Here is a 57,671-nt window from a genome sequence, read left to right as displayed (position 1 = left end):
CCAGGACGGCGCTGCCGGGCCGCATCCGGACGCCGTGCATCCCCTTCATCCGGTCGAAGGGGTCGTGGTCGGAGCACCACACGGTCACGGCGCCATCGGGCTCGTGCTCGATCTCGACGTCGGTCGGCAGGAACGTGGCGGGGCGATGGTGCTGCGGCCAGTTGAACTCGACTCCGCCGGAGATCCACGGGCCGGTCAGGCCGACGAGAGCGGGTTTGATCACCGGGTTGCGGTAGAAGAAGTCGTAGTCTCGGGTGCGGTCGAAAGCAACATGAATGCGGCCGCCGAGCTCGGGCAGCACCATCAGCCGCAGCCAGCGGTTCTCCAGATGCACCGCGTCCCACTCCGCCGGGGCCTTCACCGGGCTGATCCGGTCATGGAACGGCAGTGGATACACCCGCCCGGAGGAGCCCTGATAGACGCGCCTGTCCAGGTAGGCGGGATACCGGTCGGGCGCCTCGGGAAGGTAGCTGTCGATCATCACCCCCGCCCGCCACACCGCGACCCCGGCCTCGGCGTGCTCGGCGGGGCGGGGCGGCAGGATCAGCGTCGATTCACCCTGTGACATGCGGCAACGCTACGACCGGGCACTCGTTCGGCGGGATGGCCGAATCGACCGAGTTACCTGGACGATTCGACGGCCGGAGGTACGGTGTGCGGATGCTGCTGCCCGATGGTTTCCCAGGTCAGCGATTGCGCGTGCTGCCGCGGCCGCTGGTGGCGTCGGCCCTGCGCCGAGCCCCGACCTCGGGCCTGCTCGTCACCGACGCCGGGTACTTCCCCAGCGCGGCCAACCACGGCATGCACCGCCCGCGCAGCGCACCGGAAGCCATCGTGATCGTCTGCACCGACGGGGTCGGGCACTGCGAGGTCGACGGCAGGGTGAGCCTGGTCAGGCCGGGAAACGCGCTCGTCCTGCCCCCATCCCGCCCGCACTTCTACTGGGCGGACTCGCGCGACCCCTGGACGATCTGGTGGCTGCACGCCGCGGGCTCCCAGGTCTCGGAGCTGCTCTCGGTCGTCACGCCGGACGGCGGAGAAGCCATCGTCGAGGTGCGCGACGCCTACCGGGCCGTCTCGGCGATCGACGACGCCATCGGCTTCCTCGAACGGGACGAGACTTTCCCTCATCTTATCTCGGCCTCCGGCGCGGGCTGGACCCTGCTGGCGCAGCTGGCCGCGGACGCGCTGACCGAAGCCCACCAGCCCACCGAGCCGGTTCGCCAGGCGCAGGAGTACCTGCGGCACAACTTCGCGAAGCCGGTGATCGTCAAAGAGCTGGCGCGCACGGCGAGCCTGTCTCCCTCGCACTTCGCGGCCCTGTTCCGGATGGCGGCGGGCTGCGGCGTGGTCGAATACGCCAAGCGCCTGCGGATGGCCCGAGCGCGCGAGCTGCTGGCCACCACTTCCCGCGACATCTCCGAGATCGCCAGGACCATCGGCTACAATGACGCGTTCTACTTCTCGCGCACTTTCCGCAGAGAACACGGTTGCAGCCCCAGCGAGTACCGACGCGGGAAGAACTAGTTGTCGCGCAAGACGCACCGGATCTGCACGTACCGGCTGGACAACGTGGCGAACACGGGCAACGGTGACGTCCCGCGACTTGAACGCCTCCCGCACATCGCGCTGGGTCATCAGCGCCAAGAAGGTGCCGACCGCCACCGCTACCGGATGGGTGTAGCGCGTCGCGACACCGATCGCGGCCAACAGGGACACGATCGGCTCGGCGGCGAACAGATCGGGACCGTCTTCCCATGCCTTTGGTCAGGCCCTTCTCGCCCTGGGCGGAGTGTCGGGACCAAACCGGACGGGATGGCCCACGACCGGAACGGGGTCGAGGGTGCCGGTGCGGGCGAAGGTCGCCCAGACGGCGCGGAGGGCAGCGCCGAAGGCATCGACCTCGGACCACGGGACCTTGCCGAGCATCGGGCTGTCCTGCCAGGCCCGCTGAGCGCCGAGCAGTAGCGGCAGTTCCAGGCAGTGGGTGGCGCCGAACTCGGACCCCTCGGGCCGCCAGTCCAGGCGATACGAGAAGACACCGGCCCCGGCCGCGCGTAGCCGGTCGGCGAAACCGGCCAGCGGTTCGACGTAGATCTCGTCGGTTCCGGCGGCGCCGGGGAACGCGGTCATGTCGTCGGCATTCCAGCCGTACAACACTTCGAGGTCGCGCACGTTGTCGGCAAAGGTCACCGGGTCAAGGGTGTCCACCGGAACAAACGCGGGCTCCATCGGGTCGCCGGTGAGCCGCAGGTTGGTCAGCGCGGTTTCCTTCTGCGCGGCGAGGAGTTCCGAGATCCCGGCGGTGCGCGGGTCGGTGCCGAGCGCGTCGGCGAACACCTGGCCGAGTTTCTCCGCCTGCTCGGGCGGGCGGGTGGCGAGGCCGAGCGGCGCGCTCTGCAGGATCGCCCGCCGGAACAGGCCATGTGCCTCGGGTAGATCCATCAGCAGCCGGATGGAGATGCCGCCCGCCGACTGCCCGGCGACCGTCACGTTGTCCGGGTCCCCGCCGTAGGCCGCGATGTTGGCCCGTACCCAGCGCAGCGCCTCCAGCTGGTCAGCCAGCCCGAGGTTGCCCGGGCTGAGCCCGTCCAGGTACAGGTAGCCGAGTGCGCCGAGCCGGTAGTTGACGCCGACCACCACCAGGTCGCCTTCGGCCGCCAGCGCGCCGCCGTCGTACCAGTCCAGCAACCCGCCACCACTGGAGAAGCCGCCACCGTGCAGCCAAACCAGCACCGGCCTGCGTCCGTCATCCAGGCCCGGGGTGCTGACCGTGAGATTGAGACAGTCCTCGCCCTGCGGAAGACGATCGCGCGGCGGTCCCATCACGCGGTCCAGCCGGGACGGTGGCTGCGGGCTGATCTCCCCGCTGGACGGCGTCTGCTCCGAAGCGGCGACCGGCGGCGCGAACCGCGCCGCTGTGGCATAGCGAATCGGTCCGGTTCGGACAATCGTGGTCATAAGCACCTCGCGGGTAGGATCGGCTGGTGATCTTGCCTCGCCTGCTGGACGGCCGACTGAAGTTCCGCCATCTCGTCCTGCTCGACGCGCTGGCCAGGCAGGGCACCGTGGTCGGGGCCGCCGCCGAGTTGCACGTGACGCAGCCGGTGGCGACCCGAAGTCTGCACGAACTCGAGGAGATCCTCGACGTGCGGTTGTTCGAACGCGGCCCGCGCGGCATCACCCCGACCGTGTTCGGCGAGGCGTTCACCGGACATGCCCGGGCGGTGCTCGCCCAGCTCGAACAGGCCGGGCGGCACGTCGCCGAGCTGGCCGACGCCGAGCGCGGCACGGTGGTGGCCGGCATTCATCTCGCGGGGTCGAATATGTTGCTGCCACGCGCCATCGCGGCGATCAAGGCCGAGCGGCCGTACCTGACCATCGTGGTCCGGGAAGGTTCCCCGGAAGCGCTGCTGGTGGAGTTGGAAGCGGGCCGGGTCGACCTGATCATCGGCAGGCTGACAGCGCCGTCGGACGAGCGGGTCGAGCGGCGCAAGCTGTACGACGAGTCGGTGGATCTGGTGGTGCGTACCGCGCACCCGCTGGCGGGCGCCACCGGCGTCGAGCTGGCCGACCTCGCGGAGTATCCGTGGATCCTGCCCGGAGCGGAGACCGCGCTGCGCCGTGAGCTGGAGCAGTTGTTCACCCGCAACGGCTTCCCGCTGCCCGCGAACCGGGTGGAGACCACCTCGTTCCTCACCGTGCGGCAGCTGCTGCTGGAGACCGACGTGATCGCCGCCCTGCCCAGCCTGATCGCCAAGGACGACCCGAGGATCGCGAGGGTCGCGCTGGCGCTGGAACCCATCGGGCACAGCGTCGGACTCACCTTGCCCGCCCAGCGCACGCTCAGCCCGTCGGTGGACGCCCTGATCCGCAGCCTGACCGACGTCGCCACCGGCATGTCGCATTAGGACTGTCCGATCACGACAGGGACAGGAAGCGTTCGGCGTTACCACTGGTGATCAGCCGCCGCTCGGTTTCGCTCAGGAAGCCGCTCTTGCGCACCACCTCGCCGACCGGCCGTTCGCCGAGCGGGTACGGGTAGTCGCTGCCGACCATCACCCGCTCGGCGCCGAGCGTGTCCACGAGCAGCCGCAGCGCCCGCTCGTCGAAGACCACCGAGTCGACGTGGAACCGGTCGAGGTAGTGCGACGGCGGGAACTCCGAGGTGCCGATCACGTCGTTCCGCCGATGCCAGGCGTTCTCCATCCGGCCGAGCCAGAACGCGAACGACCCGCCGCCGTGCGCGAAGCAGATCTTCAGGCTCGCGTCGATCCGGTCGAAGACCCCGCCGAGCACCAGCGCCAGAATCGACAGATGTGTTTCCGCGGGCATCGCGGTGAGCCACCGCGCCATCCACCGGTCCAGCCGGGGCGAATCGGCCATGTCCCACGGGTGCACGAAAACGGGTACCCCGAGCGACGCGCAGTGCTGCAGGAAGGTTTCCACTCCGGCGCTGTCCAGATCTTGGTCACCGACGTGATTGCCGATCTCCACCCCGCGATGCCCCGCGGCCAGGCAGCGTTCCAGTTCGCGGCACGCGGCGTCGGTGTCCTGCAACGGCACCTGGCAAAACGGGATCAGCCGGTCCGGCGCCGGTGCGACGATCTCCAGCGCCAGGTCGTTGAAGATCCGGGCGATCCGGCCCGCCTGCTCGCCGGTCCGGCCGTAGTTGAAGAACGCGGGCGTCGGGGAGACCACCTGGGTGCGCACGCCGTCGGCGTCCATGTCCAGCAGCCGGGTCTCCGCGTCCCAGCAGTCCGCGGCGATCCGGCGGAACTCCTTGTCTCCCATCATGATCATCGCCTCGGACTCGGTTTCCGCGCGCAGCCACGGCGCGTCCGGTCCGGCGTCCGCGCGCAGATCCGGCCAGCCGTTCGGCACGTAATGCGTGTGGATGTCGATCAGGCCGGTCATCTCAGCCCTTCCCGGGGTGAAGGGCTCCGCAGCGACCGCAGGTGCGGGCCTGCTCGTCGCCGTAGAAGGCGGTGAAGACCGGCGGCAGATCCTCGACGATGTCGCGCACCTGGAGTTCCACTTCGTGCACCAGGGCGGCGCATTCGAGGCAGTACCACTGGAACTTCTCCAGCGTGCCCTCCTCGCGGACACGTTCGATGACCAGGCCGATCGAGTCGGCCTCCGGGCGCTGCGGCGAGTGAGGGATATCGCCCGGCAGGAGCCACGTGTCGCCTTCGGAGATGCGGATGGTCTTCTGGCCTTCGCCGGTCATGATGTTCACGTGCATGTTGCCCTTGAGCTGGTAAAACCATTCCTCGTAGGGGTCGACGTGGAAGTCGGTGCGCTGGTTTGGCCCACCGACGATCTGCACGATGAAATCGTTGCCGAGCGCCATGGTCCGGTTGTTCACCGGCGGCTTGAGCAGATGCTCGTGCTCGGCGATCCAGGCCTGGAAATTGACGACGTCGGGAATGCCGGTCATCGCGGAACCTCCGTGTCTTTCGGTAGATGAGCGATCGCCTGGATTTCGATCAGCAGCTGCGGATGCGGCAGCTGATGCACCGCGACCGTGGTGCGGGCAGGGCCCGTTTCGTCGAAATATTCGCCGTAGATCTCGTTGTAGCCGCCGAAATCGTTCATCGAAACCAGGAAGGTGGTGACCTGCGTGATGTCGGTGAGGTCGGCGCCGACCTCGCGCAGGATGCCGCGGATGTTCTCGATCACCGCGCGGGTCTGCGCCCGGATGTCCAGGTTCGTGGTGCCGAGTTCGTCCACCTCGACGCCGGCGAACGTGTTGTCCGGGCGTCGGGAGCTGGTGCCGGACACGAAGATCAGCTCTCCCGCGACCTTCACATGCGGGAAGCGCCCCCTCGGCTTGGCCAGCCCGGAAATCACTCGCCCGCTCATGTCAGCCCCCGAACCGAAACCCGGCCGAGCCCGGTGATGTCCGCCTCGGCGACGCCGGAGGCGAAGGGCACCGCTTCGGTCGCAGCCCCGGCCAGCACCACCTGCCCGGCCCGCAACGTGATGTCCCGTTTCCGGCACAGCTCGGCCAGCGCGTGCAGCGCACGCACCGGATCACCGAGGATCGCCGCCGTCGAGCCGATCACCTCGCGGCCCCCGGACCGCAGCCGCACCGCCCGGTTCGCCGCCTCGCCGAACGCGCGCCACGGTCCGAGCACGAACCCGGCGGCCGAGGTGTTGTCCGCGACCACATCGGTGTGGGTGAACCGGAAATCCCGGTACCGGGAATCGATGATCTCGATCGCCGGGGCCATCGCGTCCACAGCGGACTCGACGTCGAACGCGGGGTCGTCGAGGTCGACATCGCGAGCCAGCCGGTAGGCGACCTCCGGCTCCACCTTGGGGTGGATGAAGCCCGCCAGCGAGACCTCACCGCCGTCGGCGATCCGCATCGCGTCGGTGAGCCTGCCCACGATCACTTCGGACACGCCCATCTGCGCCATCTTCGCTTTGCTGGTCAGCCCCAGCTTGACCCCGACCACCCGCTCGCCACGACTCTCCCTGCGGGCCACCACCGCGGCCTGGATCGCGTACGCGTCGGCGATGTCGAACGCGTGATCGTCGGCGAGGCTCGGCGTGTCCGCGCACGTGGTCTGCGCGGTGTCCAGCCGATCGGCGAGCGCCGAGATCTCCTCGGTGGCCATCATGTGCTGCTCCGTACCAGGTCGAGTGCGATGTCCACGATCATGTCCTCCTGCCCGCCGACCAGCTTCCGCTTGCCGACCTCGGTGAGAATCCGCCGGGTGTCCAGTCCGTAGCGGGCGGCCGCGCGCTCGGCGTGCAGCAGGAAACTCGAGTACACCCCGGCGTAACCGAGGGTCAGCGTCTCGCGGTCCACCTGTACCGGCCGTTCTCGCAAGGGGCGGATCAGATCGTCCGCCGCGTCCTGCAACGCGAACAGGTCCGCGCCGTGCTCCCAGCCGAGCAGGTCGGCGACCGCGACGAACGGCTCGGCCGGGCAGTTGCCCGCTCCCGCGCCCTGCCCGGCCAGCGCGACGTCCACCCGGTAGGCGCCGTGCTCGACCGCGGTCACGCTGTTCGCCACCGAAAGGGAGAGGTTCTCGTGCGCGTGGATGCCGATCTCGGTGTGCTCGCCGAGCACCTGCCGGTACGCGTCGATCCGCTCGGCGACCCCGTTCATCGTCAACCGTCCGCCGGAATCGGTGACATACACGCAGTGTGCGCCGTAGGACTCCATCAGCCTGGCCTGTTCGGCGAGCGCCGACGGCGTGGAAAGGTGGCTCATCATCAGGAAACCGGACACGTCCATGCCCTGCTCACGGGCCCAGGTGATGTGCTGCGCGGCCACGTCGGCCTCGGTGCAGTGAGTGGCGATCCGCACGCTGCGCACCCCGAGGTCGCGGACGCGGCGCAGCTGTCCGATGGTGCCGATACCGGGCAGCAGCAACGTGGTCAGCGTGGCGTTCTCGATCACCTCCGCGGCCGCGGTGATCCACTCTTCGTCGGTGTGCGCGCCGAATCCGTACGTCGCACTGGACCCGCCGATCCCGTCGCCGTGCGCGACTTCGATCGCCGCCACGCCTGCTTTGTCCACAGCGGACACGATCCGCCGGACCTGGTCCACTGTGTACGCGTGCCCCATCGCGTGCATACCGTCGCGCAAGGTCACGTCCTGGAGGTAGACCTTCATCCGAGCCACCCCCTCAGTTCGGCGATCCGCTCGGCCGTGCGCAGCGCCGCCGAGGTCATGATGTCGAGATTTCCCGCGTAATCCGGCAGGTAGTGGGCCGCGCCGAGCACTTCCAGGAACACCGAAACCTTGAGCCCGGAGATCTCCCGGCCCAGTTCCGGCACCCACTGCCTGCACACCGGGTCGAACTGCACTTCTTGTTTCAGTGTGTAGCCGGGCACGTACTCGCGCACCCGGTCGGCCATCCGCAGCACCGACGCCGCGATCTTCTCCCGGTCCGGTTCCCCTTCGACCAGGCAGTACACCGTGTCCCGCATGACGATCGGCGGGTCGGCCGGGTTCAGCACGATGATCGCCTTGCCCATCGTGGCGCCGCCGACCTCTCGGATCGCGGCCGCGGTGGTCTCGGTGAACTCGTCGATGTTCGCCCTGGTTCCCGGCCCCGCCGAGCGGGACGAAATCGACGCGACGATCTCCGCGTACGCGACCGGGGCGACCGAGGACACCGCGGCCACCATCGGAATCGTGGCCTGTCCGCCGCAGGTCACCATGTTCACGTTCGGGGCGGCGAGGTGCTCGTCCAGGTTCACCGGCGGCACCACGAACGGGCCGAGCGCGGCCGGGGTCAGGTCGATCATCAGCTTGCCGTGTGCCTCGGCCACCTCGGCGTGCCGCCGGTGCGCACCGGCCGAGGTCGCGTCGAAGAGCACGCGGACGTCGGCGAACTCCGGGAGCCCGGCGAGGCCGTCGATACCGCCGTGGGTGGTGGCCACCTTGAGCCTGGCGGCCCTGGCCAGCCCGTCCGAGGCCGGGTCGATACCCGCCATCGCGGCCATCCGCAGCGTCTTCGACAACCGCAGCACCTTGATCATCAGATCGGTGCCGATGTTGCCGGAGCCGATGACGGCGACCGGAACCGTTGCTGTCACTGAGTCTCCTCCTCGATCACGGCGTCGACCTCACCGAGTCCGTCCAGCCGGAGCCGGAACCGGCCCGCACCCGTCACCGGCACCATCGGGCCGAGCGCCCCGGACATCACCACGTCGCCCGCGCGCAACGGCTGCTCGCGGGCGGCCAGCTCGCGAGCAAGCCAGGCGACCGCGACCACCGGCGAGCCGAGGCAGGCGTGGCCCGCGCCGGACGACACCGGTTCACCGTCCAGCTCCAAGGTCATCCCGGTCGCGGCGAGATCCCGGCCGGTCAACGAGAACGGGGTGCACCCCAGCACCACCGCGCCACTGGACGCGTTGTCCGCCACCGTGTCCACGATGGACAGATCCCAGGCGTCGATCCGGGAATCCACGATCTCGATCGCGGGCAGTACGAACTCGGTCGCCCGCAGCACGTCCGCGACCGAAGCACCCGGCACGTCCAGGTCGCGGCCGAGCACGAACGCGATCTCGCCCTCCGCGCGCGGTTGCAGGAACCGGCGGTACGGAACGGGTTCGGTGTGCGCGTACAGCAGGTCGTCGAAGAGCACACCGAAGTCCGGCTGGTACACGCCGAACTGCCGCTGCACCGAAGCCGCGGTCAGCCCGATCTTCGCCCCGGCCACCCTGGCGCCCGCCGCGACCCGCTCGTCACGCAGCCTGCGCTGCACCGCATAGGCCGCGTCGACATCTTGCGTGCCAAGGAATTCACGCACCGGCGGGCACGGGGTCGCGGTGCTCGCCGCGGTCGTGAGCCGGGCCGTGGCGGCCTCGATCGGCGCGGTCACAGCCGCACGCACACATTCGTCGGCTCGGTGTAGAAGTGCAGCGAAGACGCGCCGCCCTCCCGGCCGATCCCGGAAAGCCCCATCCCGCCGAACGGCGAGCGCAGGTCGCGCAGGAACCAGGTGTTCACCCAGGACATGCCGACGTGCATGGCCTGCGCGACCCGGTGTCCCCGGCGCAGGTCTTGTGTCCACACCGAAGACGCGAGCCCGTATTCGGTGTCGTTGGCCAACGCGATCGCCTCGTCCTCGGTGTCGAACGGGATCAGCGCGGCCACCGGGCCGAAGATCTCCTCACGCACCGGCCGGTCCTTGTTGGTCAGGCCGGTCCACAGGGTCGGCTCCAGCCACGAGCCGCCGTCGAGTTCCGGGCCGAGCTCGGGAATCCCGCCGCCGGTCAGGGTTTCGGCGCCGGCCTCCTCGGCCAGCGCGAGATAGTCCAGCACCTTGCGCCGGTGCTCTGGCGAGATCAGCGGGCCGGTGGTCGTCCGCTCCGCCGACGGGTCGCCGAGCCGCAGCCCCCGCGCCCGCTCCACCAATCCGGCCGCCACGTCCGCGAACACCGAGCGCTGCACGTACACCCGCTCGGTGCACAGGCACACCTGCCCGGTGTTCGCGAACACCGACCTGGTCAGCCCGGCGAGAGTCTCGTCGAGATCCGCGTCCTCGAACACGATGGCGGCGTTCTTCCCGCCCAGTTCGAACGACACCGGCCGGACCCGGGGCGCGACCGTACGCATCACCTGGGTGCCCGTGGCCGACGAGCCGGTGAAGGTCACCCCGTCGATGCCGGGATGCTCGGTCAGGTACTGCCCCGCCGAGTCTCCGCCGAACCCGTGCACCACGTTGTAGGCACCCGCGGGCAACCCGACTTCGGCCAGCACCTCGGCCAGCAGGGTAGCGGTGGACGGGGTCTGGTCGCTCGGCTTGACCACGACCGCGTTGCCGCAGCCGAGCGCCGGCGCGACCTTCCAGGTCAGCAACAGCAGCGGCAGGTTCCACGGCACGATCACCGCGACCACGCCGAGCGGCTTGCGCACCGCGTAGTTCAGCGCCTGCGCCCCACCGGGCAGATCGGTGACGAACGATTCCTGGCCGGCGGCCGCGATCACGTCGGCGAACGTGCGGAAGTTCGCCACCGCGCGGGCCACGTCCAGCTCGCGGGCCTGGGTGACCGGCTTTCCGGTGTCCGCGACCTCGGCCGCGACGAACTCCTCGAACCGGGCCTCGATCCGGTCGGCCGCCCGGCGCAGCAACGCGGTCCGCTCCCGCACCGGGGTGTCCGCCCAGCCGTTGTGCAACGCGGCGCGTGCGCCGGTGACCGCGCGGTGCACCAGCTCCCGGCCGGCCTCGTGCACGCGGGCGAACTCCACGCCGGTCGCCGGATCGACCGCGGGGAAACCCGGCCCGTCCGGCTCGGCGAACTCACCGTCCACGAAGTTGCGGATCCACCGCACTGACTGCGTCATGCCGTTCACTCTGGCCGGACTCGCCATGCGGAACAAATGCGTATCTGCTCGCCAGCTATACCCGTGTACGCATACCGGCTACGGCACGCGTGATCAGCCGGACGACGCACGACGTGAGCAAGATCCGTGGAGATATACCAGTCTTGGCATAGCAGACCGACAATTCGGCATTTGTGGCCTATGCCTCACGATGTCAGGCTTTTGCCCCATCGCCAGCAGCCGCGATCGGCTGTCGCCCGAGTCGATTGGGTTTTCGCAGATGAACGCACCCGCGCCCCGCAAGATCGCCGCCGCCACCCTCGCCGGGACCACCCTTGAGTGGTACGACTTCTTCCTCTACGGCACCGCGTCCGCGCTGATCTTCAACAAGCAGTTCTTCCCCTCACTGAGCCCCACGGTCGGCACCCTCGCCGCGTTCAGCACCTTCGCCGTCGGGTTCATCGCCCGCCCGCTCGGCGGTCTGGTGTTCGGCCACTTCGGCGACCGGATCGGCCGCAAATCCACGCTGGTGGTCTCGCTGATGCTGATGGGCGTCGGCTCCACGTTGATCGGGTTGATCCCGAACTACCAGGCGATCGGTATCTGGGCGCCGATCCTGCTGGTCGCGATGCGGATCGTGCAGGGCATCGGGCTCGGCGGCGAAGGCGCGGGAGCGACCCTGATGTCGATGGAACACGCGCCCGCCGATCAACGGAACCGGTACGCCGGGTTCCCGCAGATGGGCACCCCGGCCGGTCTGGTGCTGGCGAACCTGCTGTTCCTCGCCAGCAGCGCGGTGATGCCCGCGAGCGCGTTCGCCGCATGGGGCTGGCGGATCCCGTTTCTCCTGAGCTTCGTACTGGTCGCGATCGGCCTGATGATCCGGCTGCGGATCACCGAATCACCGTCGTTCACCCGGGCGGCTCAGGAAGACAAGGTGGTCCGGTTCCCGCTCGGCGCGGCACTCAAGGTCGGCTTCGGCAGGCTCGCACTGACCCTCCTGGTCGGCGTGGCGAACTCGGCGGTCGCCTACGTGTTCATGGTCTTCACCCTGTCCTATGGAACCCAGAACCTGCACTACGACCGGCAGTTCCTGATCCTGTCCGTGACCGGATCGGCCGTGTTGTGGTTCGCCACCATCCCGATCTGGACCCGGATCGCCGACCGTCACGGCAGGCGCACCATGTTCGTCGCCGGGTCGGCCGCGCTTCTGCTGTGGTGCCTCGCGTTCTTCCCATTGCTGAACACCGGAAACACCGGGCTCGCGATGCTCGCGCTGGCGGGCATGGGCCTGGTCGTCCCGATCACCCACTGCGTGCAGGGCGCGATCATCGCGGACACCTTCCCGGTCAACGTCCGGTTCTCCGGTATGTCGCTGTTGCTGCAGGGCGGCGCGATCCTCGGCGGCGGGCTAGCCCCGATGATCGCCACCGCGGTGCTCAACACCACCGGCTCGACCGCCGGCATAACCTGGTACTTGGCCGCGATTTGCGGCGTCAGCATGATCAGCGCGATGGCCCTGTTCCGGCTGATCCCTTCCCGCGGCACGGATTCCACAATGGACGGACCTCGCGACCGCGATGCGGTTCCGCTGTCCGTGAACACCCGCCCGGCCGGACTCGACGATCATTAGAGTCCGCTTCATGCCGGTCACCACACGCACCGTCGAGTACCCCGCCGACGGACTGACGATGGTCGGGCACCTCGCGCTCCCTGCCGGTGCCGACCGCCGTCCCGCGGTCCTGATCGGGCCCGAAGGGCCGGGACTGAACGATTTCCAGCGGCGCCGGGCCGACGCATTGGCCGAGTTGGGGTACGTGGCGCTGGCCTTCGACATCAACGGCGGACGCTGGTTCTCGGACCCCGACGAGATGCTGGCGTACGCGATGCCCCTGCTCGCCGACCCGGACCGGATGCGGGAGATCGGCCACGCGGCCCTCGACGTGCTGCACCGCGAGCCGCGGGCCGACCCGGGCCGGATCGCCGCCATCGGATACGGCACCGGTGGCGCGATCGCGCTGGAACTCGGCCGGGACGGCGTCGACCTGCGCGCGATCGGGACGATCAACGCGCTGACCACGGGCCGTCCGGGCGAAGCGGCACGCATCCGCTGCCCGGTCTGGGCCGGCGTCGGGTCCGAAGACCCGATCATGCCGCCCGCGCAGCGAGAGGCGTTCACCGCGGAAATGCAGGAGGCGGGTGTCGACTGGCGACTCGTGGTCTACGGCGGCGCCCAGCACGCCTTCCACCACCCCACGGTCGACCATACCGTGCTCCCGGGCGTCGCCTATCACGCGCGGCACGCGGAACGGGCGTGGCACGACGTCGTCGGCCTGCTCGCCGAATGCCTGCCCGTGGTCAGCCCAGCTTGAGCCACCCCAGTGCCAGCGCCACGACGAACCCGCTCGCCAAGACGACGAGAACGCCGATGAGGATCAGCCAGGCAACAGGCATCGCCTTGGACGGCATCGGCTGCGGGTGCGAGAGCCCGGACGTCTGAGCCGACTCGGGCGGCGTGCCGCCCGGAGAGACACCGCCTCCTGGCTCGAGGTCGGGCGTCTTCCCGGGTTCCGGGTCGGGCGGCTGGGCTGTCATCACCGGTGCTCCGTTCGGTCGGTCTCACCGTTCGGATACCCGAACGCGAGCGTCCGAACCCCTGGCCGATGAGGTCGTTCTCGGCTGAACGCGTTCCGGCCCGGATCGATCCGAAGAGGAAGCGTCGAATGCGGTGTGCGGGCTACACAGGGGCTTTCGGTGCCGATCGCCGTATCCGCGACGATCGGCACCGTGGCGAGTTCACACGGGTAACACCGAGTCGAGATGCGCGGCCAGTTCCGCGGGAGACGGATGTGCCCATATCTCCGCCGGGGTCAGGTTGAGGTCCAAGTCGGTCTGCAGCTTGCGAGTCAATGCCACGGCGAGCAGCGAGTCCAGTCCCACTTCGGTGAATTTGGCGTGGGCGGGCACGGCGGACAGCTGGGCACCCAGCAAGGCGGCCAAGGTGTGCACCACTACCTCGCACAACACTTGCGTCCGGGCGGGGCCCGGCTTTTCGTGCCGGATCCGCGATACGGGTGATGCGTCTCTGGTCGTGGCCGGCCCGCTGTCCAGCTTGGCCAGCAGTGGTGCCGACCGTGCGTGCGGGAAAGCCCTGAACAGCAGTTCAGGCTGGTAGTCGAAGACGCCGGTGTTCACCCGCTGGTGACGCAAGAGTTCTTCCAGGGCGGCAAATCCGTCCGCGGTCGAGAGAGTGTCGAATCCTCGGGCGGCGAAGTCGGTCGCGCGGCCGGCCTCGCCCCAGGCGCCCCAGTTGACCGACAACGTGGGCAGGCCCCGGTCGTGACGCCACCGGGCGAAGGCGTCCACCCACGCCCCGGCCACGGCGTAGTTCACCTGGCCCGCGTTGCCGAGCATCGCCGACATCGAGGAGAACACGGTCAACCAGTCGAGGGTGTGGCCGCGGAGTGCTTCGTGGAGGTTCAGCAATCCCGTCACCTTGGGATGCCATACGCGGCGGAACTTCTCCGCGGTGATCCCGGTGATGGGGGTGTCGTCGAGTACCACCGCCGTGTGCAGGATACCTCGCAACCGCGCACCGGCCGCCTCGACGAGGCGACGGGCGGTGTCCGGATCGGCGATGTCGCCTCGCACGACCTCCACGGCGCAACCGGCGTCCGCGATTTCGCGTAACACGTCGGTGGCCTCGTGAGCAGGGACGCCGCGGCCGCCGAGGACTACGCGCCCGGCCCCGGAGCGAGCCAGCCACTTGGCGGCCTCGAGTCCTAGGCCTTTCGTGCCGCCGGTGACGATGTAGGCGCCGGCGGGGCGGACGGCGGTCTTCCGCGCTGATGCGTGGACGCGCAAGTGTCGTCCCGGCGGTGGAAAGTCCAGCACGACGCGTCCGATGTGGTCGCCGGTGGCGAGCTTTTTGAAACCCTCCGTCGCTTCGGCGAGAGGCACGATCGTGCGGGGAAGCAAGGGCAGCTCCCCGGCTCGGATTCCGGCCATCACGCGGTGCAGCGCCGTGCGGAACACGGCCGGTTGCGCGGACGCGGTCAGAACCAGGTCCAGCGCGGTGTAGGTGATTCCCTGCCGGAAGGCGCGAAGGTCGACGCGAGCACCGTCGTACAGGTCGCGTTTGCCGATTTCGATGAACCGTCCGGTAGGTGCGAGAAGACCCAGGGACGCCCGCATCGCGGCACCGGTCAGGGAGTTGAGCACCACGTCGACGCCGCGACCCGCGGTGAGTTCCGGGATCTGGTCCGCGAAGTCGAGGGTGCGGGAATCCAGCACGTGTTCGATGCCGTGCTCGCGCAGGTGACGTCGTTTGGCTTCGGTGCCCGCTGTGGCGATCACGGTGGCGCCGAGCGTCCGGGCGACTTCGATCGCGGCCAGCCCGGTGCCGCCGGCGGCTGAGTGCACCAGCACGGTTTCCCCCTCGCGCAGGCTCGCGAGGTCGTGCAGCGCGTGCCACGCGGTGAGATAGGTCAGCACGGACGGGACGATGTCCGCCGCGGCAAGAGCTTCCGGGACACGTACCGTCAAGTCCGCTGCCACAAGGCATTCCGATGCCATGGTCCCGCTTCCGTCCGGTACCACAGCGACGACGCGGTCACCCGGCTCGAGATCGTGGACGCCTTCGCCGACCGCCAGCACCATCCCCGCCGCGTCCGAGCCCAGTGCGGGCAACGCTCCGTCATCGGTGGGGTAAATGCCCAGTGCGATCAGGACATCACGGAAGTGCACCGTGGCCGCCTCCGGTCGCAGCAGCACTTGACCGGGCCCTGGCTTAGGCCGCGGTTCTCCGCCGGAGGTCAGCCGGAGCCGGTCCAGACCTCCGGCGGAGTCGGGTTCCAGCAGATAGCGCTCCCTGCCGGCGACGATGTCGACCTCCCCGGCTGTGCTCGGCGGCCGGACCGCCAGCGGAGCCGGTGTCATCCTGGCCACATATCGTCGGCCCGAGCGCCAGGCGACCTCCGTTTCCGGGGTGCCCGCGATCAGTTCGGCGGCGATGTCGGTCGCGCCGGTGTCGCCGCTCTCACCGTCGACCCAGGCCACCATGGACCGCGGTTGCTCGATCGAGCCGACGCGAAGCACCCCGCGCAGGGCGCATACTCCAGGCCGCACCGGATCACCGTCGAGCACCGGTCGCGATGACCTGCTGATGAACCACAGCTTGGGCGGTGTGGTGTGTTCGGCGTGGTCCCGAAGCAACGATGTCACCCGCGTGACCCGGTCGAGGTCGTCGAGGTTTCCTGTGGCGCACCACACGATGGCCGCGACTTCGGGGCCGGGGGAGACGTCGGCGCCGGCCCGGACGACCACCGCCCCGCGGTCGGCCAAGGCGACGGCGACGCGCTCCGCGGTTCCGTCGGGATCCCCGGATTCCCCGACGACCACCCACTCGCCGAGGCCGGGGGCGGGCGCCGAGTCCGGCAGCGGCGCCAGCTCCCACGAAATCTCGAACAGCCGCGAGTTCAGCAGCGTCCGCCCGGCGGAGGCGCCGGTGGAGCGAACCAGGTCGATTCCCTCCAGCGCACCGAGCCACTTTCCCGTCTCGTCGAACAAATCCGCGCGGCCCGTCGCGGCGTGAGGGCCGGTACGGCGCACCTCGGGCCGAACCCAGACGATCCTGTCGGGCTCGGCAGGCAACAGGACCTCGGCGATTCCCGTCGGAAGCCACGGTTCGACGGAGTCCTCGTCGTCCGGTTCTCCGCCGGTCACCAGCGCGGCGGCCACCGACAGCACGCAGCCGTCGAACAGCACGGGATGCATCCTGGGCGCCCCGGTGCGGATCGGCGCGGTGTCGGGCACCTGCAGCCGGGTGGTCCCGTCAGCGGCGACGGCGGCGATGGAGTGGAACGCCGGACCGGTGTCCAGGCCGATCTCGCGGAACTTTTCGTACAGGGCGTCGGCAGGCCCGGTCTCGTCGGGAACGAGCAGTTCTTCGCGGTCTTCCACCGGGCGTTCCCGGCAGATCGCCCTTGCCACCGCGAGACGCTGCCATCCGCCGCTGCTGTGTTGGACGACTTCCAAGTCCACCCGCGAACCGGCGCGGCTCGCGACGACTTGCACCGGCAGGGTGGCGGCCAGCGGTGCCATCCGTTCGAAGCGCACTCCGGTGAGACGCACCTGGTCGGGGGCGCATTCGACGAGGTCGGTGACAGCGGCCAGCAACAGCTCCACGTGGGCGGCGCCGGGAACGAGCGGAACGCCGCGCAGTGTGTGCTGCTGGAGCCAGTCGACCTGTTCGGTGCCGAGATCGGCGTGCCATACGTGACGGGTGTGGTCCTCGGCGTCGGGATCGGGGACGGCCGAGCGCTCGCCCATCCACATGTGGGCCGCCGTGCCACCGGAGCCACGAGTCCGGTCCTGCCAATACCGGGATCGGTCGAAGGCCGTCGGCGGCAGCGTGGTGGACCGTCCGCCGCCGTTGACCGCGTCGAGGTCCACTGGCACACCCGCCACGTGGAGGGCCGCCGCGGCCCTGCGCAGCGCCTCCTCGTCACCTTGGTCTCGGACCAGGGACGGCACCACTGTCACCGGGGTGCGTAATGCCGCCGCGTTCTCTTCGATCGCCTGTGTCAGCAGCGGATGTGGTGAGATCTCCAGGAACGCCCGGTGGCCGTCTTCGATCGCCGCCTGGCACGCCAGGTCGAACCGCACCGGTGAGCGCAGGTTCTTTGCCCAGTACTCGCTGGTGAACGCAACCGGTTCGCGAGGGCCGGCGGCCGTCGAATAGAACGGCACGTCCGGGGGCGCGCCAGCCAGCCACGACACCTGCTCCCTGATGTCCGGCAGGATCGAGTCGATCTGTGGCGAGTGCGCGGCGACCAGCACGGCGATGCGCTTGCAGAACACGCCGCGGTACCGCCAGGTCGCCAGCAGGTTTTCCACGCCATCCTCGTCACCGGCGACGACGGTCGACGCGGGCGCGGTCACCACGGCCACCGACACTCCGGGGATCTCGGCGATATCGGCCTCGACCTCGTCCACCGGGAGCGCGGTGACCGCCATGCAACCGCCTGCCACCCGTTGCAGCAGCGACGAGCGGGCAAGAGTGATGCGCATGCCATCCTCCGGCGAGACGATGCCTGCGGCGACGGCTGCCGCGGCCTCGCCCATCGAATGCCCTATCACCGCCGCCGGGCGCGACCCGCGCTCCCGCCACGTCCGCGCGAGTGCGGTCTGTACCGCGAACACCACGGGCTGCACCACGTCCATGCGTTCGAGATGCTCACCCGACTCCAGCAGCCGCCGCACTCGCACCCCGGCGTCAGTGGCGACGCCGTCCAGGAGGTCGATCGTGCGGGTGAACGCGGTATCGCGGTCGAGCAGTCCGCGTGCCATGCCGGCCCACTGCGAACCGTGCCCGGAGAAGACCCACACGGGGTCGCCGGGATCGCCGGTCGGTCCGTCCACGACAGCCGGGTGTTCCCGGCCTTCGGCCAGTGCCCGCAGACCGGCGGTGAGTTCGGCGCGGTCGGACGTCACGACGCAGGCACGCGTGGACAAGTGACTGCGATGTACGGCGAGTGTGTGTGCGACGTCGGCCGGTCGTGGACGGACGGTTTCGAGGTGGTCGGCGAGCCGGGCGGCGGTCGTCGCCAGCCCCCGGGCCGAGGCGGCCGACACGGCGTGCACCAGCGGGGCGCCGGTTTCGGGAGCAGGGGAGCGTTCGGCGGCGGGCGGAGCTTGTTCCAGGACGGCATGTGCGTTCGACCCGGTCACGCCGAAGGCGGAGACGGCGGCGCGCCTCGGCTGGTCCCCGTTGTCCCATGGCATGGTGTCGGTCGGGACGAAGAAGCGAGTGTCCTTCGCGTCGATCTCGGGGTTCCACCGTTCGAAGTGGAGGTTCGCCGGGATCACGCCACGCTGCACCGCCAGCGCGGCCTTGATGAGGCCGAGCACCCCGGCCGCGCTCTCGGGATGCCCGATGTTGGTTTTGAGTGAGCCGAGCGCGCAGGGTTTCCGCGACGTGCCGTAGGCGTCCGACAGTGCGCCGAACTCGATGGGGTCGCCGACGGGCGTGCCGGTTCCATGGGCTTCGACGTAGCCGATGTCGTCCGCGGTGACGCACGCGGCACGCATCGCTTCGGTCACCACCGCGCGTTGTGCGGTCCGCGACGGTTGAGTGATTCCGCGTACGCGACCAGCGTGGTTGATCGCGGTTCCGGTGATGACGGCCAATACGCGGTCCTGGTCACGCCGGGCGTCGTCCAGCCGCTTCAGTGCGACCATGCCGCAGCCCTCCCCGCGCACGAACCCGTCCGCGCTCGCGTCGAAGGCAGCACAACGGCCGAGGGAGGACAATGCGCCGGCGCGGGCGAAACCGACGAGTCCGCCCCACTCCAGTTGCACCGTCACGCCGCCCGCCAGCGCGAGGTCGGTCTCTCCTTCATGCAGCGAGCGGCAAGCCAGGTGTACCGCGATCAGTGAGGAGGCACAGGCCCCGTCCACGGCGAGGGAAGGGCCGTTGACGTCGAGGATGTAGGAGATCCGCCCGGGCGCACCCGACGGAATCGCCGAAATACCGTGGTAGACGTTGAAGTTGGCGATGGTGAAGCGTTTGGCGTAGTCGGCGCCGGAGATGCCGATGAACAAGCCGGTCCGCGAGCCCGCCAGTGAACGCGGGGGCACGCCCGCGTCCTCCAGCGCCTCCCAGGTGGTTTCCATCAGCAGCCGGTGCTGCGGGTCGACGCTGGGTGCCTCGGCAGCCGGCACCCCGAAGAAGCCGGGATCGAACTGGTCGATGTCGTCGAGGAACGAACCGTTGCGCAGGGCCCGCGCGTCGGTGAGGTCGGCGGGTGTCACGCGTTCGTGGTCGGGCCACCGGGTGCCGGGACTCGATCCCGCCACGACGTCGCGACGGTCCATGAGGATCTGCCACAGGTCTTCCGCCGACCGCACCCCACCCGGGGCCCTTGCTCCGGTGCCGATGATCGCCACCGGCGTCTGACGTTCGGTATTCCTTGCCACAACTGACCTTTCTTTCCGTACCGGGTCCGGCTGCCTGCCAGCGCGGGCAGCGGCGGTGATTCACCGCAAGAAGTCGATGGCCTTCAAGGCCACGCGAGCGGCGGGAGTGCCGACCAGTTCGGGGATCGTGGTGCGACCACCGAGATAGGAGTCGACGCCGCGCCACACCGAGGGGACACCGGTCAGCGCCGTGTGGAACAAGCCGGGACGCCGGGTGAAGACATCCATGATCCGGCGGGAGGCCCGCATTTCCGGTTCGAGCGTGGACCGAACGGCGGTGACGTAGCCCTCCCGTGCGTGAGCCAGGCCGGGTGCGTCCTCGGCTCGCGCGACGCGAGCGGCCGCTTCCCCCGCCCATGTCCCTGACCGCAGGGCGAAGGAAATGCCCTCTCTCGACCAAGGGTCGCCGAGCCCGGCGGCGTCGCCAGCCACGAGCGTCCGGTGGCGGGCCAGCGGTGAGTCCGGATGTCTGCACCGCGTGAGGTGCCCGGTGTCGTGCAAGGGCCGCAGATGGTCGAACCGGTGGCGCTGGAGGAACTCGCGCAGATAGGTCTTCGTCGCGTCGCCCTGGCCCTTGGCGGCCACCACACCGGCGGTGCAGATGTCGCCTTTGGGGAACACCCAGCCGAAGGAACCCGGTAGCGGGCCCCATTCCATGAGCATGCGGCCACGCCACTGGGAGGATGTGCTCGTGGAGACCGGCACTTCGACTTCGAGGGCGAGGTCCACTTGCTCACACCGCACGCCGACGTGCCTGCCCACCCGGCTGGCGCTTCCGTCTGCTCCGACGACCGCGCGGGCGCCGAGGAGGTCACCGGCCGCGGTGCGCAAAGTGACGACGCCTTCGCCGTCTTCGATCCGCGTCACCGCCGTTCCATCGCGGACGGTGGCACCGGCCTCGGCGGCCACCCGGGTCAGTGCGGCGTCGAGTTCGTCGCGGAACACCATCCTGCACCGGACGCCGACTCGGGAGTCCAGGGTGCGTGTCCGCCGTCCGCCCAGTCCGAACGTGACGGCCTCGATTTCGTCGCGGACTTCGACCGCGAGGCCGTCGGGCAGAAACGCCTGGGCGCATCCGATCAAGCCGCCGCCGCAGGTTTTGTACCGCGGGATGGTGGCACGTTCCAGCAGCAGCACCCGGCAGCCCGCTTCGGCCGCCACCCTGGCCGCGCTCGCTCCGGCTGGGCCGGCACCGACGACCACCACGTCCCACGTTCTCCGGTCGCTTGCCACAGGGGTTCCCTTCTCAGCTGTCTTAGTGGTCGGTTTCGGAAGCCCTTCGGGGTTTCGAAACCAACCACTTAGTTCGTGGTGGCGGTCGCGGCGCGGCGTGCCGGTGCGCGTTTGGCCGGTGCCTTCGTGATGGAGCGTCGCGGTGGCGGGCATGGGTTTTCACAGCCGAGGTGCGAACAGACGACGACCGGTCCGCTGCGCGACTCGAGTACGACCGAGCCGTCGGGGCCACTCCTCAACGTGACCACGGCCGCGGGCGTGTCGAGGGAGGTCAGCTCCGTATGCTCGACCCGATTCCTCGTGCGTCGATGGAAGGCGGCCAACGCCAGCAACGCGAACATCAGGAACCACAACGGACCGAGCAGCAGATGACCCGCCGAACCGCTGTCGGTGAAGGTCGCCGCCACGCCGCTCTGCATCGCGCCGTAAGTGGGCAGATACCGCAGTACGCCGACGCTCTCGGCCGGATTGAGGATCGGATTCTGGACCATCACGTCCACCAGGCTGGTCATGATGATCACGAACATGCCCGCCAGTTCGGTGGACAGGGCGAGCCCGAGCACGACGCCGAGCCCGCCATAGGTCAGGCCGCTGGAAAGCAGGCTGAGATCCAGCGCCCAGACACTGTGGGGGTCGCAGAAGAACGTCATCACGACCGTCGCGTAGGCCGACACCACGGCGGCGACGAGCGCGAGTGCGATCAGCTTGGCCAGCAACAGACACGGCCGCGAATAGCCTGCCAGTACGAGCCGCTGATCGAAGTCGTTCGACCGGCGCACCGCGGTGAACATCATGAAGCCGACGATGAGCGTGACCGCGTTGATCGCGCCGGAGACGAGCACCAGCTGGTCGGCATCGACGTCGATGGACCGGTCGACGACGGCCGAGTGGAACGCCAGCGGCCGATCGGGCAGCACCACGTGTACCACCAGCAGCCAGAAGGGGATGAAGAACACGACCAGCAAGAGCGCCAGCCGGTTTCGCGCGTGCTGGCTGATCTCGAACCCGACAGCCTTGAGGAGCGATGCCCGCCACGTCGTCGCGACGGCCAGATCGTCGAGCCATGTCCGGACCGCGGAGGTCAGGTTCGTCCACGATTTCACGAGGCGACCTGCCGGTTCTTCGGTCGGCGCGCCGGCGGACCGGCGGGTTCCGCAGGCACCACCACGCCCGAGTCCAGCCGGAAGAGCCGGTCGAACCGCTCGGTGTCGTGCGCTATGTGCGAGATCACCAGCACCGAGCAACCTTGGTCACGCAATTCCGTCGTGATCGCCCAGAAGTTGAGGTAGTTCTCCCAATCGAAGCCCTGGTACGGCTCGTCCATGAGCACTATCCGAGGGTTGTGCATCAGGGCCAGCGTGAGATTCAGTTTCTGCTTTGTGCCGCCGCTGAGCATCCCGGCCTTCGTGTCCGCGTACCCGGCCAGGCCCAGCCGTTCGGTCACCTCGACGGCCCGGTCGAGGTTTTCGAGGTGGTAGGCGCACTGGAAGTAACGCAGGTGCTGCGCGACGGTGAGGTCGTCGTTGACGACAATCTTTTGTGGACAGTATCCGATATCGCCGCACCGAGAGATAGTGCCGCGGTCGGCCTTGAGTATGCCGGCCAGCAGGCCGAGCAGCGTGGTCTTCCCCGCCCCGTTCTCACCGATGATGCCGAGCAGTTCGCCTTCACGCAGTTCGAACCGCACACCACGCAGAACGGATCGGTGCCCGTAGGACTTGTGGAGATCGACGACGGTCAAGGTGTTCTCTCGCTGGGACAAGTGGGCTCCTCGATGTCGGTGACGACCGTCCGGGTGGCAGCGCGACCGAGACGGCGGCGCTGAGCGCGGAATACGGTGCTGCGAGACGGAACGCTCCTGAAGTCAGGTGCATGTCCTGAAGTCACGGTAACTCCCCGAGCGGGCACGGCAACGGGATCCGCTTTCAGATCACCCTTTCCGGGTGCCGGTACGCAACAGACCGCTGTAGCCCTTCGCCGCACCGAGCCTCGATCCCACCAGCCCACGCGACAAATCGCCGCCGGCCGTTCGGAAGGTTCATCGGAGACGCGCCTGCACTCGTTTACGTGAAAACCCTGATATCCCCTTGGACGCGACGGCTTCGGTGCGGCATATTCGGAATCTGCGCAGTGCGCACATCGACCTTCACGACTCGTGGATCCAGCGTGCTCCGGAAGGTCACATTCGCAGCAGGGCGCCGTTACCCCGGCCCGGACCTGCCCGCTGGATTCGTTCACCGAATGAAGGGAACTGTCATGAGTAAAAAGAAAATCGCCGGCATGATGATCGCCGCCGCGGCCGCGATGCTGACATTCGCACCGCATGCCTCCGCGGAGCAGCCGCCCTCCCCGGGAATATGGGTGAAGTCGCAGGACTACGAGAGCCACTACCTCTGTCGAAGCGCCGGACTCACCGGCGAGTTCTTCGGACTATGGAGGGACGGCGACTGGAAATGTGACGGATCCACCCTCTTCGTGCGGCAGAAGTCGCCCATGCCCGGTATTGGCTGACCAAATCATCCAGTCGCCGACAGTCCGTTGTCGGCGACTGGATCGCCGCGACACCGACGCAAAGAGTTCATGGACGTCCGAATCGATCAGCGAAATGGCCATTGGATTGTCGCAGCTTCTTGGGTGGTGCGCTTGCCTGAGTCGACCGATGCGAATGTTGCCCGTGACGGGCGAGCTGGAATCGATAGCCACTGATTCACCTTGGGCATGGCAGTAGAACCTTTCTTGGATGGTGCCGTTGGCCTCGATTCTCGTGCGTGACGTCTCCGCTGAAAGCCCGAATACCTTGGACGGTATTACCCGCGGTCAACAGTTCGAAACTGTATAGGAAGGTCTTTAAACCTGTTCGATACCGCCGGTGCGGCGATTCTCCTTACTGGCCTACCCCAAACGGCGGAAGGACGTGCCCCCAGTCGATGAGCTCCTGCGGATTCGAAGAGTGGTGGTTCGACCGGATGCCCCGGCGCCGAAGGCCGGTTCGTGTCGTGCCCACCGCGTTGTCGGGAAGCTGATTCAGCATCGGGATGCGTTCTTGCTCGGGGCGCAAGGCTTCAGACGCCAGCTGGTACGCGTCATGCATCGTCGCGGTTACCTGTTCGCGGTCCGGTCGTGTGAGCAGGAGCGGTAAGGGCGCGACCGGCCGGGCCGAGATCGCTGCCGTCCGACCATCGGCCCGCCGGGTGAAGCGGTCGCGGTAAGCGCGTTCGAGCTGGCTTCCCGGCATCCAATTCGGGTCGGATCCATCCCGGTATGGCTCCCTGGGGCCGCGGCTTGCGGCGTCCTAGCCGCGCACTGACGGAGGTGATCGAGTGCGGGTCGCCGATAGGGCTGCCCGCCTGCGGTGGTGCGGCCGGGAGTGGGTCTTCACACGTGTCCACGCGGCGGCCGAGACGGGTCGGGCGGGCTCACCAGTGGTAGGAATGCCTGGTGACCGAACCGAATTTGATCGAAGCCGCAGCCGAAGAGGCAGTCACCCTCACCAGTGAACTGATCCGTATCGACACCACCAACACGGGTGATCCCGACACGCTGGTCGGCGAACGCGCCGCCGCGGAGTACGTCGCCGAGAAGCTCACCGACGCGGGCTACGAGATCACCTATGTCGAGTCCGGCGGCAAGAACCGCCACAACGTCATCGTCCGGCTGGCGGGTGCCGATCCGTCGCGGGGCGCGCTCCTGATCCATGGTCATCTCGACGCCGTCCCCGCCGATGCCTCGGAGTGGTCGGTGCACCCGTTCTCCGGTGCGATCCAGGACGACTACGTCTGGGGCCGCGGCGCCGTGGACATGAAGGACATGGTCGGCATGGCGCTCGCGCTGGCTCGCCACTACAAGCTCAACAACGTCGTGCCGCCGCGCGACCTCGTCTTCGCGTTCCTCGCCGACGAAGAAGCGGGCGGCAAGTACGGCGCGCAGTGGCTGGTCGAGAACCGGCCGGAGCTGTTCGAGGGCGTCACCGAGGCGATCAGCGAGGTCGGCGGGTTCTCGATCACGCTGAAGGACAACGTCCGCGCGTACCTCATCGAGACGGCGGAGAAGGGCATCCGCTGGATGAAGCTGCGTGTGCGCGGCACCGCCGGCCACGGTTCGATGATCCACCGTGACAACGCCGTCACCAAGCTGTCCGAGGCCGTCGCCAGGCTCGGCAACCACCGCTTCCCGCTGGTCATGACCGACTCCGTCCGCGAGTTCCTGGACGGCGTCACCGAGATCACCGGCTGGGACTTCCCCGAGGACGACATCGAGGGTTCCGTCGCCAAACTCGGCAACATCTCCCGGATGATCGGCGCGACCCTGCGTGACACGGCGAATCCGACGATGCTCACCGCGGGTTACAAGTCCAACGTCATCCCGTCGGTCGCCGAGGCGTCGGTCGACTGCCGGATCCTCCCCGGCCGCCTCGAAGCGTTCAACGCCGAGCTGGAGGAGATCCTCGGTCCGGACATCGAGAAGGAGTGGATGGAGTTGCCGCCGGTCGAGACGACCTTCGACGGCGCGCTCGTCGACGCGATGACCGCGGCGGTCCTCGCCGAGGACCCGGGTGCCCGGACGCTGCCGTACATGCTTTCGGGTGGTACGGACGCGAAGTCGTTCCAGTCTCTCGGGATCCGCAACTTCGGTTTCGCCCCGTTGCAGCTGCCCGCGGACCTCGACTTCTCGGCTTTGTTCCACGGTGTCGACGAGCGTGTCCCGGTCGACGCCCTGAAGTTCGGCGTGCGTGTGCTCGACCATTTCCTGCGCTCGTCCTGATGCCCGGTCTGCTGGCCGCCGACGGAACACCCCTGCATTTCGACCGCTGGGGTGACCCGTCGGCGCCGGTGACCGTGGTGCTCCTGCACGGATACGCCCTCGACAGGCGGAGCTGGCGTGCCGTCGCGCCGGTCCTGGCCGATGCCGCCGAGGAGCCGGTCGCGGTGCTGGCCTACGACCAGCGTGGCCACGGGGAATCCGGCGAAGTCCGGCCCGCGTCGGCGACCATGGGGCACCTCGCCGACGACCTTGCCGAGGTCATGGGGAAGGTGATCCCCGAAGGCCGGGTCGTCCTGGTCGGCCACGACATGGGTGGTCTTGCGATCCTTTCGCTCGCCCAGCGGCATCCGGACGTCTTCGAGGCCAGGGTGGCGGGCATCGGGCTGCTCGCCATGTCGGCGGGCGGTGTCACGCCGGACGCGATCTGGCCGAACGCGCTGGGCAAGCTCGGCAGGGACCTGGAGATGGTCTTCGGGGCGAAGCTGATCGGCCTGGTACGCGAGCACACCAGCAAGGCGGTGACCGCCGGGCTCCGCTGGTGGCTCTTCGGTGACGACCCGGTGCCCGGCGACGTCGAGCTGACCGTGCGGATGATCCGCGGGAACTGGCCGCAGACGGTTTCCGCGTTCCGCCCGGCGCTGGACGCCTACACCCGGGAATCGGCGTTGTCGCAGGTCGGCGCCGTGCCGGTGACCGCGATCGTGGGGGAGCGCGACAAACTCGTGCCCACGGCCGACGTCGAAGAGCTGGCGGGTGCGGTGGAGAACGGGACGGCCGTGGTGCTGCCCGGCGTCGGGCACGTCGTCCCGCTGGAGGCGGCTCCGCAGGTCGTGCCGCGCCTTCTCGCGCTGGCGAACCAGGCCCGCCGACAAGCTTAGCTTCCTTGACAAGTTCTCTTTTCGGTGGCACCTTCATGCCATGTTCTCCGTTGCGGTGATCGAGGACGCGGAAGCGGCCGAAGTCTCACTGGATCCGGTCCGGGCCCGCCTGCTCGCCGAACTCGCCGAGCCCGCGTCGGCCACGATGCTGGCCGGACGCGTGGGCCTGCCGAGGCAGAAGGTCAACTACCACCTGCGCGCGCTGGAAAAACACGGGCTGGTCGAACTCGTCGAGGAGCGCCGCAAGGGCAACGTCACCGAGCGCATGATGCGTGCGACGGCCGCCTCCTACGTGATCTCGCCGACCGCGCTGTCCGCCGTGCAGCCCGACCCGGCCGAGTCGCCGGACCGGCTGTCCGCGCGCTGGCTGCTCGCCGTGGCAGGCAGGCTGGTGCGTGACGTCGGCCTGCTGATCACCGGCTCCAGCAAGGCACGCAAACGGGTCGCGACCTTCGCGATCGACGGCGAGGTGCGGTTCTCCTCCGCGGCCGACAGGGCCGCGTTCGCCGAAGACCTCACCGTCGCGATCACGAACCTGGTGGGCAAATACCACGACGAAGGCGCCGAACAAGGCCGCGACCACCGGATCGTTGTCGCCGTCCACCCCAGCGTCAAAACCGAAGCCGAGGAGCGCTGAATGGGCCACGAATTCGAGATCGCGGAACGCTTCGAGGTCGATGCGACGCCGGAACAGGTCTGGGACGCCATCGCCACCGGTCCCGGGATCACGTCGTGGTTCATGGGGCGCAACGAGGTCGACGGTGGTGTCGGCGGCACCGTGAAGACCGCGTTCGGCGGCTATGAGCCCACGTCCGCGATCACCGCGTGGGATCCGCTGGAGCGGCTCGTCTACGGCGAGGAACCCGCGCCGGACGGACGGTTCGTGGCCTACGAGTTCCTCATCGAGGGCCGTGACGGCGGCAGCACCGTGCTGCGGACCGTGACGAGCGGCTTCCTCCCAGGCGACGACTGGGAAGAAGAGTTCGAGGCGATGGCCGCGGGCGGCGAGTTGTTCTTCCGCACCCTGGTCGAGTACCTGAACGGCTTCGCCGGGCGGAAAGCCGCGCCGCTGACGGTGTTCGGTCCGATGATCGAAGACTGGGACAGCGCGTGGCTGACGCTCGGCCGGGAACTCGGCCTTGCCGGACGGCCGGAAACGGGGGACCGGGTCCGCCTGTCCACCGGCTCGATGTCGACGGTGGACGGCGAGGTCTACTTGGCGAACGCGCAGACGGTCGGGATCCGGACCCCGGACGCGTTCCTCCGGTTCGTCCGCGGTTTCCAGGGGGCGATGGTCGGCATGCATCACCTGTTCGGCGACGTCGACCCCGCGGAGCAGGAGAAGGTCTGGGCGGACTGGCTCGCCCGCGTGTTCAGGTGATCAGGCCGGGAAGGGGGGCGGCGGTGCGCTTGCGGCGCAACCACACCCTTCGCGTGCCGTCGGAGTAGAGCCGGACGGTCGAGAGTTCCCAGCCGGCGAACTCGGCGTGGATCGACAGCTGCGTTGCCGCCGCCCTCCGCGAGACACCGGGAGGCAACTGCAGCCGCCGGTACTCCCAATCCCCTTCGACCACCGCCTCGTCCACAACTGTCATGGCGTGATCACCTGGATCCCTTCTCCGGTGGCCGAGCCGACGACCACACGGCCGCCCTGCTCGTCGACGGTGACCGAATCTGGCTGCCGCAAGGTGGGGAACCGGTACTTCTCGATCGGTTCCCCACCGCGGACGTCGAAGCCGACGACCTCGTTGCGCTCGGTGAGGGTGACCCAGGCCAGGCCACGGTCGCGGTCGTAGGCGATGCCGTACGCCCCACCGGGAACGGGGAAACGCTGGCGCAGCAGCAACGGCGTCGTGGAGAACGCCAGCAGCGCACCCGCTCGCGCGTCGGTGACGAAGACGCGCCCGAAGTCGTCGGTGACCGCGTTGGCGGCGCCGTCGCCCGCCCGCAGACCCTCGCCGATCTTCCCTTCCGCGAGGTCGACGCTGAACAGGGCCGTGCGCAGCTTGTCGAGCACGACGACGCCGTCACCGGTGCTCAGCACGTCGTCGGCGCTGTAGATCTGGCCGGTGATGGTCTTCGGCGGCGCGTTCTTCGACAGCACCTCGACGACCTTGCGGTCGCGGACCGAGACCAGCGTCGCGTCACCGTCGGCGAGACCGGCCGAAGGGTGGCCCGCGACCGGGGTCGTCTCGAGCGCCCCACCGGGGAGGGAGACCTTCGCCAGCACACCCTTGTCCGGAACGCTCGCGAGCACCTGCGAACCCGACACCGTGAGCCGTTCGGCGGGACCGGGCAGGGCCACGGTCGTCTTCGGGGCGTCCAGCGACGCGAGGTCGTAGATACGGAGCGACGGGGGCTCCGAAACAGCGACGACCAGCGTCTTGCTCATCGCGTCGGTCGCCATCGCCCGTATGCCAGGCACGGCGAACACCGACCCGGCGGGCTTGGTCGTCACGGCAGGGGAGACGGCCGCCGTGACGGCGACCGGATTCTGCACGATCTGGAGCGTGTCGTTCGGGGTGTCGTCCGTACTACAGGACGAGAGCACCAGGGCACCGGCGAGCGGGATCGCGATCCGGGAAACGGCGGACAGCCGACCCACCTTGGTGCCTCCACCTGCTACTCGTCGAACGGACTTGTCCAGCATCCCCCAGGAACCCCACCGCGTCACGTCTGTGTCACCCAACAGTCACCTAATCCAGTTCTCGGGACGGCTCAAAGGCCGCGTTCGGGGTAGCCGACCTCGATCGCGCTGACGTCGTCGAGCGCGGAGCGGATAGCAGGCGGAAGCGTGATCTCTTCGGCCGTGAGCGACCCGGTCAGCTGACCGGTGTCACGGGCTCCGACCACGGGTGCGACCACACCTGGCCGGTCGCGGACCCAGGCGAGTGCGACGGCCAGCGGTGAGGTGCCGAGGCCGTCGGCGGCGGTCGCGACCGCCTGCACGATCCGGGCGGCGCGCTCGGTCCGGTGATGTTCGACATAACCCGCGAAAACAGTCGACGCGCCGCGTGAATCGGCGGGCGTCCCGGTGCGGTACTTGCCGGTGAGCACACCTCGGCCGAGTGGCGCCCACGGCAGGACCCCGATGCCGTGGTGCTCGGCGGCGGGTACGACCTCGCGATCGACGCCGCGCTCCAGCAGCGAGTACTCGACCTGCGTCGAGACCAGCGGGGCGACGGCGGAGGAGCAGGCCGCGGCCGTCGCCAGCTGCCAGCCGGAGTAGTTGGACACACCGACGTAGCGGGCCTTGCCGCTGGTCACGGCGTAGTCGAGTGCGGCAAGGGTCTCGTCGACCGGCACCGTGGTGTCCCAGGCGTGCAGCTGCCAGAGATCGATGTGGTCGGTGCCGAGACGGCGCAGCGAACCGTCGAGCGCGGACAGCAGCGCTCCACGCGACGCCCCGCCGCCGAACGGGCCGTCGGCGCGGCGGGCGACGGCCTTGGTGGCGAGCACGATGTCGTCACGCGGGACGAGGTCGCCGAGCAGGGCGCCGAGGACGCGTTCGCTCTCGCCCTCGCTGTAGATGTCGGCGGTATCGACCAGCGTGCCCCCGGCGTCGACGAACGCGACCAGCTGGCTGGCCGCCTCCTCCGAGTCGGTGTCGCCACCCCACGTCATGGTCCCGAGGGCCATCCGCGAGACCCGCAGTCCCGACCGGCCGAGCTGTCGCTTTTCCACGACGGGCGAGCCTAGCCGGAAGGCAGGTGCGGGCGGCGGAGCAGGTGAGCGTGTCGTGATCGAGTACCACCGGCCGGGTCAGCGCGGTGTCAACACCCTGAACGGAGGTGTGACCTTCCGCTGGATACATTCACGCCGTGCGACTCGGACTGAATTTGGGCTATTGGGGCGCGGGCAACGACGCGGCCAACCTGGCATTGGCGAAGAAGGCGGACGAACTGGACTACGCGGTCGTCTGGGCCGCGGAGGCCTACGGCTCCGACGCGCCGACGGTGCTGGCCTGGGTGGCGGCCCAGACCTCGCGGATCGACGTCGGCAGCGCCGTCTTCCAGATCCCCGCGAGGACACCGGCGACGACCGCGATGACCGCCGCGACCTTGGACACGCTGTCGGGCGGGCGATTCCGCCTCGGCCTCGGCGTCTCCGGCCCGCAGGTCTCCGAAGGCTGGCACGGCGTGAAGTTCGCGTCACCGCTCGGCCGCACCCGCGAGTACGTCGAGATCGTCCGCAAGGCGCTGAGCCGTCAGCGGGTCAAGTACGACGGCGACCACTTCCAGCTGCCCTTGCCCGGCGGGCCAGGCAAGGCGCTGACGCTGACCGTGCACCCGGTGCGCGAGGAGATCCCGGTGTATCTGGCCGCGATCGGCCCGAAAAACCTCGAACTGACCGGCGAGATCGCCGATGGCTGGCTGCCGGTGTTCTTCTCGCCCGAGCACGCCGGCGAGCAGTTCAAGCTGATCCAGGCGGGTGCGGAGAAGGCCGAGCGCTCGCTGGAGGGCTTCGACGTCGTCCCCACCGTCCCGCTCGTGGCCGGTGACGACTGGGAGGCCTGCGCCGACGCCGTTCGCGGTTACGCGGCGCTGTACCTCGGCGGCATGGGCAGCCGGGACAAGAACTTCTACAACCAGCTCGCCTGCCGGATGGGCTTCGAGCGCGAAGCGGCCGACGTCCAGCAGAAGTACCTGGGCCGGGACTACGCGGGCGCCATGGCGGCCGTCCCGCTCGAATTCATCGACGCGACATCCCTGCTGGGACCCAAGGAACGGATCGCCGAACGGATGCAGGCCTTCGCCGGGGCGGGCGTCACGACGCTGACCGTCGCGCCCTCCATGCCCGACCCCGAGAGCTCCGCACACGCGCTTGAGGTCGCCGCCGAAGCGATCGAACTGGCAGGTGTCGCCTGATGGGATGGTTCGAAGCACTGGTCCTCGGCCTCGTCCAGGGCCTGACGGAGTTCCTGCCGATCTCCTCCAGCGCGCACCTGCGGATCACCGCCGCGCTCGCCGGCTGGGATGACCCGGGGGCCGCGTTCACCGCGGTGACCCAGATCGGCACCGAACTCGCGGTCATCCTGTACTTCTCCAGCAAGATCGGGAAGATCCTCCGTGCCTGGTTCTTCTCCATTTACAAGAAGGACTGGCGGGGGGACCCCGACGCCCGGCTCGGCTGGCTGATCATCATCGGCTCGCTGCCGATCGTCGTGCTGGGTCTCCTGCTGCAGGACGCGATCGACGAGACCTTCCGTGACCTGCGGATCACCGCGACGACGCTGATCGTATTCGGCCTGATCCTCCTGCTGGCCGACCGGATCGGGAAGCAGGAGCGCACCCTCGACCACCTGACCGTGCCGCACGGCCTCGGGTTCGGGTTCGCGCAGGCGCTGGCGCTGATCCCGGGTGTCTCGCGGTCCGGCGGCACCACCAGCGCCGGGCTGCTGTTGGGGTACACCCGTGCGGAAGCGGCCGAGTACTCCTTCCTGCTGGCACTGCCCGCGGTCTTCGGCTCCGGGCTGTACAAGCTCACCGACATCGGCAAGGACGGCGCCCCGGCACAGTGGGGACCGACGATCCTGGCGACGCTGGTCGCGTTCGGTGTCGGGTACGCCGTCATCGCCTGGCTGATGTCGTACATCAAGACCAAGAGCTTCGTGCCGTTCGTGATCTACCGGCTCGTGCTCGGCGTCCTGCTGTTCGTGCTGATCTTCACCGGTGTCCTCGACCCGGGCGCGGGCCCGCACCTGTAGGCCCTCGCGTTTAGTCCTCTTGTTGCGGTCCTTGCGCGTGCAACTACCGCAACAAGAGGACTGATCGCGGGAGCCCGGCAAAGCACGGCACGTAGGGTGGCATACGTGAGTACTGTGATCCTTCTGCGCCACGGCAAGTCCACCGCGAACGGTTCGGGCGTCCTGGCCGGGCGCACCCCGAAGGTCGGTTTGGACGACACCGGCCGGGCGCAGGCGGCCGCGCTGGTCGAGCGGCTGGCGCCGGTCCCGCTGGCGGAACTGGTCGTCTCGCCGATGCTCCGCTGCCGCCAGACGGTCGCCAAACTGGCCGAGGCCCGTGGTCTGGACAAGGTCAAGGAGCCCGGTTTGTCCGAAGTGGACTACGGCGAATGGACCGGGCGCGCGCTCAAGGATCTGGTCAAGGAACCGCTGTGGCGGGTAGTGCAGGCGCACCCCTCGGCCGCGATCTTCCCCGGCGGCGAAGGACTGGCCGAGATGCAGGCCCGTTCGGTCGCGGCCGTCCGCGCGCACGACGCCCGGATCACCGCGAAGCACGGCGAGAACGCGGTCTGGCTCTTATGCAGTCATGGCGATGTGATCAAGTCCATCCTCGCCGACGCACTCGGCCAGCACCTCGACGCCTTCCAGCGGATCGTGGTCGATCCGGCGTCGGTTTCAGTCGTCCGCTACACCGAGACTCGTCCGTTCGTGTTGCGGGTCAACGACAACGGTGGCGACCTCGCCGGTATCGCGCCGCCGAAAGCGCAGCCCAAACCCAAGCGCGGCAAGGGAAAGCAGAGCTCCGACGCGGTGGTGGGCGGTACCACCGGAGCGTGACCATCGCCGACGGCGGCGTCACGCCACGGACGGCATCCACCGGCCCCTCACTGCCCGTAGGGTGGCCAGACCAGCAGATTCGACGACCCGGGAGCAACACCGATGATTTCGCAGGACAACCCGTTCGCCGCGCCGAGTGAGCTGCCCTACGCCCTTCCGCCGTTCGATCGGATCGCCGACGAGCACTTCCTGCCGGCCTTCGAAGCGGGTCTGGCCGAGCACACCGCCGAGATCGAGGGGATCGCCGGTTCCGCCGAGCCGCCGACGTTCGAGAACACCATCGTCGCGCTGGAGAAGTCCGGCAGGCTGCTGTCCCGCGTCTCCAGCGTGTTCTTCAACCTCGCCGGATCGAACGCGAACGACGAGATCCAGCGCGTGCAGGCGGAAATGGCACCGCGGCTGGCCGCGCACGCCGACGCCATCCACCTGAACCCGGCGCTGTTCGCCCGGATCAACTCGCTGTTCGAGCGCAAGGACGAACTCGGCCTCGATACCGAGTCGCTCCGGCTGCTGGAGCGGCACCACACCGACGTCCGTCGCGCCGGCGCCGGGTTGCCCGAAGCCGACCAGAAGCGCCTGCGTGAGCTGAACGAGCAGCTTTCGACGCTGTCGACCCGGTTCCAGCAGAACCTGCTCAAGGACACCAACGAACTCGCGGTGGTCGTCGAAGACGTCGCGGAACTGGCCGGGCTCACCGAAGACGCGATCGCCACCGCCGCCGAGACCGCCGGTGAGGAGGGCAAGTACGTCCTCAAGCTGACCCTGCCGACGGCGCAGGCGGCGCTGGCCTCGCTGGAAGACCGCGCGCTGCGCGAGCGGATCTTCACCGCGTCGGTGTCGCGTGGCAACCGGGGCAACGAGTTCGACAACAACGAGATCGTGGCCCGGATCGTCCGGCTGCGTGCCGAGCGCGCCGCCGTGCTCGGTTTCCCCGACCACGCCTCGTACGTCATCGAGGACGAGACGGCGAAGACCGCCGAAGCGGCGGTCGGCCTGCTTGAACGCCTCGCGCCGGTCGCGGTCGCCAACGCCAAGGGCGAGGCGGAAGAACTTCAGCGCTACCTCGAAGCCGACATCCCCGGCGCTGTCCTGCGGCCGTGGGACTGGGCGTTCTACGCCGAGCGCGTCCGCAAGGACCGGTTCGAGGTCGACACCGCCGCCCTTCGGCCGTACTTCGAACTCAACCGCGTGCTGAGCGACGGCGTCTTCTTCGCCGCGTCGAAGCTGTACGGCCTGAGCTTCACCGAGCGCGAGGACCTGCCGAAGTACCACCCCGAGGTCCGGATCTTCGAGGTCTTCGACGCCGACGGCGCCGAACTCGGCCTGTTCCTCCTCGACTACTACGCTCGCGACTCGAAGCGCGGCGGCGCCTGGATGAACAACTTCGTCGACCAGACGAAGCTGATGGGCACCAAGACGGTCGTGGTGAACGTGCTCAACGTGGCCAAGCCGCCGTCGGGGGAGCCCACGCTGCTGACCTTCGACGAGGTCGTCACCGCGTTCCACGAGTTCGGGCACGCACTGCACTCACTGCTTTCCGACGTCGAGTACCCGACGTTCTCCGGCACCAACGTCCCGCGTGACTTCGTCGAGTATCCCTCGCAGGTCAACGAGATGTGGATGCTGTGGCCCGAGGTGCTGGCCAACTACGCCAAGCACCACGTGACCGGTGAGCCGCTGCCGCAGGAGCAGATCGACAAGCTCCTCGCGTCGCAGCAGTACGGCGAAGGTTTCTCGACGACCGAGTACCTCGCGGCGTCCCTTTTGGACCAGGCGTGGCACGCGCTCGGCACCGAGGACAAGATCGACGACGTCCAGCGGTTCGAGGTCGAGGCGCTGACGAAGGCCGGTGTCGCGCTGGAGGCCGCGCCGCCGCGCTACCGCACCACCTACTTCGCGCATATCTTCAGCGGCGGCTACAGCGCCGGGTACTACTCCTACATCTGGAGCGAGGTGCTCGACGCCGACACCGTCCAGTGGTTCCGCGAGAACGGCGGGCTCAGCAGGGAGAACGGTGACCACTTCCGCCGCGAGCTGCTCGGTCGTGGCGGAAGCATCGACCCGATGGCCGCCTTCCGCGCGTTCCGTGGCCGCGACCCGGAGATCGAGCCGCTGCTGAAGCGCCGCGGCCTCGCCGGGGCCTGACGACCCTGACGGTTTCCCTGCCTGGACCCCTAGGACCAGGCAGGGAAGCCGCGTTCAGGAGTGGCGTCCGGCGTCCGGAAGCTGGGCGGGGAGTTGCGGGAAAGCGGCCGTGGCACTGGCTCCTGCGGCGAGGGAGCGGGGCGTGGTCGTCGGGGCAGGGGAGCGGTTCTTCGCCGCCACTGCCGATCTGGCGGAACTCGCCGAAGGTATACGCGGGTCGGCGAACGCGAGTTGACTGTATAACGACCTATACGGCTGGCCGTCAGGCGAGAATCGCCGCGAGAAAAAGATAAGTACCACCGCCGAGGAAGACACCGGCAGCCGTTCCCGCGGTGACTTCGGCCCTGGTGTGGTCGCCGAGTTCGACGCGGGACCAGCAGACCCAGCCGACGGCGAGAAAGAGGAGCGCGAGCCAGGGCCCGTAGACGCGGATCAGCATGACTGCCGCGCCTGCCGCCACCATCGCGTGCATCGAGATCTTGAACTTGAGGCCGAAGGTGATTGCGAGGGCGGCGACCAGGCAAACGAGTTCGGCGGCCGCGAGCGCGATCATCTCGTACGGGGCGCCCCCGGCGATCAGGATGACGAACCCGGCGGCGAGCGAGCCGATGCATACCGCGAACGGGACGAGGCGCCCGGCGCGATCCGTCACGTGGTGGCTGTCCCACTTGCCTTTCCTGGCGCCACGAACGATCACGGCCATCGGGATCAGCGAACCGGTCACGCCGACGATCAGCCCCCAGAGCACCGTCTCGCCGAAGTGGTACCCGGTGACCTTCCAGGCGACGATCAGTGGCAGGCCGAGCACCCAGACCCACGGGGCGAGCACCTCGGTCGCGATCCGCGCGAGGCGTTGACGTGTCCCGGTGGCTTCCGTGGACGGGGTCGGCATGGCGTGTGGTCTCCTCGGGTGGCGTGGCCGGTGCGGCTCCTGCCGGACAGATGCCCGGCAGGAGCGCTGATCATCGTTTCAGATCACGGCGCCCGGCCCGCGCGAGGATGTCGGCTCCCGCCGGGTCGGCCTGGACCGCTTCCTCGAAGGTCTCCTTGGGCAGCACGGTGTTCCCGGCCACGGTCACCGTTTTGGGCGGGTCGTCGTAGCCGTCGGGCCGGACGTCCCAGAAGTTGCCGACGAAGGCGACGTTCTCCATCGGCGGGCCGACGTTGAGCACGATCGGCGTGTCCGCCCGGTGGACGATGTTGCCGGTGACGGTGATCCACGCTGCGCCGTAATCGGCGTAGAGCCCGAAGTTGTACGAGGTCAGGACGTCCCGGATCACGTTGCCGCGGACCACCGCTCCGCCGGCGAACGACGCTCCCTGCGGTGCGGAGAGGTAGATCCCGCCGCCGTCCATCAGTTTCGTCATGCTGCGTTCGACGAGGTTCGCGATTACCTGGGTGCCCTTGGCCCGCTTGCCACCGGTGATCACGATGCCGTTGTGCGGGACGTCGTGGATCTCGTTGTGCGCCACGGTGGTCTCTTCCGATTCGACCACCAGGACGGCGGACGAGCCGCGGTACTCGGTGCCGATGTGGTGGAGGAGGTTGTCCTCGACCGAGATCCGGGTGCTGGCGTGGACGGCGATCCCGCTGCCCGAGATCTCGTCGAAGACATTCGCCCGGACCTCGACGTCGGTGCTGTCCTCGATGCTCAGTCCGCCCGCGCCGAGGCGGGTGAAGTGGTTGTCTTCCACCGTGACCCGGCTGACCGAAGCGAACCTGACGTTGGCGGGCAACTCGACCGGGCTGGCCGGGACGTGCACGTAACCGACGTCCAGGCCGAGGTCGATCTTCTGGAACTCGCCCTGCTCGTAGCGGGCGTTGCCGTGATAGTGCAAGTACCCGCCGGTGCGAGTGGGACCTGACCAGCCCGCGTCGGCGAAGGTGAAGCCGCGTAGCACGAGATCGTGGACACCCTGCCCGCTGACGAGCGTTTCGAGCACCGGGGCGACAACGATGGTCTTGCCGATCTCCTCGCCGGGACGCGGACGGTAATGCAGGACGTGCTTGCCCTGTTCGGTGCGGTCGACGGCGAAGGTGCCGGGCTCGGTCAGGAACGCCACATTGTTCTCGAGTACGGAAGGCGCGGCGAGGCCGTCCCAGATCCCGTCTCCGCCGTCGCCGTACCACTTCGAGTCGTAGAGGGACTTGGCGTTGTCGAAGGCGGGTTGAGCCATGGTGATGGTGGTCGAGGAGTCGTCACCGGAGATCGACGCGACCGCGAGCCGGGCTTCGGACCACGGGTAGACGCCGGGGTAGACGAACTCGAGTCCCGAGGGGTCCGGCCACGACTGTGGCTCCGCATTGTCCGTGACGTAACCGGTCGCTGTTTTCGTCACGATGCCGGGAAGTTCGTTCTTGCTCGCCCTCGCGGCAGGCAGGCCGTCCACAGTGAGCCGCCGCGGTTCGAGATCGCCGATCGGCGCCGTCCATACGCCGACGGCGTCGGCCGACCATCCGGTGATCTCGCGGCCGGCGCTCAGCACGACCTGCTGTCGCCCGGCTGTTGCGTAGCCCTGCGCCTGGTAGATCACGCGGAAGCCGTTGGCGCCGGAATCGGCCAGCGTGTCGTCGAAGGCGAGGCCTTCTTCGAGGTGGTAGACACCGGCGGTGAAGGAGACGACGATGTCCCCGGTCATTCCGGCGGTGACGGCGCGGACGGCGTCCTGTGCCGCCTTCGGTGTGGCGAAGGGCTTTTCAAGGGTGCCGGGCCAGTCGTCCTGGCCGTCGGGGGACACGTGGAACCTGACTTCAGGCATGCGGAAGCGCTCCTGGGATGTGTTTATGGGATAAACTGAGGTTTATCAGCTAAACACGATCGAGCGACGAGCGTCAAGGGAGTGACTGTGGCGGAAGACGACGTGCCTCCGGATCCGGAGCGTGCGATCGAACTCCTGTGGGGGGCACCCGAGCCGGATCGGCCGGGGCTGAGTCTCGGCCGGATCGTCGCGGCGGCGGTTGAGGTCGCGGACGCCGAGGGGCTCACCGCGCTCTCGATGCGCAAGGTCGCGGAACGATTCGGCACCACCACGATGTCGCTCTACCGGTACGTGCCAGGGAAAGCCGAACTGGTGGAACTCATGCGTGACGCCGTGTATGGCGAGTTCCCGGTGGAGCCCGCGGACGGTCTCGGCTGGCGGACAGGCCTCGAACGCTGGGCGCGGCGGGCATGGGAACTGCACCAGCGGCATCCGTGGCTGGTGCACAGTGCGGGAGCCCGGCGCCTGCCGGGGCCGAACATCATGGCCGGCTACGACCACGCGCTGGACGTCGCCTCGCGGAGCGGCCTTGCGCCCGCACAGGTCATCGCCGTGGTGAATCTGCTCGGTGGTTTCGTCCATTCCGTCGCCGGCCAGGCCGAGGACACCGCTGACCTGCAACGGCGTACCGGCGTCTCCCATGAGACCTGGTGGAGTGAGCGCGAGTCGCTGTTCGAACGTTTCGACGCATACCCGGCCTTGGGGAGGCTGTGGGAGAGCGGGGGAATGGACGAGCCACTGGACCCGTTCGAGTTCGGGCTGCAGCGGACCCTCGACGGTATCGAGGCACTCGTCGAACGTCAGGGGAGTGAGGTAATCCGTGACGAAACCGGGGGAGGGGAGTGTGTCGTATGCGGGAAGCCGCTGGACGGGGGAGTGCGAGGCAGGCCGCGGGACTACTGCTCAAGGGCCTGTCAGCAGCGTGCTTATCGTCGACGCCAAGCTGGCCAGTCTTGATTCTTAAAGTGTATAACGACCTATACATTTGGGCAAAGTACAAGACTAACTTCAAGCACTACAGACAAGATCCGCAAAGACTGGTCGTGGGTGGCGCCCGGTAACCGTGTGGATTTTGACGCGTTAGATGATCCGGCATCCATACGGTCCCGCACGACTGTCACTGCAGCAATCCGATGGCGAGTGTCATGCCAAGGAAAAGCGTCAGCTGGTAGGCGTTGTTGAGCACGATGAGGCGCGTTGGTTTCTGCTCGAACGCGTTGTGCTGGGCCAAGGTCGTCAGCGAGAACCCGAGCCAGATCGCGAAACCGACGGCCAGGTCGAGCCAGAGTGGGTCGCTGCCGAAGAAGCCCGACACGATGGAGCAGGCGACGGCGAGTACCAATGCGGTGACGAGGATCGATGGCAGGAGGACGGCGAAGGGAGCCTTGCCTGCCCTCTTGGAGTCCTCTTCGGTCACTCCGGTCAGTTCCCGCCAGACGCCGAGGAAGGGCCATCCTCCGTACCAGACCATGGCGATGCCCATCCCGGCCGCGGCCGCTACCACGACGGCCAGCCAATTGATGTTCAACTCCATGCGGAGCTCCTTCCCTCGACGCTGGTCCGCGCGCTTGATATAATCAACCACGATGGACAAAGTCAACCGAACGGCGAAGAGTCCCCGCTCCTACGGGCAGTTCTGTGGCCTCGCGCGCACCCTGGACGTCGTGGGTGACCGCTGGACCCTCCTGGTCGTACGAGAACTGCTCCCCGGACCGATGCGCTACACCGAGCTCAAGACCTCGCTCATGGGGATCGCGACCAACCTCCTGGCGGAACGGCTGCGGACCCTGGAGGCGAACGGGATCGTCGAGCGCCGTCTGGAGGAGACGGGTGTCGTCTACGCGCTGACGCCGTGGGGCGCGGGGCTCCGCGAACCGATGGAGGCGCTCGGCAGGTGGGGTGCGCCGTTGATGATGACCGGACGTGAGGGCGATGCGTTCCAGCCGCGCTGGCTGGCTCTCGCTCTCCCCGGCCTGCTCCGGGGGGTGACCGCGAGTCCTCCGGTGGAGCTCGGCGTCGAGACGGACGGCTTCCTCATGGTCCTTCGGGTCGACGAGGACGGCCCCAGTGCGATCGCGGGGCCCGATGAGCGGCCGGACACGGTCTTCAGCGCCGCGCCGGAGGTCGTCATCGGGCTCGCGGTCGGCGGGCTCACGATCGACCAGGCACTCTCTTCGGGAGATCTCCAGGGCGACAGGCGAGTTCTTCGCGAGGTGTTCAGCCGGCAGAACCTGGCGAGGGGCGCGACTTCCTAGAGTGCGGCGAGCCTGCCGAATCCGTCCGAGCCGTGCCCGGCGTCGATGGCTCGCTGGACGTCGGCGCGGGCGGCGCTGAGGACGCCGTTGTCGAGGCCTTGTGCCCGGATGGCGTCGAGGATGTGGTCCATCGTCGCCGCGGTGGAGGTGAGGGTGCCGCCGTCGCCGGGGAACCGGCCGGTGCCGACCTGTCCGGCGAGCTGGTCGATCATGTCCGGGAAGAAGCCGAGCATCGCCTTCGCGTGGCCTGCGATGTCGGTGGCGGCGATGTTTTCCGCTTTGGCGAGGGTGAACATGTGGATCACGCCGCTCATCGACGTCCAGAGCATGTCCTGCAGGGAGGCGTCGAACGCGGCGGCACGGCCTGGGTCTTGGCCGAGGTAGTTGGCGTTCTCGCCCAAAGCGGCGAGGGTCGATCGATGTGTCTCGTAGACGTCTGTCGGTCCGCTGTAGAACAGGGCGGCTTCGGGGCCACCGATGGCTTCGGTCGTCGCGACGATCACGCCGTCGAGGTAGCCGATGCCGTGTTCGGCGGCCCAGGTCGCCATTGCGCGGGCTTGTCGTGGTGAGCCACCGCTGACGTTCACCAGGGTGCGGCCTTTGAGGGCGTCAGTGTCGAGAATGGACTGTGCCACCGAGTAGTCCCGTACGCAGACGAGGATGAGCGAGCTGGCCGTGATCGCTTCGGCGGCGGTTCCGGCGATGGTGGCGTCGAGGCCGTTTTCCTTGCCTGGTGTGCGATTCCAGACGGTGGTGGGGTGGTCGGCGACGGTGAACGCGGTGGCGAGGGCGTGTCCCATGGGGCCGAGTCCGAGGACGGTCACGGAGGTCATGGCGGCTAAGCTAAACCTTCACATTGACGTCAGAGTCAAGCCTGGGGTGCGGATGCGGATCGGGGAACTCGCACGGCGGACGGGTGTCAGCGAGCGTGCGTTGCGGTACTACGAGGAGCAGGGGTTGCTGAGGCCGGAGCGGCGGCCGAGCGGGTATCGCGTGTACGGCGACGCCGATGTGGCGGTGGTGCGGCGGATCCGGGTCTTGCTGGGGGCCGGGCTGAACACGGCGCAGATCCTGGAGATCCTGCCGTGCATCGTCGACGAGGACGGCTGGCTGACGCCGGATTGCCCGGAGCTGGTCGATGGTTTGCTGCGGCAGCGGAACCGGATCGACGAGGCGATCGGTGCGCTGGAAGTCACCCGCGCCAACCTCGACACGATCATCGGTGCGGAACGGCGGGCGAGCTGATGACGACGGTCACGCGGGCCCCGGCGCCGGGAGTGGTGCGGTTGTCGCGGGCGCTGCTGATCGCCGTGGCGGTGAGCCATCTGGTGATCCCGCTGGTGATGTGGGCGAACGAGAACGCGTTGCGCGAGCAGATCGCGGCGCTGTACCCGGGTTTCGGGCAGGCCGAGGTCGTCCGGTCCGCCGAGGTCGCGATCGAGTCCGGGGCGGTGTTCCACGCCGATCCTGTTGGTGCTGTGTGTGGTGCCGGCGTGGAAGCTCGGGACCGGGCGGCCGTGGACGCGGCGTCTGACCACTGTCACACAGTTGCTGTCGGTGGTGTTCGGCGTGTTCTCGTGGACGTCTTCGCCGATGTTCCACGCGGTGATCCCGGTGGTCGCGGTCGTGCAGATCGTGCTGGTCGCGTTGTTGTGGGTGCCGCGCCCGGCGCGGGAGTTTTTTGGCTGACGAACGGAAAGGCGGCCGCGTCCCGAAGGACGTGGCCGCCTTTCGCCGGGTGGTTCGGGCTCAGATGAGGCCGAGCTTCTTCACCGCGTCGCGCTCTTCGGCGAGTTCGCCGACGGAGGCGTCGATGCGGGCGCGCGAGAAGTCGTCGATCTCCAGGCCCTGGACGATCTTGTACTCGCCGTTCGCGGCGGTGACCGGGAACGACGAGATCAGGCCTTCGGGAACACCGTAGGAGCCGTCGGAGACGACGGCCGCGGAGGTCCAGTCACCCTCGGGGGTGCCGTTGACCCAGGTGTGCACGTGGTCGATCGCCGCGGAGGCGGCCGACGCGGCGGAGGACAGGCCGCGGGCCTCGATGATCGCCGCGCCGCGCTTGGCGACGGTCGGGATGAACTCGTCGGCCAGCCACTGCTGGTCGGTGAGGACCTCGGTCGCGGGCTTGCCGGATACCTCGGCGTGCGCGATCGAGGGGTACTGGGTCGCGGAGTGGTTACCCCAGATCGCGACCTTCTTCAGCTCGGTCACCGGTACGCCGAGCTTCTTCGACAGCTGCGCGAGGGCGCGGTTGTGGTCGAGGCGGGTCATCGCGGTGAAGCGGTCGGCCGGGACGTCGGGTGCGTGCGCCTGCGCGATGAGGGCGTTGGTGTTGGCGGGGTTGCCGACCACGAGGACCTTGATGTCGCTCGCGGCGCCGGCGTTGATGGCCTCGCCCTGCGGCTTGAAGATGCCACCGTTGGCCTCGAGCAGGTCGCCGCGCTCCATACCCTTGGCGCGGGGGCGGGCGCCGACGAGCAGGGCGACGTTGGAGCCCTCGAAGGCCTGCTTCGGGTCGTCGAAGATGTCGATGCCCGACAGCAGCGGGAACGCGCCGTCGTCGAGTTCCATCGCGGTGCCCTCAGCCGCCTTGACCGCCTGCGGGATCTCCAGGAGCCGCAGCTTCACCGGGGTGTCCGGGCCGAGCAGCTGACCGGACGCGATGCGGAAGAGCAGCGCGTAGCCGATCTGGCCGGCCGCACCGGTGACGGTGACGTTGACAGGGGCTTGGGTCATTGCGGTTCTCCAGCTTGAGGCGACATCGACTTTGTACCGCGATGCTAGTCCTGTCCCGAGTCAGCGTTCGGGTGCGTCCAGTCACTGTTTTCTTGATCGATGCCGTCATCGGCGACGTTCGCGGTGAGCCGGGTCAGCAGGCTCGCCAGTGTGGTGATCTCTTCGTCGCTGAACCCGGCGCGGATCCGTTTGTCGTGCGCGATGGCGGCCTTCGCGAGGCGGTGGAAGACCGTTTCACCCTCGTCGGTGAGTTCGACGACATGCACTCGCCGGTTGTCCGGGTCACGCCGCCGGGTGATCAGTCCGGTGCTTTCCATCGCGTTGAGGTGGTGGGTGAGTGTGGCGCCCTGGATGCCGACGGCGGCCGCGAGTTCCCGCTGGTTGGCCAGGCGCCTGGTTTTGAGGGTGATCAGGATCTGCCATACCGGCTGTGAGCCGCCCTCGGTGGCCAGTGCCTGGTCGAAGGCGCGTCCGACGGTCTTGGCGGTCTTGGCGAGGACGACCCCGATGGGTGCCGTGGTGGGTTTTCGCACGTCCGAAGCATAGCGCATCACTCTAAGGGTTTGACATCTAATCGTTCGATATCTAACGTTGTCACCATCGAACGAGAACGGAGGAAATGCCATGCGTGGTACGGAGAAGGAGATCCGCGACCTCGGGGCCCGCTGGGCCGACGCCGAGGTCAAGGGCGACACCGAAGCACTCGACGCGATGACCGCGGCCGACTTCACCCTGGTCGGGCCGCTGGGCTTCGTACTCGGCAAACCGCAATGGCTGGAGCGCTACCGAGGCGGCGACCTGGTCACCGAGAAGCTCGACTGGACCGAAGCCGAGATCCGCGACTACGGCACCGCCGCGGTGTCGGTCGGCGTGCACGCCCAGGAGGGCACGCACAAGGGTGACCGGGTCGACGGCCGGTTCCGGGTCACCCACGTATTCGTCCGCGACGACGACCGCTGGCTCATCGCCGGCATCCATCTGAGCCCGATCGGCGGACCGCCGTCGTTCGCGCGCCCCACGGGAAGCTGAGAAGGAACGATCATGCGCGTCAGCGTCAGCGTCACCGATTTCTCCTGGCCCGGTGGGCAAGCCGGGCTGGTCGACGGGCTCGCCGAGGTCGCCCGGATAGCCGATGAGAGCGACCTCGACACCTTGTGGGTCGCCGACCATCTCCTGCAGGGCGCGCCGGGCAGTGTCCCCGACTCGGAAATGCTGGAGGCGTACACGACCCTCGGGTTCCTCGCCTCGGCCACCTCCAGGATCAAGCTCGGCACGATGGTCAGCGCCGCCACCTTCCGTGCTCCGGCGGTGCTGGTCAAGGCCGTCACCACGCTGGACGTCCTCTCGCGGGGCCGGGCCTGGCTGGGGATCGGCGCGGGCTACCAGGAAGACGAGGCACGCGCGATGGGACTGTCGCTGCCGCCGGTCCCGGAACGATTCGAGCGGCTGGAGGAGATCCTCCGGATCGCGCGGCGGATGTGGGACGGCGACGCGTCTCCGTTCACCGGACGGCACTACCGGCTCGAACGGCCGGTGAACAACCCCCTGCCGGTGAACCGGCCGAAGGTGCTCATCGGCGGCACCGGGCCGAAGCGGACCTTGCGGCTCGTCGCGGAGTACGGCGACGCGTGCAATCTCTTCGACGTCCCCGACGGCGGCGAGACCGTACGCGGGCAGCTGGACGTTCTCGCGCGGCACTGCGACGACGTCGGGCGGCCGTCCGGTGAGATCGAGAAGACGATCGCCACCCGACTGGCACCGGGGGAGTCCTCAAAGGACTTCGCGCGCCGGTGCGCGGACTTCGCCTCGTGGGGGTTGGACCACGCCGTGGTGATCACCGCCGGACACTGGGATCCCGCCTCGGTGGCGGTGCTCGGTGAAGCCGCGAGCCTCGCCGCCGCCTGATCCCGCCTGTCTTCGCGAAATCGTCAACGCCGAATTCAGAGAATCATTCTTTCATACTGTGAGAAACGAAGGGTGTTTTCCGGGGCCGATGGTGTTTCTCCGGCCCCGGAAAACGGTTACAGAGTCCGAAGTGTTTTCATGAACCGATTGCCGGGGCGGCTTCGTCCAATCGGCGGGCGGCGCCGTGAAGATCGTTTCGCTAATATGAGTCCGCCCCAGATCCCCGCCCCCCGTGTGGAAGTTTTCGGGAAGGACCCCATGCTTAGCGCAGTGGTTGCCGCCATATCACTTTTCTCGTCGATAATAACACCGAACAGCTGGTCCCCGCCGCCGGCGACGAACCCACCCGACCGCGTCACCATCGACGTGATCACCGTCAATGGTTCCGGCTGTCCGCCGGGTTCGTCGGCGGTCGCCGTCGCCAGGGACAACAGTGCTTTCACCGTGACTTACAGCGAATACACCGCACAGGTCGGCGTCGGCGCGAAGCCGACCGACTTCCGGAAGAACTGCCAGCTGAACCTCAACATCCACGTGCCGCAGGGCTTCACCTACGGCATCGCCAGCGCCGACTATCGCGGTTTCGCCTCGCTCGAATCGGGCTCCAAGGCGCTGCAGCGGGCGAATTACTACTTCCAGGGTAATTCGCCGACCGCGCAGGTGAGCCACGCGGTCAACGGCCCGCTGTCGGACAACTGGCAATTCCGTGACGAGGCCGAAGGCGGCGTCATCATCTACAAGCCGTGCGGTGAGGACCGGAACCTCAACGTGAATACGGAACTGAGGGTCGGGGCCGGCGCGTCGGACCCGAAGAAGACCACCAGTTTCATCACGATGGACTCAACCGACGGCTCGTTCAAGACCACGTACCACTTCTCGTGGAAGGTCTGCCCGACCTCCTGACCTCCCTGGGTGACGGCCTGCTTCCCGGCCCGGAAGAAGGCCGTCGCACCCAGCTCCGTCCATGGTCACCGACCTTGGCCGCCCTGACCAGGGACACAGCTCCTGCTCGTCGTCGCCATCCTCCGGCGGCGGCGAGTGTTATCGGCGAGCCCATTTTCGCCGGTCACCCGGAATGCCGGTGACCGAAACCATTTTCGTCCGATCGGCGGGCGGCAGGGAAAAGATCGTCTCGCTAATACCGAATTCGCCCAGTTTCCCGCCGTGTGGAAGTTTTGGGAAGGATCCCATGCTCAATGCGCTGGTTGCTGCCGTAACGCTTTTCTCATCGGTTGTCACTACGAATGGCTGGGTACCACCGCCGTTGCCTACCGACAAAATAGTCATCGACGTCGTGACCGTGAATGGAACCGGATGCAGACCGGGTACCTCCGCTATTTCCGTGTCGCCGGACAACACCGCCTTCACGGTGACCTACAGCGAGTACACGGCTCAGGTCGGCGTCGGTGCCAAACCGACCGATCTGCGTAAGAATTGTCAGCTCAATCTCTACGTGCACGTGCCACAGGGTTTCACCTACGGTATCGCGAGCGCGGACTATCGCGGTTTCGCGTCGCTGGCGGCGGGGGCCACGGGACTGGAACGGGCTAACTATTACTTCCAGGGTAATTCGCCGACGTCCTACGTGAACCACAACCTGAAGGGACCGGTCGAGGACAACTGGCAGTTCACCGACGAGATCGAGGTCGGCGCCATCGTCTACAAGCCCTGTGGTGAGGACCGGAACTTCAACATCAACACGGAATTGCGGACCGCGGTCGGCACTTCCGATCCGAAGAAGACCACCAGTTTCGTCACCATGGACTCGACCGACGGTGCCATCAAGACCACGTACCACTTCTCCTGGAAGCCGTGTCCCAAACCGTAGAACCGATCCCTGAGGCGGCGGCCTTCTTCGAATGTCGACGAAGAAGGCCGTCACCCTTTCCCGGTCGGGATCGGATCGGTGGCCACCACCCCGAACGCGCGGCCCAGCGCGATGACCGTCTCGTCGAGATGCCCGAGACTGGTCAGTACCGAACGCGCCCGCGGATCGTCGATCCGGTCCGCCACCGGCGTTCCGTCGTCCCGGACCAGTGTTCCGTGCCCCAAACCACCCGGATCGCCGATCGCCTTCCGCAGCACCGCGATGTTCTCCCGGATCCGCCCGGTGTACAGCAGCAACCGGTCCGCCTCGGTGAGCAGCAGCCCGGCCTGCGACCGCGCCGCGACGTGCCGGGCGCGGAAGGCGATGGTCTCCACCGTCGTCAGCACATGCCAGCCGTAGTCACGGCGGCTGCTGAGATTCACCGGATGGGTGAGCGGCTCGATCGTCGTGCGGACCTTGTCCACCGCCCGGTCCAGATCCCGCGACTTCTCGATGACGTTCACGTTCTCCGCGCCGGTCAGCAGGCCCGCGGCCTTCAGGACGAACTCGTCCAGTTCGTCCAGCAGCGTCGAGACGTCGTCCAGCATCACCGCGCGGGTGCGCACCGGGACGATCACCACCGCCGCGAGCACCCCCGCCGCCGCACCCACCGCGGTCTCCGCGACCCGGATCCACAGCACTTCGAGACTGAACGTCCCCAGCAGGCTGTAGAGCAGGCCGAGCATGCTGGTGATGAAGAACGCCATGATCACTTGCGACACCCGTGCCATGTAGACCATGCCGAAGACGCACACCAGGATCAGCGCCAGCGTCGCCGGCACGCTGCCCGACACGAGCAACGTCAGGACGAGCCCGCCCACGATGCCGATCAGCGTCCCGCCGAGCCGCCGGACGCCTTTCACGAAGGTCGCCCCGGCTGTCGACGAGCCGATGAACACGACGAACACCGTCAGGACCGCCCAGTACCACCGCTGGCTCGACACCAGTTCCCCGCCGAGGACCGCGAGCCCCCCGCCCACCACGGCCTGGATCGCGCTGCGGGTCTGGTTGTCGTACGCGAACGCCGCCGACTTCTCCTCGTCGGGAACTTCCGGCTCTTCGGGGTCGTCGGCGGCATCGCTGACGTCGTGCTCGGCGACCCGCTGCGCCCGCACGTCGGCCAGCGCGAGTTCCGCGATGGCCCGGCGGACCCCGTCACCGGATGCGGCGTGCTCGTCGATCCGGCTGCCTTCCACCAGCATCTTGCTGAATTCTTCGGTCTCGCTGATCAGCGGCAGTTCCCGCGGATCGCGTTCGATCAGCGACCGGAACCGTCGCAGCCGCGCGATGAGGTCGTCCCGGACGTCCTCGCCGAGGTCCTCCGCGCAGGTGCGCTGCACGGTGATCGTCAGCCACTGCACCGCCAGCTCGACCTCGATCGCGCGGCGGCGGAGCCTGCTCACCGAATCGGCGCTGGTGACCTCGGGTGCGGCGTCCTCGATGAGCAGCACGGACTCGTGCAGGCGCGAATTCATCGTCCGGAGCCGTTTGCGGGTGCGTTCACTGCCGCCGACGGCGAGATAGTCCTCGGACGCCCGGACCACCGCCGCCAGACGCGCACGGAACGCCCGCCGGACGCGGAGGAACTCCGCCTCCCGGTGACGCCGCAGCAGCACGAACCGGACCACCGCGTTCGCCGCGATCCCGATGCCCAGCGCCAGCAGCAGCACCGGGACCTGCTTCAGATGCGTCTGCAGGAACATCGCGAAGAAGAACAGGAAGAACGAGATCGACCCCAGCGCGATCCCACGCGAACCGAACCGCTGCGCGTAGACCGCCACGAAGATCAGCAGGACGAACACGACGCTGTCCAGCGGCGGCACCGCCGAGCCGACACTCGCCGCGGTGAGTGACGCCGCCCCGAGCAGCAGCGCCAGTATCAGCGTCACCGCCTGTTGTCCCGGAGTGTCGTCGTTGACGGTGAAGGCGGAGGTCATCGCCGCGATCGCGGCGACCAGCGTGATGGTGAGCGGCTGATGGAACGGCAGGATGGCCAGCACCGCGACGATGATGCTGAGCACTGCCGAGAAACCGAGCCGGAGCCGGACCAGGCCGGGATCGGAGGCGACCAGACGGTCGGTCGTGGCCTGGGTGATGCGCGAGATCATCGGGCGAGCAGCTCTCCTTGGGCGAGGGTGACCCGCCGGGCGGTGGACGAGGTGATGCGAAGACGGTATCTGGCGTGCCTGGCAGGCTCCGCGAGGGCGAACGGCCGGGTCTGGCGGCGCCAGCGGAACGTCTCACCCTCGCGCTGGTCCAGCAGCGTCCAGCGCTCGCCGTCGCCGGAGCCCTCCAGCACCCACGAACGCGGATCACCCCGGCGGCTTCCCGAGGTCAGCGTGTACATCACGACGTCGCGAGGGGTGTCCTCGACGGGGAAGTCGATGACCGGATTGCCGGACGGGAAGGTGATCTCGGTCTTGGTGGTGTCGTCGAACAGCGCGCCGGCGCCGACCGTGATGTCCGACAAAGGACGCGGATCGGACGGCTCGGCGGGGGACCGGCCCCAGTCCGAGGGCTTATCACCCATCGTGAACTCCAGCACGGCGCCGCCGTCCAGCGCGGAATGCGGGAGCGTACTGCTCTCGTGCTCGCGGCCGTCGATCGTCAGGCCCTGGACGTAGACGGTGTCCGCGGTGTTGCCGGGCGCGTCGACGACCAGGTCCTTTCCGTTCTCCAGGTGAATGGTCGCCCTGGTGAACAGCGGCGACCCGATCGCGTACTCGGGGCTGCCCATGGCCAGCGGGTAGAACCCGAGCGCGCCGAAGACGTACCAAGCGGACATCTCGCCGTTGTCTTCGTCGCCCGGATACCCCTGGCCGAGATCGCCACCGACGTAGAGCCGCCGAAGGACCTCTCGCACGATCCGCTGCGTCTTCGACGGCGCACCGGCGTAGTTGTAGATGAAGGGAATGTGGTGCGACGGCTGGTTGGAATGCCCGTACTGGCCCATCCGGACGTCGCGAGCCTCGGTCATCTCGTGGATCAGCCCGCCGTAGGAACCCGGTTTGCGGCCGGTCTCCGTAGTCGCGAAGAAGGTGTCCAATGTGGACTCCAGGGCTTCCGTGCCGCCGTGCAGCGCGGCGAGCCCGGCGCCGTCGTGAGGGACGGAGAAGGCGGTGTTCCAGGAGTTCGTCTCGGTGAAGTCGCCGCCCCACGCCTCCGGGTCGTACCCCTCGGCGGCGAAGTGACGGCTGCCGTCGCGGTCGCGGCCCTGGAAGAACCCGATCCGGGGATCGAAGTGGTTGGCGTACTGCTGTGAACGCTGCCGGAAATACGCGGCGTCGTCGTGGTGCCCGAGTGCTTCGGCGAGATTGGCCAGGCCGAAGTCGTTGACGCAGCCCTCCAGCGCCCACGACAGGCCTTCGTGGACGGATGTTGGCGTGAACCCGAGGAAGATCGACTCGTGCAGGCCCTTCCGGCCGACGCTCTGCCCGCGAGGCGTCACCGTCGCGTTCTTCAGCGCCGCGTCGTAAGCGGCCTCGACGTCGAAGCCGCGCACACCCTTGAGGTAGGCGTCGGCGAACGCGACGTCGGAACTGGTGCCGGTCATGAGGTTGGCGTACCCGGGGGAGGACCAACGCGAGATCCAGCCGCCCTCGCGGTACTGCTGGACGAAGCCGTCGATCATCCGCCCGCACCGGGCGGGCGTGAGCAGCGCATATGCGGGCCAGGTGGTGCGGTAGGTGTCCCAGAAGCCGTTGTTGACGTACATCTCGCCGTCCACGACCTTCGCGCCGGTCCGGGTGCGGGTGCTGGGCCGGAAGCGGCGGACGACCGGGCTCGCGTGGCGGACGCCCTTCGGGGTGTCCTCGTGCGCGGAATTCGGGTAGAGGAACAGGCGGTAGAGGTTGGAGTAGAACGTCGTGCGCTGGTCCTCGGTCGCGCCCTCGATCTCGACGCGGCCCAATACCTCCGACCAGGCGTCGCGGGCGTTGTCGCGGACTTGCTCGAAGCCGGTGCCGTCCGGGATCTCCAGGTCGAGGTTGCGTTTCGCCTGGGCGAGGCTGATCAGCGACGTCGCGATCCGCATCGTCACTTCGGGGGCCGCGAACTCCAGGAATCCGGTGACCGTGCGCCACAGTGGACGCCGGATCTTGCCGCCGCGTTCGGCCGGGACGTCGAACTCGGCGTGGATGAACATCCGCCGCGCGCCGGCCGACAGCCTGCTGCGGACCCAGGTGTGCCCGGTGACCACGCCTTTCGCCGCGTCGAGCCGGATGCCTCCTCGGTTACGGGCGTTGTCGAACAACAGCCAGCCCCGATCGCCCGGGAAGGTGAACCGGAACAAGGCCGCGTGATCCGATGGGGCGATATCGGTGGTGACCCCGTTGGCGAACCGGACGCCGTAATGATGCGGCCGGTCGATCTCGTCGTCATGGGAGAACGCGAGCGCGCGGCGGCCGCGGTCCGGTTCGACCGGGCCGATCCCCGGCATCACTTGGAAGGTGTGCCGGTCGCCCATCCACGGGCTCGGCTGATGCGACAACGCGAACGCCTGCAGTGCCGGTCGGTTCGCGGCGTCGTTGTGCCGGTGGTAGCTGTAGAGCCAGTTGGTGACGCCCGCGTCGGTGACCGGGGTCCAGAAGTTGAAACCGTGCGGGACGGCCGTGGCGGGAAAGTTGTTGCCGCGCGAGAACTTGTCGCTCGAATGCGTGCCGCGTGTGGTGCGGACGTGGTCGACCGGCTCTTGTGCTTCCACAGCGCGGTCGGCGACCCGGACGTCGTCGATCCAGCCCGTGCTTTCGCCGTCCGGTGGTTCGCTGACCAGGACGATGCGGGTGATCCGCCGTCCGGCGAAGGCGCCGAGGCTGCGGCGCACGAGATTCCACTGATCGACGTACAGCGTCTTGTCCATGCCCTGCGTCTTCGCGCTGAATCCGGCGGTGGTGCCGTCGGCGAACTCGACGTCGAGCGCGACGAAGGTGCTGCGATAGGTGGGGACGGTCTCGGCGTCTTCAGGAAAGACCACATAGGACAGTTCGGTATGGCCGGTGACCTCGATGTCCACTTCGAACAGCGTCGCCCGAAGCGGGCCCTCGAAGCGGAGGGCGTGCGCGCCGGTGAACCCGACGCCCGTCTTCGCCGTCGGCGACGACCGTGGTCCGGTACCCACACGCAACGCCGGATCCAGCGGCTGCGGATCACCCGTTTCGAAGGAGGAGAAGAACCCGGTGATCGTCACCAGGCCACCGTAACTCCGAAGCGTGAGCGCGGCTCGGTGTGGCGGGCCGCCGCCCCGGACCAGCGGGTGCCTGGGTCGTGAGTGTTTTGGGTCGTTCTAGCGAAGGATGTTTTAGGTACCTACGGCGGGTGAGCCGGGTAGCGGCCGGTCTTCGAAGGACTCCTTAAGAAACCCAGAGTCCTTCAAAGTTCCCCTCACCCGTTCCGAAGGCCATCACGAGCCCCCACAGCACCACCAGTCACCACGGCGGCGCGTGAAGGACCCCTTCCCTCGGCTCAGCCGAGGAAACTCGACCTTCACACCTTCCCCAAGTACAGGAAGGCCCCCTTCCTTGCGCTAGGCGCAAGGAAGGAGGCCTTCCTGTACTTCACGCGAGCAACGCCGCAGGCGACGCGTAAGTGCTCAAGAGCGGGTCCGCTCTAACGCAATGCCGCTTAGCTTATATTGAATTTGAAAACCAATTCCAAGACGTCGGCCGCCTGACCAGGGCAAACACTCTAAGGCGGGGCGATCACGAGACCCTGACCGACTGTCGTCGCCCATAAGAAACCGCAGGTCAAGAGGTTGATCAACTTGAGCTAAGTGGCATTGCGTTAGAACGACCCAAAACACTCACGAGACCCTGCCCGCTCGGTACCGGCGCCCCGTTGCTCGCCTGAGGTACAGGAAGGCCCCCTTCCTTGCGCCTAGGTACAGGAAGGGGGCCTTCACGTACCTAGGCAAGGAGACCTTCACGGACCTGACCCGCGATCAGTCCCGCAGCTAAATCCAGTAGGTGCCCAAGACACTCTTGGCCCTAACGACCCAAAACACTCACGAGGACGCGAGGAACTCCTCGAAGGTGCCCGTGCCCGTCGCGTTCTCCGGCGTCAGGTTCCCGCCCGCCCGAAAAGCACGGAACAACTTGCCCGGCAGCCACACCGGCACGATCGGTTTCCGCCGTCCCGTCGACCGCTGGTAGGCCTCCGCCAGGTCCCGGGCGGTCCGCACCTCCGGGCCGCCCATCTCCGGTACCCGCCCCGACGGCTCACCCAGCGCCAGCGCGATCAGCCGATCGGCGACGTCCCCGGTCGCGACCGGCTGGAACCGGAACCCGGACGGCATGAACGTCACCGGCAGCCGCCGCTGCACCGCCGACGCCCGCGCGACGAGATCGTGGAACTGCGTCGCCCGCAGCACCGTCCACGGCAGACCGGACTCCTCGACGACCTTCTCCGACGCCAGCTTCTCGTCGTAGTAGAAGAACCGGATCACATCGATGCCGACGATCGAGATGTACACCAGCGGCGGGCTCCCGGCCCGCCGTGCCGCCTCGACCAGGTTCCGCGTCACCTGCTCGTCCCCGCGACCCAGCGTCGACGCGCAATGGATGATCACCGAGACGCCGTCCACCGCCGCGTCGGCGCCCTCACCGGTCCGCAGATCACACCGTGCCCACTCGCCGGACTCACCCGAGGGCCGGGGCCGACGGCTCATGACCCGGACCGGCAGGTCGTCGGCCCGCAGCCGCCGCACCACCTCGCGGCCCAGATCGCCGGTACCGCCGGTCACCAGAATCGGCTTCGTCACAGGTGTTCCTCCCGTTCTCAAGAGCTTCCACCCTCAAGAACCGGCGAGCCACCCGGAACGTGACAGCTGCCGTGACAAGAACGCGAGTTTGTCCGGATTCGCGACCGCGCGGAGACCGGCGATCCGGCCGTCCACGACCTCGAACCCGAGGATGCCGTACAGCGTGCCGCCCGCCGCGGCGATCACCGCCGGGCCGCCGTTGACCTCGCCGATCTCGATCGACACCCGCGCCGCGCCTGCGAACATCCCGGCATACAGACGTGCGACCCGCTCCGCGCCGTGCACGGGGCGCCGGGCCGCGGTGACCTTGCCACCACCGTCCGACCACGCCGTGACCTCGTCGGTGAGCAGCTTCTCCAGACCGGCCAGATCACCGTCCCGAGCCGCGGCGAGAAAGCTCTCGACGAGCGTTTCCAGCTGTCGCGGGTTCGAAACCCGTCGCTCATCCGCCCGGGTGAGGTCCCGCCGCGCCCGGCTGTGCAGCTGGCGCGAGTTCACCTCGGAGACGTCGAGGATCGCCGCGATCTCGCGGTGGCTGTAGCCGAAGGCCTCCTTCAGCACGAACACCGCCCGCTCGGCCGGGCTGAGCTGCTCCAGCAGTACCAGCATCGCCAGCGACACCGAGTTCCGCTGCTCCGCCGTCTCCAGCGGGCCGAGCGTGCCATCGGAGGTCAGGACCGGCTCCGGCAGCCACGGCCCGACATACCGCTCGCGCCGAGCCCTTGCCGACGTCAGCCGGTTCAGGCAGAGGTTGGTGACGACCTTCGCCAGCCACGCCCGCGGCGACTCGATCGACTCCCGTTCAGCACCGGCCCACCGCAGGTACGCGTCCTGGACGGCGCCCTCGGCCTCCGCCGCCGACCCGAGGAGGCGGTACGCGAGCCCGAACAGGGACGACCGCGACTGTTCGAACTCCGTGACGCGGTCCATCAGCGGTCGCGGCGGAAGTTGTCGCCGGGCTCGCCCCTCGACGGCAGACGGCCTACCGGCGCCTCGTCGATCACGAAATCGTCGGGCTCGGCGTCCCTTCCGGACCGATCCCCATCGGACACGAGCTCCCCCTACGAATCCAGTCGAGTCCACAGTGGACCTTGCCGTGCCAGGGTACCGCTCACCGGGATGGCCGTACCTGATCGGCGCTGACGTCCACCGTGACTGTATCGGTACGAATGAAACGTCTGCGTCATCACCGAGAGAGGGGTCTTGAGTGACGTCACGTTCGTCGCGTTCGCGTACCTCGTTGTGCGCCGCGACCGCGGTAACAGTATTGGCGCTGATCACAGCGCCACAGGCCGGTGCGGCACCGGCACCGGGCGCCGGTCAGGCGACACCGGACAGATCCGGAAAGGACATCGATGTCCGCGACACGGCGAGACCCGGCCCACACGCCCTCGGCGCACAGATCCAGGCGTCGCGGGCGAACTCCGTCGCGAAGGCCCGCGCCGAACTGGGGAACCAGGCCCTGCTCGACTTCGACGAGCTGACCGGCACTCCCCGCGTCCTCGCCCGCACCGACGGATTCCTCACCGGCCCGAGCACGAAAGCACCCCGCGACATCGTGCTGAACTACCTGCGCGAGCAGGAAGCACTCGTCGGCCTCAGCGCCGCCGACACCGCGAAACTGAACCTGCGCAAGGACTACATCGACGTCGAGGGCACACACCACTTGTCGTTCACCCAGCCTGTCGGCGGGACCCCGTTGTTCGGCAACGGGTTGAAGGCCCACGTGACCAAGGACGGCAAGCTGATCCAGCTGGACGGCTCGCCGGTCCGCGGGCTGCCCGCGTCGCTCGGTCAGGCCGCGCTCGCCGCGCCCGGACCCGATTCGAAGCAGGTCGCCTTCCTCACCGGCGACGGAGTGCGTCTCGCCTGGTACACGCTGGCCAAACCCGCCGTGGACAAGATGTTCCAGGAAGTGACCGACGCCGCGACCGGGAAGCTGCTCTACCGCAAGAACCTCGTGAGCCACGCGAACGACGCCGACGGGGCGAAAGGGCTCGCGTGGGAGGCCAGTCCCGGCCCGCAGAAGCAGGTCAACCTGACCCAGAAGGGCTGGCTGCCCGCCGACGCCAAGACACTGGACGGCAACGTCGCGCATGTCGCCGCCGACATTAACGGCGACCAGAAGTTCCAGCCCCAGGAAGAGATCGGGCCGAACACCGACGGCACCTACCGCTACAAGTTCTCCGATTTCAACGCCGTCGTCGGACCGCCGTGCTCGGCGGCGAGGCCGTGCTCCTGGGACCCGAAGACACCGGGTTCGTGGGCGAAGAACCGTGAGCAGAACGCCGTACAGGCGCTGACCTACGTCGGCACGTTCCACGACCACCTCGCCTCGTTCCCGATCGGCTTCACCCGCGCCGCGGGCAACTTCGAAAAGGCCGACGGCGACGCCGTACAGGTCCACACGCTGCTCGGTGCCAAGGAACCGGGCTACTACGACAACGCGTTCATGGGCACCCCGCCGGACGGGCAGCAGCCGACGATGGGGATGTTCCTGTTCCACGACCCCCGCGAGCCCGGTGACCCGTTCCTCGCCGCGAACTCGGCCGACGACGCCGCCATCATCCACCACGAGTACACCCACGGCCTGTCCAACCGGCTCGTCGTCGACGCGCAGGGCAACTCCACGCTGAACTCCCTGCAGTCCGGCGCGATGGGGGAGGCGTGGAGCGATTGGTACGCCTTCGACTACCTCGTCGGCCGGAACGTCGTCAAGGACACCCCGGCACCCGGGGAGATCGTCGTCGGCGACTACGTCAGCGACGGCAAGAACCTCGTCCGCACCCAGCCGCTGGACTGCCTGGTAGGTGCCGGCGCGCCGCAGTGCCCCGGCACCCCCGGAGCCGGTGCCGGCGGCTACACCTACGGCGACCTCGGCCGGATCATCGGCTTCCCGGAGGTGCACGCCGACGGTGAGATCTGGGCGAGCACGCTGTGGGACGTCCGCTCGGCACTCGGCGTCCAGCTGACCCGGGCGCTGGTCACCAGGGCGATGGAGCTTTCGCCCGCGTCGCCGTCCTTCCTGGACATGCGCAACGCGATCCTTCAGGCCGACACGGTGATCAACGGCGGCCGCGCGCACGCCAAGCTGTGGAAGGCCTTCGCCGCCCGCGGCATGGGCTACTTCGCCGCGTCGATCACCGGCGCCGACACCGCACCGGCCGAGGACTTCTCGACCCCGCCGCCCGCCGGAACCCCGACCGGAACCGTCACCGGCAAGGTCACCAACCGCGACGACGGCGCCGCGCTCGGCGGCGTCTCCATCCGGTTCAGCGGCCACGACTCCGGATTCGCCGGCAACCTGGCCGCGGTGTCGGACGCCAACGGCGCCTACACCATCCCCGGCGTGCTCCCGGGCACCTATCCGAAGGTCTACGCGACCGGCGGTGGCGCGGACACCGAAACCCGCGCGGTCTCCGTGCGCTCCGGCACCACCACACTCAACTGGCCGCTGCGGCGCAACTGGGCGTCCGACAGCGCGGGGGCAGGTGTCTCCGCGTTCAATGGCGTCGACTTCACCCCGTACGGCTGTGGCCCCGGCGACCTGCTCGCGTCCTCCCCGTTCGGCGGGGGCGGCTGGTCGACCGACAAGAAGGCCGGCCCCGACGGCGCGATCGAGACCCGGTTCGTCACCATCAAACTGGGCAAACCGGTCAACGTGAACGCCATCGAGATCGACCCGTCCAACACCTGCGGCGACGACCCGCCCGCCGCGGCCAAGGACGTCACCGTCGAAACCTCGGCCGACGGCACGACCTGGGTGAAGGCCGGGACCGGCGACTTCAAGCCGTCGGATCTGAACAAGCTCACCGCGCTCCAGCTCGCGCCGGGCAGTACTTCCGGTGTGCTGTTCGTACGGCTGACCGTTTCGTCGAACCAGCTGTCGTTCTACCCGGGCAAGGCCTGCTCGCCGCAGCCGTCCACGGCTGGGTGCCTGTACCTGGACGTGACCAAGCTGGCCGTGCGGGGTGCTGCCGCCTGAGAAGGTGACCTGCCGCGGCCTCCTACGCGCGCGGGCCCGTCCCGTATGTCATGAGGGGTCCCCATAGGACACTTTTCGTCCTATGGGGACCCC

Annotated in this window: 51 protein-coding genes (1 of these 51 running past the window's edge); 22 read left to right on the top strand and 29 right to left on the bottom strand. The window is 68.3% G+C overall.

Annotation, left to right across the window (positions count from 1 at the left end; translation table 11 throughout):
- Positions 1-568 carry the start of a DUF5107 domain-containing protein gene (locus tag AB0M65_RS10860; RefSeq protein ID WP_364024788.1) on the bottom strand. It extends 2,747 nt beyond the left edge of the window, so the window shows 568 of its 3,315 coding nt (coding positions 1-568); it begins with the start codon at positions 566-568; its stop codon lies off the left edge, out of view.
- Positions 569-660: 92 nt separating this feature from the next.
- Here AB0M65_RS10860 and AB0M65_RS10855 point away from each other — a divergent pair, with 92 nt between their 5' ends.
- Positions 661-1,527, top strand: coding sequence for an AraC family transcriptional regulator (locus tag AB0M65_RS10855; protein ID WP_364024785.1), 867 nt, complete (start codon positions 661-663; stop codon positions 1,525-1,527).
- A gap of 240 nt (positions 1,528-1,767) precedes the next feature.
- Here AB0M65_RS10855 and AB0M65_RS10850 read toward each other — a convergent pair whose 3' ends face one another.
- A complete protein-coding gene (locus tag AB0M65_RS10850) occupies positions 1,768-2,961 on the bottom strand; it encodes a carboxylesterase family protein (protein WP_364024782.1) in 1,194 nt (397 codons plus the stop codon).
- Positions 2,962-2,987: 26 nt separating this feature from the next.
- Here AB0M65_RS10850 and AB0M65_RS10845 point away from each other — a divergent pair, with 26 nt between their 5' ends.
- Positions 2,988-3,911, top strand: a complete 924-nt coding sequence (locus tag AB0M65_RS10845; RefSeq protein WP_364024779.1) for a LysR substrate-binding domain-containing protein — start codon at positions 2,988-2,990, stop codon at positions 3,909-3,911.
- Positions 3,912-3,921: 10 nt separating this feature from the next.
- Here the strand turns inward: AB0M65_RS10845 and AB0M65_RS10840 are convergent, their stop codons facing one another.
- From AB0M65_RS10840 to AB0M65_RS10805, 8 genes are read right to left on the bottom strand one after another with little or no spacing between them, the layout of a single operon-like run.
- Positions 3,922-4,917 (bottom strand): amidohydrolase family protein, encoded by a 996-nt coding sequence (locus AB0M65_RS10840; RefSeq protein WP_364024776.1) that lies wholly within the window; start codon positions 4,915-4,917, stop codon positions 3,922-3,924.
- Between the two features lies 1 nt (position 4,918).
- Positions 4,919-5,440, bottom strand: coding sequence for a 3-hydroxyanthranilate 3,4-dioxygenase (locus AB0M65_RS10835; RefSeq protein WP_364024773.1), 522 nt, complete (start codon positions 5,438-5,440; stop codon positions 4,919-4,921).
- A complete protein-coding gene (locus tag AB0M65_RS10830; protein ID WP_364024770.1) occupies positions 5,437-5,865 on the bottom strand; it encodes a RidA family protein in 429 nt (142 codons plus the stop codon). Before AB0M65_RS10830 ends, AB0M65_RS10835 begins: the two co-directional genes overlap by 4 nt.
- Positions 5,862-6,629: a 4-oxalocrotonate decarboxylase gene (locus tag AB0M65_RS10825; RefSeq protein WP_364024767.1), complete on the bottom strand. Its 768-nt coding sequence runs from the start codon at positions 6,627-6,629 to the stop codon at positions 5,862-5,864. Before AB0M65_RS10825 ends, AB0M65_RS10830 begins: the two co-directional genes overlap by 4 nt.
- Positions 6,626-7,633: a 4-hydroxy-2-oxovalerate aldolase gene (gene dmpG / locus AB0M65_RS10820; protein WP_364024764.1), complete on the bottom strand. Its 1,008-nt coding sequence runs from the start codon at positions 7,631-7,633 to the stop codon at positions 6,626-6,628. Before dmpG ends, AB0M65_RS10825 begins: the two co-directional genes overlap by 4 nt.
- A complete protein-coding gene (locus AB0M65_RS10815) occupies positions 7,630-8,562 on the bottom strand; it encodes an acetaldehyde dehydrogenase (acetylating) (protein WP_364024761.1) in 933 nt (310 codons plus the stop codon). Before AB0M65_RS10815 ends, dmpG begins: the two co-directional genes overlap by 4 nt.
- Positions 8,559-9,350: a fumarylacetoacetate hydrolase family protein gene (locus AB0M65_RS10810; protein WP_364024758.1), complete on the bottom strand. Its 792-nt coding sequence runs from the start codon at positions 9,348-9,350 to the stop codon at positions 8,559-8,561. Before AB0M65_RS10810 ends, AB0M65_RS10815 begins: the two co-directional genes overlap by 4 nt.
- A complete protein-coding gene (locus AB0M65_RS10805; protein ID WP_364024755.1) occupies positions 9,347-10,816 on the bottom strand; it encodes a 2-hydroxymuconic semialdehyde dehydrogenase in 1,470 nt (489 codons plus the stop codon). The genes AB0M65_RS10810 and AB0M65_RS10805 overlap by 4 nt, the downstream gene beginning before the upstream one ends.
- A 259-nt stretch (positions 10,817-11,075) precedes the next feature.
- Between AB0M65_RS10805 and AB0M65_RS10800 the strand changes: the two genes are divergently transcribed.
- Both AB0M65_RS10800 and AB0M65_RS10795 read left to right on the top strand, forming a co-directional pair.
- Positions 11,076-12,428, top strand: a complete 1,353-nt coding sequence (locus AB0M65_RS10800; protein WP_364024752.1) for an MFS transporter — start codon at positions 11,076-11,078, stop codon at positions 12,426-12,428.
- A gap of 10 nt (positions 12,429-12,438) precedes the next feature.
- Positions 12,439-13,167: a dienelactone hydrolase family protein gene (locus AB0M65_RS10795; RefSeq protein ID WP_364024749.1), complete on the top strand. Its 729-nt coding sequence runs from the start codon at positions 12,439-12,441 to the stop codon at positions 13,165-13,167.
- Here AB0M65_RS10795 and AB0M65_RS10790 read toward each other — a convergent pair.
- The 5 genes from AB0M65_RS10790 to AB0M65_RS10770 form a co-directional block, all read right to left on the bottom strand.
- A complete protein-coding gene (locus AB0M65_RS10790; RefSeq protein ID WP_364024746.1) occupies positions 13,154-13,390 on the bottom strand; it encodes a DUF6480 family protein in 237 nt (78 codons plus the stop codon). The two genes, AB0M65_RS10795 and AB0M65_RS10790, sit on opposite strands and share 14 nt — an antisense overlap.
- Before the next feature lie 201 nt (positions 13,391-13,591).
- Positions 13,592-19,774, bottom strand: coding sequence for an SDR family NAD(P)-dependent oxidoreductase (locus AB0M65_RS10785; RefSeq protein WP_364024743.1), 6,183 nt, complete (start codon positions 19,772-19,774; stop codon positions 13,592-13,594).
- A 60-nt stretch (positions 19,775-19,834) separates the two neighbouring features.
- The gene (locus tag AB0M65_RS10780) at positions 19,835-21,007 is read right to left on the bottom strand and encodes a geranylgeranyl reductase family protein (RefSeq protein ID WP_364024740.1); all 1,173 of its coding nucleotides are present in this window, start codon (positions 21,005-21,007) and stop codon (positions 19,835-19,837) included.
- 68 nt (positions 21,008-21,075) lie between these two features.
- On the bottom strand, positions 21,076-22,110 hold the full coding sequence (locus tag AB0M65_RS10775; protein WP_364024737.1) for an ABC transporter permease: 1,035 nt from the start codon (positions 22,108-22,110) through the stop codon (positions 21,076-21,078).
- Entirely contained in the window at positions 22,107-22,769 is a 663-nt protein-coding gene (locus tag AB0M65_RS10770) for an ABC transporter ATP-binding protein (RefSeq protein WP_364024734.1), read from the bottom strand. The genes AB0M65_RS10775 and AB0M65_RS10770 overlap by 4 nt, the downstream gene beginning before the upstream one ends.
- Before the next feature lie 494 nt (positions 22,770-23,263).
- Here AB0M65_RS10770 and AB0M65_RS10765 point away from each other — a divergent pair, with 494 nt between their 5' ends.
- The 5 genes from AB0M65_RS10765 (at position 23,264) to AB0M65_RS10745 (ending at position 28,027) form a co-directional block, all read left to right on the top strand.
- Positions 23,264-23,518, top strand: coding sequence for a hypothetical protein (locus AB0M65_RS10765; protein WP_364024731.1), 255 nt, complete (start codon positions 23,264-23,266; stop codon positions 23,516-23,518).
- Positions 23,519-24,445: 927 nt separating this feature from the next.
- Entirely contained in the window at positions 24,446-25,768 is a 1,323-nt protein-coding gene (locus tag AB0M65_RS10760; RefSeq protein WP_364024728.1) for a M20/M25/M40 family metallo-hydrolase, read from the top strand.
- Positions 25,768-26,646: an alpha/beta hydrolase gene (locus tag AB0M65_RS10755; RefSeq protein ID WP_364024725.1), complete on the top strand. Its 879-nt coding sequence runs from the start codon at positions 25,768-25,770 to the stop codon at positions 26,644-26,646. Before AB0M65_RS10760 ends, AB0M65_RS10755 begins: the two co-directional genes overlap by 1 nt.
- Positions 26,647-26,686: 40 nt before the next feature.
- The gene (locus tag AB0M65_RS10750) at positions 26,687-27,283 is read left to right on the top strand and encodes a helix-turn-helix domain-containing protein (protein WP_364024723.1); all 597 of its coding nucleotides are present in this window, start codon (positions 26,687-26,689) and stop codon (positions 27,281-27,283) included.
- Positions 27,284-28,027 carry an SRPBCC domain-containing protein gene (locus AB0M65_RS10745; protein ID WP_364024720.1) on the top strand — a complete coding sequence of 248 codons (744 nt, stop codon included), beginning with the start codon at positions 27,284-27,286 and terminating at the stop codon, positions 28,025-28,027. It begins immediately after the preceding gene.
- Here the strand turns inward: AB0M65_RS10745 and AB0M65_RS10740 are convergent.
- The 3 genes from AB0M65_RS10740 to AB0M65_RS10730 all read right to left on the bottom strand — a co-directional run bounded on the left by AB0M65_RS10740 (position 28,020) and on the right by AB0M65_RS10730 (position 30,330).
- A complete protein-coding gene (locus AB0M65_RS10740; protein WP_364024717.1) occupies positions 28,020-28,241 on the bottom strand; it encodes a DUF5703 family protein in 222 nt (73 codons plus the stop codon). The genes AB0M65_RS10745 and AB0M65_RS10740 overlap by 8 nt on opposite strands.
- Positions 28,238-29,251, bottom strand: a complete 1,014-nt coding sequence (locus AB0M65_RS10735) for a hypothetical protein (RefSeq protein ID WP_364024714.1) — start codon at positions 29,249-29,251, stop codon at positions 28,238-28,240. The genes AB0M65_RS10740 and AB0M65_RS10735 overlap by 4 nt, the downstream gene beginning before the upstream one ends.
- A gap of 113 nt (positions 29,252-29,364) precedes the next feature.
- Complete coding sequence (locus AB0M65_RS10730; protein WP_364024711.1) at positions 29,365-30,330, bottom strand: aldo/keto reductase; 966 nt, start codon at positions 30,328-30,330, stop codon at positions 29,365-29,367.
- Positions 30,331-30,467: 137 nt separating this feature from the next.
- Between AB0M65_RS10730 and AB0M65_RS10725 the strand changes: the two genes are divergently transcribed.
- The 4 genes from AB0M65_RS10725 (at position 30,468) to AB0M65_RS10710 (ending at position 35,314) form a co-directional block, all read left to right on the top strand.
- Positions 30,468-31,514 carry an LLM class F420-dependent oxidoreductase gene (locus AB0M65_RS10725; protein WP_364024708.1) on the top strand — a complete coding sequence of 349 codons (1,047 nt, stop codon included), beginning with the start codon at positions 30,468-30,470 and terminating at the stop codon, positions 31,512-31,514.
- Positions 31,514-32,353 (top strand): undecaprenyl-diphosphate phosphatase, encoded by an 840-nt coding sequence (locus AB0M65_RS10720; RefSeq protein WP_364024705.1) that lies wholly within the window; start codon positions 31,514-31,516, stop codon positions 32,351-32,353. Before AB0M65_RS10725 ends, AB0M65_RS10720 begins: the two co-directional genes overlap by 1 nt.
- A gap of 105 nt (positions 32,354-32,458) precedes the next feature.
- A complete protein-coding gene (locus AB0M65_RS10715; protein ID WP_364024702.1) occupies positions 32,459-33,169 on the top strand; it encodes a histidine phosphatase family protein in 711 nt (236 codons plus the stop codon).
- A gap of 102 nt (positions 33,170-33,271) precedes the next feature.
- Positions 33,272-35,314: a M3 family metallopeptidase gene (locus AB0M65_RS10710; RefSeq protein WP_364024699.1), complete on the top strand. Its 2,043-nt coding sequence runs from the start codon at positions 33,272-33,274 to the stop codon at positions 35,312-35,314.
- 262 nt (positions 35,315-35,576) lie between these two features.
- Here AB0M65_RS10710 and AB0M65_RS10705 read toward each other — a convergent pair whose 3' ends face one another.
- A complete protein-coding gene (locus tag AB0M65_RS10705) occupies positions 35,577-36,206 on the bottom strand; it encodes a hypothetical protein (RefSeq protein WP_364024696.1) in 630 nt (209 codons plus the stop codon).
- A gap of 70 nt (positions 36,207-36,276) precedes the next feature.
- A complete protein-coding gene (locus AB0M65_RS10700) occupies positions 36,277-38,073 on the bottom strand; it encodes a right-handed parallel beta-helix repeat-containing protein (protein WP_364024693.1) in 1,797 nt (598 codons plus the stop codon).
- An 87-nt stretch (positions 38,074-38,160) separates the two neighbouring features.
- Here AB0M65_RS10700 and AB0M65_RS10695 point away from each other — a divergent pair, with 87 nt between their 5' ends.
- A complete protein-coding gene (locus AB0M65_RS10695) occupies positions 38,161-39,030 on the top strand; it encodes a TetR/AcrR family transcriptional regulator (protein ID WP_364024690.1) in 870 nt (289 codons plus the stop codon).
- 160 nt (positions 39,031-39,190) lie between these two features.
- Here AB0M65_RS10695 and AB0M65_RS10690 read toward each other — a convergent pair whose 3' ends face one another.
- Entirely contained in the window at positions 39,191-39,607 is a 417-nt protein-coding gene (locus AB0M65_RS10690) for a DUF1761 domain-containing protein (RefSeq protein ID WP_364024687.1), read from the bottom strand.
- Positions 39,608-39,659: 52 nt separating this feature from the next.
- On the opposite strand from AB0M65_RS10690, the gene AB0M65_RS10685 reads away from it, so the two are divergent.
- Positions 39,660-40,328 carry a winged helix-turn-helix transcriptional regulator gene (locus tag AB0M65_RS10685; protein ID WP_364024684.1) on the top strand — a complete coding sequence of 223 codons (669 nt, stop codon included), beginning with the start codon at positions 39,660-39,662 and terminating at the stop codon, positions 40,326-40,328.
- On the opposite strand, the gene AB0M65_RS10680 is transcribed toward AB0M65_RS10685, so the two are convergent.
- Positions 40,325-41,161, bottom strand: coding sequence for an NAD(P)-binding domain-containing protein (locus AB0M65_RS10680; RefSeq protein WP_364024681.1), 837 nt, complete (start codon positions 41,159-41,161; stop codon positions 40,325-40,327). The two genes, AB0M65_RS10685 and AB0M65_RS10680, sit on opposite strands and share 4 nt — an antisense overlap.
- 52 nt (positions 41,162-41,213) lie before the next feature.
- Between AB0M65_RS10680 and AB0M65_RS10675 the strand changes: the two genes are divergently transcribed.
- Both AB0M65_RS10675 and AB0M65_RS10670 read left to right on the top strand, forming a co-directional pair.
- Positions 41,214-41,573, top strand: a complete 360-nt coding sequence (locus AB0M65_RS10675; RefSeq protein ID WP_364024678.1) for a MerR family transcriptional regulator — start codon at positions 41,214-41,216, stop codon at positions 41,571-41,573.
- Between the two features lie 237 nt (positions 41,574-41,810).
- On the top strand, positions 41,811-42,017 hold the full coding sequence (locus tag AB0M65_RS10670) for a hypothetical protein (RefSeq protein WP_364024675.1): 207 nt from the start codon (positions 41,811-41,813) through the stop codon (positions 42,015-42,017).
- 60 nt (positions 42,018-42,077) lie between these two features.
- Here the strand turns inward: AB0M65_RS10670 and AB0M65_RS10665 are convergent, their stop codons facing one another.
- On the bottom strand, positions 42,078-43,067 hold the full coding sequence (locus tag AB0M65_RS10665) for a malate dehydrogenase (protein ID WP_364024673.1): 990 nt from the start codon (positions 43,065-43,067) through the stop codon (positions 42,078-42,080).
- Between the two features lie 44 nt (positions 43,068-43,111).
- A complete protein-coding gene (locus AB0M65_RS10660) occupies positions 43,112-43,600 on the bottom strand; it encodes a MarR family winged helix-turn-helix transcriptional regulator (protein WP_364024670.1) in 489 nt (162 codons plus the stop codon).
- A gap of 91 nt (positions 43,601-43,691) precedes the next feature.
- Between AB0M65_RS10660 and AB0M65_RS10655 the strand changes: the two genes are divergently transcribed.
- From AB0M65_RS10655 to AB0M65_RS10640, 4 genes are all read left to right on the top strand, one after another.
- The gene (locus tag AB0M65_RS10655) at positions 43,692-44,096 is read left to right on the top strand and encodes a nuclear transport factor 2 family protein (protein ID WP_364024667.1); all 405 of its coding nucleotides are present in this window, start codon (positions 43,692-43,694) and stop codon (positions 44,094-44,096) included.
- A gap of 12 nt (positions 44,097-44,108) precedes the next feature.
- Positions 44,109-44,972 (top strand): LLM class F420-dependent oxidoreductase, encoded by an 864-nt coding sequence (locus tag AB0M65_RS10650; RefSeq protein WP_364024664.1) that lies wholly within the window; start codon positions 44,109-44,111, stop codon positions 44,970-44,972.
- 258 nt (positions 44,973-45,230) lie between these two features.
- Positions 45,231-45,875 carry a DUF4360 domain-containing protein gene (locus AB0M65_RS10645; RefSeq protein WP_364024844.1) on the top strand — a complete coding sequence of 215 codons (645 nt, stop codon included), beginning with the start codon at positions 45,231-45,233 and terminating at the stop codon, positions 45,873-45,875.
- Between the two features lie 286 nt (positions 45,876-46,161).
- Positions 46,162-46,800: a DUF4360 domain-containing protein gene (locus AB0M65_RS10640; protein WP_364024841.1), complete on the top strand. Its 639-nt coding sequence runs from the start codon at positions 46,162-46,164 to the stop codon at positions 46,798-46,800.
- 50 nt (positions 46,801-46,850) lie between these two features.
- Here the strand turns inward: AB0M65_RS10640 and AB0M65_RS10635 are convergent, their stop codons facing one another.
- The 5 genes from AB0M65_RS10635 to AB0M65_RS10615 form a co-directional block, all read right to left on the bottom strand.
- The gene (locus tag AB0M65_RS10635; protein ID WP_364024661.1) at positions 46,851-48,947 is read right to left on the bottom strand and encodes an FUSC family protein; all 2,097 of its coding nucleotides are present in this window, start codon (positions 48,945-48,947) and stop codon (positions 46,851-46,853) included.
- Entirely contained in the window at positions 48,944-52,024 is a 3,081-nt protein-coding gene (locus tag AB0M65_RS10630; protein ID WP_364024658.1) for a GH92 family glycosyl hydrolase, read from the bottom strand. Before AB0M65_RS10630 ends, AB0M65_RS10635 begins: the two co-directional genes overlap by 4 nt.
- 813 nt (positions 52,025-52,837) lie before the next feature.
- Positions 52,838-53,593, bottom strand: coding sequence for an NAD(P)H-binding protein (locus tag AB0M65_RS10625; RefSeq protein ID WP_364024655.1), 756 nt, complete (start codon positions 53,591-53,593; stop codon positions 52,838-52,840).
- A gap of 33 nt (positions 53,594-53,626) precedes the next feature.
- Complete coding sequence (locus AB0M65_RS10620) at positions 53,627-54,523, bottom strand: RNA polymerase sigma-70 factor (RefSeq protein ID WP_364024652.1); 897 nt, start codon at positions 54,521-54,523, stop codon at positions 53,627-53,629.
- Positions 54,523-54,645 carry a hypothetical protein gene (locus tag AB0M65_RS10615; protein ID WP_364024649.1) on the bottom strand — a complete coding sequence of 41 codons (123 nt, stop codon included), beginning with the start codon at positions 54,643-54,645 and terminating at the stop codon, positions 54,523-54,525. Before AB0M65_RS10615 ends, AB0M65_RS10620 begins: the two co-directional genes overlap by 1 nt.
- Positions 54,646-54,800: 155 nt before the next feature.
- On the opposite strand from AB0M65_RS10615, the gene AB0M65_RS10610 reads away from it, so the two are divergent.
- Positions 54,801-57,578: a M36 family metallopeptidase gene (locus AB0M65_RS10610; protein ID WP_364024647.1), complete on the top strand. Its 2,778-nt coding sequence runs from the start codon at positions 54,801-54,803 to the stop codon at positions 57,576-57,578.
- Positions 57,579-57,671 lie beyond the last annotated feature (93 nt).

Source organism: Amycolatopsis sp. NPDC051071, assembly GCF_040682875.1.
GTDB lineage: Bacteria > Actinomycetota > Actinomycetes > Mycobacteriales > Pseudonocardiaceae > Amycolatopsis.
This window is presented reverse-complemented; position numbering and strand designations above follow the sequence as displayed.

Bases quoted from the DNA above. Each gene is read 5' to 3' on its own strand.
- AB0M65_RS10790 (WP_364024746.1), bottom strand. From the start codon at position 13,390: ATGACAGCCCAGCCGCCCGACCCGGAACCCGGGAAGACGCCCGACCTC.
- AB0M65_RS10835 (WP_364024773.1), bottom strand. From the start codon at position 5,440: ATGACCGGCATTCCCGACGTCGTCAATTTCCAGGCCTGGATCGCCGAG.
- AB0M65_RS10855 (WP_364024785.1), top strand. From the start codon at position 661: ATGCTGCTGCCCGATGGTTTCCCAGGTCAGCGATTGCGCGTGCTGCCG.
- AB0M65_RS10765 (WP_364024731.1), top strand. From the start codon at position 23,264: ATGAGTAAAAAGAAAATCGCCGGCATGATGATCGCCGCCGCGGCCGCG.
- AB0M65_RS10665 (WP_364024673.1), bottom strand. From the start codon at position 43,067: ATGACCCAAGCCCCTGTCAACGTCACCGTCACCGGTGCGGCCGGCCAG.
- AB0M65_RS10825 (WP_364024767.1), bottom strand. From the start codon at position 6,629: ATGATGGCCACCGAGGAGATCTCGGCGCTCGCCGATCGGCTGGACACC.
- AB0M65_RS10720 (WP_364024705.1), top strand. From the start codon at position 31,514: ATGGGATGGTTCGAAGCACTGGTCCTCGGCCTCGTCCAGGGCCTGACG.
- AB0M65_RS10655 (WP_364024667.1), top strand. From the start codon at position 43,692: ATGCGTGGTACGGAGAAGGAGATCCGCGACCTCGGGGCCCGCTGGGCC.
- AB0M65_RS10840 (WP_364024776.1), bottom strand. From the start codon at position 4,917: ATGACCGGCCTGATCGACATCCACACGCATTACGTGCCGAACGGCTGG.
- AB0M65_RS10830 (WP_364024770.1), bottom strand. From the start codon at position 5,865: ATGAGCGGGCGAGTGATTTCCGGGCTGGCCAAGCCGAGGGGGCGCTTC.
- AB0M65_RS10710 (WP_364024699.1), top strand. From the start codon at position 33,272: ATGATTTCGCAGGACAACCCGTTCGCCGCGCCGAGTGAGCTGCCCTAC.
- AB0M65_RS10690 (WP_364024687.1), bottom strand. From the start codon at position 39,607: ATGGAGTTGAACATCAATTGGCTGGCCGTCGTGGTAGCGGCCGCGGCC.
- AB0M65_RS10800 (WP_364024752.1), top strand. From the start codon at position 11,076: ATGAACGCACCCGCGCCCCGCAAGATCGCCGCCGCCACCCTCGCCGGG.
- AB0M65_RS10805 (WP_364024755.1), bottom strand. From the start codon at position 10,816: ATGACGCAGTCAGTGCGGTGGATCCGCAACTTCGTGGACGGTGAGTTC.
- AB0M65_RS10680 (WP_364024681.1), bottom strand. From the start codon at position 41,161: ATGACCTCCGTGACCGTCCTCGGACTCGGCCCCATGGGACACGCCCTC.
- dmpG (WP_364024764.1), bottom strand. From the start codon at position 7,633: ATGAAGGTCTACCTCCAGGACGTGACCTTGCGCGACGGTATGCACGCG.
- AB0M65_RS10755 (WP_364024725.1), top strand. From the start codon at position 25,768: ATGCCCGGTCTGCTGGCCGCCGACGGAACACCCCTGCATTTCGACCGC.
- AB0M65_RS10745 (WP_364024720.1), top strand. From the start codon at position 27,284: ATGGGCCACGAATTCGAGATCGCGGAACGCTTCGAGGTCGATGCGACG.
- AB0M65_RS10850 (WP_364024782.1), bottom strand. From the start codon at position 2,961: ATGACCACGATTGTCCGAACCGGACCGATTCGCTATGCCACAGCGGCG.
- AB0M65_RS10645 (WP_364024844.1), top strand. From the start codon at position 45,231: ATGCTTAGCGCAGTGGTTGCCGCCATATCACTTTTCTCGTCGATAATA.
- AB0M65_RS10740 (WP_364024717.1), bottom strand. From the start codon at position 28,241: ATGACAGTTGTGGACGAGGCGGTGGTCGAAGGGGATTGGGAGTACCGG.
- AB0M65_RS10700 (WP_364024693.1), bottom strand. From the start codon at position 38,073: ATGCCTGAAGTCAGGTTCCACGTGTCCCCCGACGGCCAGGACGACTGG.
- AB0M65_RS10650 (WP_364024664.1), top strand. From the start codon at position 44,109: ATGCGCGTCAGCGTCAGCGTCACCGATTTCTCCTGGCCCGGTGGGCAA.
- AB0M65_RS10640 (WP_364024841.1), top strand. From the start codon at position 46,162: ATGCTCAATGCGCTGGTTGCTGCCGTAACGCTTTTCTCATCGGTTGTC.
- AB0M65_RS10675 (WP_364024678.1), top strand. From the start codon at position 41,214: ATGCGGATCGGGGAACTCGCACGGCGGACGGGTGTCAGCGAGCGTGCG.
- AB0M65_RS10685 (WP_364024684.1), top strand. From the start codon at position 39,660: ATGGACAAAGTCAACCGAACGGCGAAGAGTCCCCGCTCCTACGGGCAG.
- AB0M65_RS10750 (WP_364024723.1), top strand. From the start codon at position 26,687: ATGTTCTCCGTTGCGGTGATCGAGGACGCGGAAGCGGCCGAAGTCTCA.
- AB0M65_RS10620 (WP_364024652.1), bottom strand. From the start codon at position 54,523: ATGGACCGCGTCACGGAGTTCGAACAGTCGCGGTCGTCCCTGTTCGGG.
- AB0M65_RS10635 (WP_364024661.1), bottom strand. From the start codon at position 48,947: ATGATCTCGCGCATCACCCAGGCCACGACCGACCGTCTGGTCGCCTCC.
- AB0M65_RS10705 (WP_364024696.1), bottom strand. From the start codon at position 36,206: ATGCCGACCCCGTCCACGGAAGCCACCGGGACACGTCAACGCCTCGCG.
- AB0M65_RS10795 (WP_364024749.1), top strand. From the start codon at position 12,439: ATGCCGGTCACCACACGCACCGTCGAGTACCCCGCCGACGGACTGACG.